This is a genomic window from Mycolicibacterium iranicum (assembly GCF_002101705.1).
Taxonomy (GTDB): domain Bacteria; phylum Actinomycetota; class Actinomycetes; order Mycobacteriales; family Mycobacteriaceae; genus Mycobacterium; species Mycobacterium iranicum.
The window spans coordinates 1-50,817 of the sequence record NZ_LQPC01000009.1 but is presented as its reverse complement, the minus strand read 5'-3'; the positions used below and the strand labels follow the sequence as shown (position 1 = coordinate 50,817).

Here is a 50,817-nt window from a genome sequence, read left to right as displayed (position 1 = left end):
ACTTGAAATCCGTCATCGTTCCGTCCGTCCAATCTCCGCCAAGCATGCTCAAGCTTCACGATTTTTGCAACAGAGCCACCGATCGGATAAATCGCTCAGGTGCGGACATCGTCTGGGTAGGCTTGTCGACACCCAAGCAGGAGAGATGGATGGCGGCGCACATGGGGCGTCTGCAGGCGCCGGCACTATTGGGTGTTGGCGCTGCGTTCGACTTTCATGCGGGGATGGTTTCGCAGGCGCCACCTTGGATTCAGGAGCGCGGTTTGGAATGGCTCTACAGACTCGGCAAAGAGCCGCGACGACTCTGGAAGCGGTATTTGCAAAACAATCCCGCCTTCGTAGCGCAAATAATCCGCAAGCCTCCCCGCCTCAGTGGCTGAAGTATGGTCGCGCAAATAAGAGTTCAATGCCGGTGAGTGGAGTTCACCCTGAGCCAGTTTATGATTTGGCGTTTCGAACTTAGGAAGTTGTGACTCGCTCTCATTTGATGCAAAGGAAATATTTTTCGCCTACGGATTTGTTTGGAAAAGCGCTGGCTCTGAGCTTGACCTATGTATGGGACAGCGTATTTGATTAGTCGGCCTCAGCTCTCATGTTGACGCACAATTTAATAGAATTGTGTTTGTATGTATTCTTGGATCGGCAGCGCCGCGTAGCCGCAGCAGGGGCTGTGTTGTGTGCGGAGCATGGCAGGCTGAGGCTGGGGCGTAAGTTGCTTTGCCCGCACCGCCTTCATGTCGATGAGGTTTCAGTGGCTCTGCTGTAGTGCAGTGCCGGGCACTCATCGAGTTCGAGCTGCAATTCCGGTTGTTGCATACATTCGCCGATGGTAGCCTCTGCGCAGGGATCGTTTGCTCAAGCGTCGGCGTCAGGCTCAGGTGCTGGGTAAGGTTTGGGCGCTTAGAATTTTCGGAATTCGAAGCTGGGCTCTCGACACATACAAGGGGGGTTATGCGACAGCGAGCAGTAATTTCTGGCGGCGCTGGGTTTATAGGGTCATTTCTTGTTGAGCGCCTGCTCGCGCAGGACATTGACGTGGTTTGCATCGATAATTTTGTCACCGGTTCACCGGATAACGTCGCCCATTTGCAGGGCCACGACGGCTTTCGGCTGATCAAGGCCGACGTCAGCGATTTCGTTTCGATTCCTGGCCCCGTCGACTACGTGCTGCATTTTGCCTCTCCAGCGTCGCCGATTGATTACGCCGAACTTCCGATCCAAACCATGAAGGCAGGATCACTGGGGACGCTGCACACTCTTGGTCTCGCGAAGGAAAAGGGCGCGCGCTATCTCCTCGCGTCGACATCCGAAACCTACGGCGACCCCCACGTGCACCCGCAGCCCGAAAGCTACTGGGGCAATGTCAATCCCGTCGGGCCTCGGGCCTGCTACGACGAGGCCAAGCGATTCGCTGAGGCACTCACTGTGTCGTATCGAAAGATGCACGGCGTCAACACCGCGATCATGCGGATCTTCAACACCTACGGCCCGCGCATGCGTCCTAACGACGGGCGCGCGATCCCCAACTTCATCACTCAGGCGCTGGCCGGTGAACCGATCACCGTGCACGGGGACGGCAGCCATACGCGGTCAGTCTGCTATGTCGACGACCTGGTCGAGGGGGCGCTGCAGTTGCTCTTCTCCGACCTCGCCGGCCCGGTCAACATCGGTAACCCGCACGAGCTCTCGATCCTCGAGTTGGCCGAGTTCATCCGCGAACTCGCCGGTAGCGAGTCACCTGTGGAGTTTGTCGCGCGTCCCCAGGATGACCCCTCGCAGCGTCAGCCCGACATCACCCTCGCGCGCACCGCACTCCAGTGGGAGCCGCAAGTTGCCCCCCGCGATGGGCTCCTCAAAACCATCGCGTGGTTCCGCGACCTTAACGAGGGCGCAGAACGGGCCGTCGCCTCCACGCCGCTGCAGCCAGCCGAAGCGCACCCGCGCCACAAAGTCGCCGTGATCGGCACCGGTTACGTCGGTGCGGTCACCTCAACCTGTTTGGCCTACCTGGGCCATACCGTGTGCGGTCTCGACAGCGACTCGTCGCGCGCGGGGCAGCTCAACAAGGGGCAGGCCCCTTTCCACGAGCCGGGTCTGCCCGAGATGCTCGAAGCGTCGTTGGCCACGGGGCGGCTCCGTTTCACCGATCAGCCGGCCGAGGCGCTGTCCGACGCCGACTTCGTGTTTCTCTGCGTAGGTACACCACCGGGACCAGATGGATCCCCCGACCTCGCCCAGCTCGAAAGCGCCATTCAATCGCTGGCGCCTTATCTGCGCGCTGGCGTGGTGATCGTCAATAAGTCGACGGTGCCGGTCGGATCGGGCAACTGGACCCGCACCATCCTCGAGGATGCCCTTGAGGGAAACCGCCAACTGTCCTTCCACGTGGTGTCCAACCCCGAGTTCCTTCGCGAGGGCTGCGCCCTTGAGGACTTCCTGTACCCGGATCGCATCGTGCTCGGTGGCCCAGAAGCTGATGTCAGCCGAGTCGCCGAGTTGTATCAGCCCGTCCTCGATCAGTCGTTCGAAGGTGGTCGGCGCGACATCAAGCCGTCGCTGATCACGACGGAACTGGCATCCGCCGAGATGATCAAGTACGCGGCGAATGCTTTCCTCGCCACAAAGATCAGCTTCGCCAACGAGATCGCGCAGTTGTGCGAGGTCTTCGGCGCTGACGTTCGCGAGGTCATTCCCGCGATCGGCGCCGACCACCGCGTCGGCAGCGCATTCCTCAATCCGGGGGTGGGATGGGGTGGCTCGTGTTTCGGCAAGGACGTTGCGGCACTCATCTCGTCGGGCCAGGAATACGGTTACACGCCGTCGATGCTGCAGGCGACTGTCGAAATCAACAAGAGGCAGCGGTCAAGTGCCGTCCGCAAGCTGCAGCGCGAGTTGCACATGCTCAAAGGTCGCCGCATCGCGCTTCTCGGCCTCACCTTCAAGCCCGGGACCGACGACCTGCGCGATGCGCCGGCATTGGACATCGCCAAACGATTGATCGCCGCGGGAGCAATTGTCTCTGCCTACGATCCCGTCGTGAAAACGCTGCCGAGCGAGTACTCTGCAGTGCGGATGGCTGATGACGCGTACGAAGCTGCCAACAGGGTCGACGCCGTAGTTCTGACCACAGAATGGCCAGAGTTTCGGCTCCTCGACCCTGCCGGGTTACGTCGGGTCATGCGGGGCGACCTCATCGTGGATGGTCGCAATATCTTGCCAGAAGCCAGTTTCGCCGGATCGGGTCTCCGGCTCATGGGCTTTGGCTGGTAGGGGAGCACGAAGTATATCTAGGGGGAGATAGTGACGATCGAGGCGACACCGACAACGTCAGCACCACCAGGGGGCGGGTCTTCTGGGGGATCATCTGCGAAGTGGCAATCGAACGACACCCACCAGGCGATGAAACTCGGGCTGCGGCACCGCTACTACCTGCAGGTCGCCGATATCACTACCCTCGCGTTCTCTGCCGTGCTCGGTGCGGTAGCGCTGAACGTGATCAGCCCCGCGCGCGCCGGCTACATCGACGTCGTCAATGCTGCCGTCGATGTCGGCATTGCCATCTTCGCGATGGCGCTGGCGTTGCACCTGCACGGCCTGTACCGCCGGCCGGCTGCACGGCTGAGGCCGAGCGAGTGGTGGCGACCCGGGGTGATCGCACGCTGCGTGCCCACTGGAGCACTGCTTGCTCTCTTTATCGATGCCTTTGTATTCCGCGACGGGCGCGGCATGACATTGACTGCCGCTGTGGCGATGACGCTGCCTGCCGTTCTGCTTGTTCCCCTCGGCCGCAGGCTGATCGCTCGGACGATGGATCCGACTGTCAGCCGGATCTTGGTCATCGGGACGGGTCCAATCTCCGACCGACTCACCTCCAGGCTGCAGCGGTGCCCCGACACGTTCGTCGTCGGTCATGTCGACGACGACGTCGCACCGGGTACCACCTCGGTGGTACTCGGCGGGCTCAGCGACCTGCCCGCAGTCTGCGCCGCCTACAAGATCGACCGGGTGATCGTTGGTTTCCCCAACACCAGCGATGCCATCGTCCTCGAAGCGCTGCGGCAGCTTCAGGGCCGGGTGCCGGTATCAGAGATCCCGCGCTACTTCGAGTTGCACAACTGGCGCAGTGAATCCGAAGAACTGCACGGACTCACCTTGATGCACCTGCCGACTGCCTCTCTCGGGCCGAGCGCGCGAATGATGAAGCGGTTCATGGACGTAACGTTGGCGTGCTGTGCGCTGCTCGCCGCATCGCCTGTCCTGCTGCTCATCGCGCTGGCCATCAAGCTCGACACTCGCGGTCCGGTCTTCTTCCGCCAGGAGCGTGGCGGGCAGGGCGGCGTGCCGTTCCGGATTTTCAAGTTCCGCTCGATGACCGCCGATGCGTGGGAAAAGCGCAATTCCGTTGCGCAACACAACCAATCGGACGGACCGCTATTCAAGATGGAGAACGATCCGCGCGTCACCCGCGTCGGGGCGTTCATTCGCAAAACCAGCCTCGACGAACTGCCCCAGCTGATCAACGTCGTTCGCGGCGAGATGTCTCTCGTTGGCCCGCGGCCGCTGCCCGTTGAGGAGGCAGATCGCATCGACGGCGCGGCGGGGTTGGCGCGATTGGACGCGAAGCCTGGAATCACCGGCCTCTGGCAGGTCTGCGGCCGAAGCGATCTCACCTATGCCGACCTGCAGCACCTTGACTCGGTATACGTCAGGTCCTGGTCGCTGATGTGGGACGTTCGGATCATTGCGAAGACGCCACGGGTCGTATTCGCCCGCAGCGGAGCTTACTGACCGTCGACGTACTACTCAGGCTGGCACAGCCCGATAATCGGACGCAAAAGTTCCGCAATCTGAGTCCCGATGGACTCGAAGACCTCGGTACTTTGCCCGATCGGATCCGGAACATCCGGGCGATCATGCCTGGACAATTGAGGTCGGAGGCTGGCCAAATCGGCGATGCTCTCTGCGCCGAAATCCGACGCAAGCCGTGATGCTTCGGTCAGCGTGAACGTTCTGCTGAGCTTGGGTGGGCTGAGTTCCAGCACGCGGTCACGGTGCTTTGCCGTCATGGTCAAGATCAGGTCGGCGCCGGACGCTATTTTTGCCGTCAACTGTCGTGCCGCGAACTCTGCCGGTTCGCCGCCGAGTTGCTGAAGGACAAGTGCTGCCTCGGCGTGCATTGGATGGCCGATTACCGCGTTTGTGCCTGCGCTCGATGCGCTGAAGTCCGCTATATGCATTTCCAACGCGTATGCCGTTGCCAGACGCTCGGCGGTCGGCGACCGGCAGATGTTCCCGGTGCACACAAAGAGGACGTGCAGAGCAGACTCCTTCGTTATCGCGGCCGGCGTCGTCGCAGAGAACACCGCGCCGTCTGGGTCGGCTGGGTGCCGCCACGGCGCTCGGTGACACCCTATCTGCAGGCAGCCAGAGCTTTGGGCGGGGCGGCTGCGTGTTCACGTGGCGGCTTGGCGAGTCATCGCGCAGAAAGGCGCCGGAACGGGTAAGCGGCACGCTGCGCCCGGCGATGGCATCCGGATTTGCCCACGCGCATTCACTCTGGCCCCAATATTCACACTCAGAGCCGGTTCTGCAGTGAATTGACGAATTCGATAGATGGGCAAAGCGAGCTGGGCTACATTTGCTGAGGGCGCGTACATCGGGCGGGGGGGTGAGTGTGCCGTGAAGCCGGCTCACGTGGGTCTGATCCCCGACGGAATGCGGCGGTGGGCCGAAGCGAACGGCACCACGCTCACCGACTCGTATCGGCGCGGAGCCGAGAAGGTCGTCGAGGTCCTGCTCGCCCTCCAGCGCAACGGTGTGCACACGGTGTCGGTGTACAACCTGAGTCGCGCCAACCTGGCTCGGCCCAGCGCCGAATTGGACGCTGTGTATGCCGCATCCATCCACTTCTTCCGCGAGCTGCTTCCCGCAAATTTCGACCCCGAGGAATGCGCCATACGGCTGCACGGTGACCGCGCCCTGCTGCCCCGCGACTACGTCGAGGCGGCCGCCGCGTTGGAGCGCGTCACCACCGGCACCGCCTTCAAAGTGAACATCCTTGCCGCCTATGACGCTATGGATGAACTGCGGCTCGCGCATGCGCGGGCACAAGCCGAGGGGTGCGACATAAGTGCGGCATTCGACATTCCCGACGTCGACCTGGTCATCCGGACCACGGCAGAACCGCTGCTTAGTGGCTTCCTGCCGCTGCAAAGCCAGTACGCCGAACTCATGTTCCTCTCGACGCCGCTCAACGAGCTGACGGCGCAGGACGTCGACGAGCTGATCGCCGCGCACCGTGGCTTCCCGCAAAGGCGCGGAAGGTAGCGCCTCGATGACAGCCAAGAACCCCCTCATCATCGGCGGGGGACCCGCGGGACTCACTGCTGCGCTCGACCTCGTGAAGCGGGGAGTGACGCCCCGGGTGTTCGAAGGGTCATCACACGTCGGCGGCCTCGCCCGTACGCCCCGCGACGGCGCCTGGCGGGTCGACCCCGGCGGTCATCGCTTCTTCACCCGACACGAAGAAATCCTGGACTTCTGGAAGTCTCTTTTGCCGAACGATCAGTGGATCGCGGTGCCTCGCAGCTCTACGATGCTTGTCGACGGCCACTTCGTTCCGTATCCGCTTCGGGGTCGGGATCTTCTGCGGCAGTTGGGCTTTCGAAGTGGCTTACGTGGTGTCGGCAGTATTGCGGGCTCCCGGATTCGTCGCGGCTGGCGCGCCGTCGACAGGCCGCAGACGTTCCGCGAGTGGGGCATCGAAGAGTTCGGCCGCCACTGGTACCAGCTGTTTTTCGACGGGTACGTTCGCAAGACCTGGTTGGCCGACCCCGACCACCTCGCCAGCGACTGGGCAAATCAGCGGATCAAACCGATTGATTGGCGCCGCCCCCGCGACCGGGCTGCCGACCGAGACGTCTTCCTCTATCCGCGGCTCGGGCCCGGTCAACTGTGGGATGCCGCCGCAACAGCACTGGCTGCCGAGGGTGCGGCGCCGCAGCTGAACTCGCCTGTGGTCGGGATCTGCGACAACGGTGACGGCTGGACGATCGAGCTGAAGGACGGTCAGACCGCGTCGGGCGATGTGCTGTTCTCCAGCATGCCGTTGCAACTGCTGGTGAACATGCTGGAACCCACGCCGCCGAAACACATTTCTGCGATCGCCGCGACCCTGCGGCACCGCTCCGTCATCACGGTCGCCGTCGCGCTGCGCAAGCACTACGACATGCCGTTCAACTGGGTGTACACGCCGGGACCGGAGTTCCGCGTGGGCCGCATCCAAAACTATGGACGCTGGTCGCCCGCCCTCTCACCCGACGGGTTCACGGGGACGCACCTGGGGTTTGAATACTTCACCCTCCCGCACGACGACCTGTGGCTGGCGGGCGACGACACCTTGCGCGAGATCGTCGGAAACGACCTTCGTGCACTTGGAGTTGACAGCCGCGACCTCGAACACGTCATGATCGTTCGATCCCAGTACGCATACCCCATCTACGACCCTGGTCGCGAACGAAACGTCGTGCGGATCCGGGACTACATACGCCAGAACCACCCGACTCTGCTGCCCATCGGACGTAACGGCATGCACCGGTACGACAACCAAGACCACGCAATGCTGAGCGCCCTGCACAGCGTCGCCCGGTACTTCGGTGAAAACGCCGATCCGTGGCAGGTCAATACAGACCTCGGATACCACGAAACCGGGATATTGCGAAGCTGATCTGCTGCCGTCAGCGAACGAAAAGCCGCAGGAGCCAGGCGCGGAAGCTATTGTCGCCGAGCTGAAAGCGCGAGCACTCGCACACCGAGCAGTCCGAACCGGCACGATAATGCTCGTGCGCTGAGCGCTCGTGGCCGCACCGGCATACCCCCGTCTGCACGGTAATGAATCTACGCGCAGGTGGCGCCAGTGCCGCAGCAAATCGCCAGCTGGCTGACAGGAAGGATGCGAAGACCTCCCGCCGGCTGGCGAAGGGCCCGCCGACGCGTCAATTCCCCAGTACAGTGCTGCCGTGGGCTACCCGGAAAATGTGCTCGCCAAGGATGAACATGTGGTCTTGCACCGCCACCCGCACTGGGGGCGGTTGGCAATGCCGGCGCTGGTTCTGGTCGTCGTCTCGGCGGCGGCCGCATTTATCGCGGGCTACGTCAACACCCTGAACTGGGAACCGACCGCCAAGAACATCATCTTCGGAGTCATCGCCGCGATCTGGCTGGTTCTGGTCGGCTGGCTGTCGGTCTGGAAATTCCTGAACTGGTGGACCACCCACTTCGTCATCACCGACCGTCGCGTCATGTACCGGCACGGGCTGGTCACCCGGTCGGGCATCGACATTCCGCTGGCGCGCATCAACAGCGTCGAATTCCAGCACGGCCTCATCGACCGCATCTTCCGAACCGGGACGCTCATCATCGAATCGGCATCCCAGGATCCGCTCGAGTTCCAGGACATTCCGCGCGTCGAGCAAGTCCACTCGCTGCTCTACCACGAAGTGTTCGACACTTTGGGAACCGAGGAGCGGCCGAGCTGAGTTCGCGGCCCGGCCGCGGGTGCCTTAGCGTGCAGTAGATGCGGCGCCGACAACGCCACCTCGTGTACGCCTCGATCGCGGCGCTCGTCGCCCTGTTGTTCCTCAACGGTGCTAGCGGCACGATCCTTTTCGCCCGTGCCCAGGCGGATCCGCTGAAACGTGCCGACGCGATCGTCGTCCTCTCCGGCGACTACGACGGCCGCCAGGAGTACGGGATCTCCCTTGCACAGCGCGGGTACGCGCCCGCGGTGCTGCTGTCCACGCCCCCGGGTCCCAGGAACCGGACGATGCAGAAGGCCTGTCAACCACGAACCGACATTCAGGTGATGTGCAGCGTGGCAACGCCTTTCACCACCCGTGGGGAAGCCATCATGACGCGGCAATTCGCCCAGCAGTACGGCTGGAAGTCCGTCATCGTCATCAGTTGGCGGTTTCACCTGCCCCGCGCTCGCTACATCTTCGATCAGTGCTTCACTTCACCGGACCGTTCGGTGATCATGCGCGACGTGCCGCGCACGTATCCGTTCTCGGTCGCCAATTGGCAGTACCAGTACCTCTACCAATACGGCGGATGGGTGAAAGCCGTCATTCAAGGGCAGTGCGCCTAGCCGACATCCTGAGCGCTGCCGATGATCAGAACTCCTGGCTGGCTTGAGCCGTGTCGACACCGACGGCCCACAGACCGGCGGCCGTAGTCAGATAGGTGGTATCGCCGATGAGGACGATGTCATGGTTAAAACCATTAGGCGGCCCGGGAAACGGTTCAGCCACCCGCACCGGGCCGTATCCGGTCATCTCCCACAGTTGGGTCTGATAATCCTCGATATCCCTTCCGTCGCCGGTGACGGTGGTGGACATCAGGTACGTGGTCCCGCCCACTGCGACGGGTCCGCGTTGTATCCCACCGGGAATTAGGTGCTCGACAGCCGGCGTGCCTGGTTCCAAAACCGTGAGGTACGTACGGTCTGCTCTCCAATAGCCCTCTTCAGGCACCTCGCGGCGAACGATCGAAATCACGTAGGTCTTGCCCTCGATGACAAGGGGTTCGTCGTCGGGAATCCCAGGACGCGCGACTCCGGGAGGGGTGACGCCGTCGGGACCGATCTCTGTCAGATAGAAATGTTGGTCACCGTCCCAGTAGTTGCCGGTGACCGTCATCAAGTAGGTCGTGTCACCAACACTGACCAATCGCGGGAACGGAGCGCCGTACGTCTGGATCACGCGGCCCGGAATGACAACGTCCACCGGTGCCGCGCTGTCCTGCTGCACCGCCGTCAGGTGCGTCTGATAGCCGGATTCGTCGTTTCCAGTCACGGTCACCAGGTAAGCCGTGTCACCTACGACGGCGGCATCGACACCGTGATCTTCGAGTTCGCCGGCTATGGGACTTCCGACGAGGGCGAGTCCCGTGGGTCCGACACGCAGCAGATAAGTCTCCCAGCCGCTGAGGCCCGGTCTTGTCGTCTGGGCTGCCAGGTAGACGGTGTCGCCGACAATAAAGCTCCTCGCCTGCGCAAGGTAATTGGTGGAAACCAGATGAACAGGTTCGCCCACCGGCGTCAGACCGCTGGGGCCGACCGCGAGCAGATGGACCTGATGGCCGGTAGCGTCCCCCGTCCATGTGGCGACGTACGGATTTCCGGCGACCAGGACGACGATCGGATCGGGTGATTCGGTCGTGTCATGCACACCGTCGCCGACTGGTGTCAGACCTTCGGCACTGACCCTCATGAGTCGGGTCTGGATACCGGTTTCCGCATCGTAGGTCCGCACCACCACATAGGTGGTGCCCCCAATATCCAATCTGCCGGCGAACTCGCCAGAGCCCGACGACAGGTAGCCGGCTAAGGGGTCTCCCACCCCGGCCATGCTCAGAGCCGCGGGGCCGAACGTCGACAGGTAAACCCGCCGGGTTTCGACCGAGTTCCAGCGACCGATTTCTGACAGCAGGTACGGCGTACCACCGATCATCACCGGATCGCCGGTCACGCGGCCGGGAACTTCCCCCACGTATACGGCGCCGTCGGCCGTCAATGCACTCACACGGCTTATGAGTTCGGAATCATCGATGGTCAGGACATAGGTGGTCCCGCCGATGACCAAAGGGTCGCGACTCATCGTTCCGGGCATGGAGATCGTTGGGGGAGTCACTCCTTCCGGCCCGACCAAGGTGAGGTGGGTCTCATAGCCCGACTCGTAATTACCCGACTGCGACCTCACGAATGCACGACCGCCAGCCATGATGACTTCCTGGAAACCGCCGGGCAGGATTGCCGTCCAACCCAGTCCGTCCGGGGTGAGGACGGTGACGCGAACCTCCGCAGGGCCTGAATCAGACGTATCAGACTGCGTCACGAGATAGGTCGTACCTCCCGCGGTGAAGTGGCGGGGTGTGACTAAGTCGCCCTCAAAGTCCAAGGGTTCGCCTGGAATTGCGGCACCGAGGGGGGTTAAGCCGTCGAACCCCAACCGCGAGAGATACGTGTGATACTCGGCTCCGAACGTCACCGAGACGACATAGTTCGTGTCGCCGACGGTCACCGTGCCGATCACGACGCCCGAGACGGGTGAGTCGGCGACGATGCGGTAACTACCGTTGCGCTCGACGATAGCTGCGACCTGCGACGTCTGCTGTTCTTCGTTGTAGGTGAAGAAGTAGCCGGCACCAGTGTCGGGATCGATGAACGACTGCACCGGATTTGCGCCCGACGGGAGCCGGACCGCGGCGACCGCCGATCCGGTGATCGGCTCGGTGATCGTAATTGGCACCGTCGCGGTCGTTCCGTCGCTCGCTGCGACCGCGAAGGTGAACTCGACACTCTGCTGGCCCAAAGCCTGAGCCAGCACGCGGGCGCGCGCGGTGGGCGTGAATGTCCACTGCCCGGTCTGAGCGTTCAGCTCGACCGTTCCCAGCGCCGGATCAGGTTGCGTCACAACATAATAGGTCAACACCTCGTCGTCGGTGACGTTGACCTGACCGCTGATAGCGCCGGTGCTCGGGTCAGCCCCACCCAGGGCTACCGTGTACGGCTCAGCCTCGTTGATGACGGGCGGCTGATACGGAGCCAGTTCGGCGATCGGCGCGGACGCATCGACTGTGACAGATCTTTCGCCGTCCGTGACAATCACCGCGAAGGGCACGGCGTCGGCACCCGCGGTGAGGTAGGCCGCCTCGCGGGCCGCCTGCGTCGGGGTGAACGTCCATACGCCGGTGGCGCTGTCGACGTCGAGGCTGCCCACCTCTGCTGACACCGAAGTGTCGAGCTGGTAGCTCAGCGCCTGGCCCTTGGGGCCGAAGACCTTGAAATGTCCGGTGACCGAACCAGTCTCGCTGTCGACCTCGTCCACCACGAACCCCGGCACACCGACCACGGGGGCATCACCGATCGCGTGCACCTTGGTGACCCCATCGCCCGTGGCCTCATCCCGATAGCCCGCGCTGAGATACGCCGTCCCGTCGAGGTCCACGCTGACCATGACGACCTGTGTCGCGGCGACCTCGATGACCTTGACTGCTCCCGCCGCCGACACGGCCCACACCTCGCTGACGCCGCCGACGACATCGGGGCCGGGTGAAATCGTCACGTACGCAGTGCCATCCGGCGCAAACGCGACCAAGCGGGGGAGGAAACCGGTCAAGCCACCTGGCTGCAGACCGGCCACGACACTTCCAACGGCGGTGAAGGTGTCAAGTGTCGAACCGTCGGCCCGCAGTACGAGAACCGATGTGGTGGGGCTACCGCCGTCCTCACTCGGTTGGGCAGCGAAAACATATCCGCGGCCATCCGGCCCGAAGACGATCGGGTCGGTACCCATCGACACGGCGCCGAGGCCGGGAATCTCTTCCGAGACCGCACCCGTCGCCACAGACACCACCGACACGAACGACTGCCCGGTCTCCGGGTCGACGCGGCTCACCCGCTGGAACGCGGCCCCCGTCGGAGAAATGCTGACCGGCTGATCCACGCTCACCCCGACCGGAAGAGCGCGGGTCGTGATCGCTCCATCCGCGGTGATCACGGCGATGTGGAACCGGCCGGTCTCAGAGATGTAAGACGTATAGGCCGTACCGTCGGGTGCCACCACGAGATTGCCGCCGTTGGCCTGGAGCGCGGCTCCCTGACCCGGGATCGTCACCGAGATCACGGTGCCGTCGGTGCGAACGATCTTCAGCTCCCTCACAATGTTGTTGCCGGAGAATCGTTGTGCCTGAATGTAGGCGGTGCCGTCGCCCGCAACTCTGACGAAACTGGTGAAGTTCCCTTCGAACGTCGTCGTCTGTATCGCGGTAGCGGTGATGCGCGACAGTGAGAACTGGATCCCTGTCGGGGTTTGGGCGCCGGTGACCACGTGGACGCTCCCGTCCGGTCCGACCGTCATCGGCGCGCCGCCGAAGCCCAGCACACCCGGGATTTGACGCACGGTGAGCGTCGAACCGCTGAACATCAGCACGTCGGTGACGTTGCCGGCCTGACCACTGGTGGTCGTCACTGCCGCATAGACGTTGCCGTCGGAGGCAAGCACCAATTGGGTCGCCGAGGCAATTGGCTGCTCGAAATGCGAGGTCGCTGTTCCATCAGGAGCGATGGCCAAGATGACGGAACTGCCGTATCGGAGCAGATACGCGCTGCCGTCCGGGGTGACAACGGGAAGCCCGACCGTCAGCCCGTTGACGTCGTAGATCTGCGTATCGTTGGCTGCCGATACCCGTGCGAGTCGATATGCGAAACCAACCGGGTTTCCCTGGTCGTCGGTGTTGATCTCGACGGCCGTGAAGAATGCTGTTCCGTTGTCGGACAGTGAGATCGGGCTTGCGGCGATACCGGTTACCGTTCCCGCCTCGGAGACGACGCCTTGCGCATCAACCACCGACACGTAGCTGATGTTTCCGGACGAGTTCATCGTGACCAGCAGCAGACTCCCGTCAGGTCGGACGACCGCCGACGAGCCACTGAACATCGCACCCGTGATGTCGTCACTGGTCGTGATGACCCGACCGTCGTCGTCGAGGATGCTGACACGGGTGAACCCGTTGGGCAGCCCGGACTGCGGGTCGTAGTCCGATGTGACCTGGTAACGCGTTCCGTCGGAGGCCACGATGACGCTGCTGGCCGGTGTGCCCGGGGTGGTCTCGGTCGTCGTCACGACCGGTGGTGCGATCGTGACCGAGACGGTGACAGTGTCGATGCCTCCGTGGCCATCGCTGACGGTCACGGTGAACGTATCGGTATCTGCACCCGCGGTTTGCGCAGCCTGAGCGCGAGCAGCGTCGGTGGGCTTGTAGCTGAACTGGCCAGTCGTGGTGTTCAGCGTGACTTCGCCTCCCTTCGCTGAAAGCATTGGGGCAGAGAATGTTTGAGTGTCGCCGTCCACGTCGGTAGCGGTGACTATGCCCGCGACCACGCCCGTGGTGGGGTCGGGATTGCCGGCCGAGAAGCTGGCTTCGGGGACCGCGTTGGCGCCGACGATGCTGACCGTCACCGGCACCGTGAGTGTTCCGCCGAGTCCGTCGGCGACGGTGACCGTGAACGAATCCGTCAGAGCCGAGGTCGGTGCGCCGACGGCGGAAGCGGCATGCCGTGCGGCTGCAGTCGGGGTGTAGGTGAAGCCGCCATCGGCCTCGACGACAACGGTGCCTTTCGCTGTCGTGCCAGACCCGCTGTAGGACAACGTGTCTCCATCAGGATCTGTCGCCGTGACCGTACCGGTGACGACGCCGTTGGCTCCTGGTGCGTCGACGGAGAACGCACCGCCTGTCGGATCAGAATTGGCGCTCGTCGACGGCGCGATGCTCACCGTAACCGTCGTGGTGACGATGCCGCCGTGACCGTCGGTGACTGTCACCGTCACGGTGTCGGTCCGATCCGCCGCGGTTGCGTCGTCACGTGCTGCTGCGCGCCGCGCCGCGGCAGTCGGCGTGTAGGTGAAGCTGCCGTTGCCGTTGCCGACCACTGTGCCTTTCGTCGTCGACGCGGACGCGGTGAACGTCAGCACGTCCCCGTCGCTGTCCGTCGCGCTGACCGCGACGTCGACGACCCCTGTCTCGGCATCTGGCCGCGACGCGCTCGCGCGGCTGATCCGCGGCGCCGCGTTGCGCGGCGCAATGGTGATCGTCACCGGCACGACCAGGGATCCGCCAAACCCGTCGGTCACCGTGACCGCGAAGGTGTCGACTTTCTCGGCAGACGTTGCGCCGACGGCTGCCGCGGCGTGCCGGGCCTCAGAACTGGGCGTGTAGACGAACCGCCCGGACGAGAACACGGTGACGCGCCCCTTCTCCGTGACGGTCGACCCAGCGTAGGAAAGCCTGTCACCGTCGGCGTCGGTAGCGAACACTCGCCCCGACACGCGGCCCGTCCACGCGCTTGGATCGCGTTCGTCGACGCTGTCGAAAACAGGTGCCGCATTGTCGGCCGCAGCGATCTGCACGGTGAACCGCACGGTGTCGGTGCCCCCGTAACCGTCGTCAACAGTCACCGTGAAGGTGTCTCGGCGCGCACCGAATGCCCAGAAGCTTCGATTGGCCGCTGCTTCGCGCGCCGCATCGGTGGGCGTGTAGACGAATGTGCCGTCGTCATTGAAGACAACGCTGCCCTTATCCGACGTGCTGGCCCGGTAGGTGACGGTGTCGCCGTCGCTGTCCTCGGTCACGACGACCCCGGTCACCGCGCCGGTTTCGGCGTTCGGTAGCCCGATTGACCCAGACGCATTGGGACGGCTGTTGGCCGGGCGGATCTCGACATTGACCTCGACCTCGGTCAGGTTGCCGTTGCCGTCGTCGATGGTGACGACAAACGAATCAGCCCGATCCTCGTCAGTGGCACCGATTTTCGCGGCGGTGTGCCGCGCCTCGTCGCTGGGCGTATACGTGAACCAGCCGCCTGAAGTGATGGCGACCGTGCCCTTTTCTGTATTCGTTGGCGCGGTATAGGTCAGCCTGTCCCCGTCGCTGTCCGAGCCCAACACCAGCCCGACGACCCGGCCGGTCGACCATCCCGGCGAGAACACCCAGGCCCGGCCGGTCGGGGCGGCGGCATTGGGGTCGGCCGCCGCGGCGGTGTCCAGCGCCGTCGTCCGCAGCCCCACGCCGGTCTCTTCGCTGCGCTGGCCGACCTGACGGCGGGCGAAGGCCAAGAGCCCCCAGGCCAGGGGTGAATCGACCGGCACCTCGTTGTCGGAAGCGCCCAACGGTGCCAGCACCGATGACAGTAAGGACATAACAGACGTCGCGCCGTTCGGTTCGGGCTCCTCGACGGGCGGCTCCTCGACCACCGCAACGGTCACATCAGCGACGGGCGCCGGTGGTGCCGTCGGCGTCGGAAGTGTCGCGTCTGCGTCGGTCGGCGCCTCTGCGACGGAGCTGTCGGCCGGTGCATCCTTCTGGTGATGGGAAATCGGAGCTCGGTCAGCGAGCGCCTCGTCCGGCTCCGCGGCTCGTGAATCGCGCCTGTCGTCGGCCTCGATATCGCTGGTCTCGGTCGGATCGTCTTCGGCGCTGCTGCCGTCAGACAACTCGTCCGCGTCGAGAACGTCGTCATCGGTATCGCCAGAATCGGTCGGCGCGGGATCCGCGTCGTCGTCGGCCGTCTGAGGACCCGTTTCGTCGCTAACATCCCCCGAGTCGTCGTCGCGAGCTACGTTTCTATCATCTCGCTCGGCTGACGGTCTAGCTGTTTTGGTAGAAGTCGTACGTTCGGATGACGAAGTGCCATCGGATTCCGAGTCTGCCCATGCAACAACAGGACTGGACGTCACTGCCGCGCCAATGCCCAGCGCTACAGCCAGCGCCCCGACCCGGCCGATGTAATTCGAATAACGCACGATCAACCCCCAACTAGCAAATATTGACAGTCGCTGATACTACGTCGCGGGTGGCTGACTGTGTCGTACTTGCGAAAGTTTGGCCCGTGTCACGCAGACCCGGCGGTGCGGTTCGCTGCGCCTATCGCAGCTTTACGTAAAGCGTGATTCCTGCGCGCACCGCGAGGTAGCCCGCCAATGCGAACGTGACACCCACGGCGCAATACACCGCCAACCGCTTGGTGACGTCACGCGTAGTTCGCCAGATCGATTGGCTGTCGAGGAACAGCGGCGGTGCGGTACTGAAAAGCAGCATGCTGGCCGCCGAGCCGAGGACGCCGAACGTCAGCGGATCCGTCAGCGCTGGCCAGAACGGGTACGCGCTGCGGACACCCAGCAGCCCGCAGGTCACCGCAGTGCCGACCAACAGGCGCTGTCGGGATGGCCTGCGCACAAGGAGCAACCCCAAGGCGCTGCCCACCGCGCCGCCCAGCGCGACGAGCACCCATGTCGTCGTGGGGTCAGCGAGCCACTGCACGCGCCACCACCAAACCGCACAGCAGCCCGCCGACCGCTGCAGCCGGCGTCAAAACGAGGAACGCGAGCGACAGCCGCATCGGCTGGCTGATGGTCAAGATCGCCCACGCGCTCAGGCTCGCAGCGCTGGCGCACACACCGAGAACGAGGCTGGCGACAATCGATGTCGAGTTCGTCGCCAGCAGGTACACCGCGACCGTGAACGCCAGTCCGACCGTCAGGATCGTCGACACCAGCATCTGTTGGGGGAGCGGCCACGTCGTCGCCAGGGCGTAACGCAGCAGCGCACCGACCGTCCCCCCAACGATGAGGGCCAACGGCCGCACTTGATTTCGGCGGTGTCGACCCGGCACCACGTCAGGCTATGCAAAGACCGTCACACCGGCAGCGCCGGACTACGAGGTCTTCGACACCCTCGCATCGTCTGCCTCGCTCATCGGCCGCCGTGAGCGCCGGCGCGACAACCGCATCGGGGTGACGTTGCCGTCCGTGCCCTCGATCGGGCCGTGCGGGTGCCGGAGTTCGTATTCGTCCTCCAGCGCCTCGGCGATGCCACCGCCGGTCAGCGTGGATTCCAGCGCCTTCTCCGGGTTGCGGGCGAACTCGTCGGGGAACACGAAGCGGCGGAACGCCCAGAACCGGAACGCCATCTGCAGCAGATTGCCGATGATGTAGGCGGAGATGAAGTCGGCGACGTTCTCGACGGCCAACGACACCATCGGTACGCGCAGCATGAACACGTAGCTCGAAATCCACAGCGGGGCCATGCTCAACAGCACGCCGACCGCGCTGACCCCGAAGAACAGCAGCGCCTCGTGATGCCGCTCCCGGCCACCCCGGTCGCGGAAGCTCCACTCCCGGTTCAGGATGTAGGACGCGATCACCGCGACGATGCCGGCGATGATCTTCGCCGTCACCGGCTTGGGTTCCAGGATCGTCAGCTTGAGCGTGAAGAAGATCGCCGAGTCGATGACGAACGTCGTGGCACCGACGATCGCAAATTTGATGAGCTCGTGGTGCCGTTCGGCGTAGGGACGGAACCGCCGCGGCAGGCGCGCGATCGTCGCATCGGCAAAGGACACAAGGAGCGAGTCTACGTAACGGTTGTCCCGGATGCCGCATCCGTGAGTAACCGCAGGTCAACGATGTGGTGTAGGTCATGACACGATGTATGCCGTGTCAAGACGCTCCGCCTCGCCACCCGTCGTCGCCATGATCGGCGGCGGACAACTCGCCCGTATGACCGCTCAAGCCGCGATCGCGCTCGGCCAGACCCTGCGCGTCCTTGCGGTCCGCCCCGACGAATCGGCGGCGCAGGTCACCCCAGACGTCGTCCTCGGCTCGCACACCGACCTGGACGCTCTGCGACGCGTCGCCGAGGGTTCCACGGCCTTCACCTTCGACCACGAGCACGTCCCCACCGAACTGTTGGACAAGCTGGTCGCCGACGGCGTCAATGTCCTACCGCCGCCCGAGGCGCTGGTGCATGCCCAGGACAAGCTGGTCATGCGCCGCCGTCTCTCCGAACTCGGAGCGCCGGTGCCGCGCTTCTCGGACGTGACCTCCGCCGACGACGCGGTCGCGTTCGCCCGTGACATCGGGGGACCGGTGGTGATCAAGACCGTCCGCGGCGGGTACGACGGTCGCGGCGTGATGATGGCCGACGACGCCGACGAGGCGCGCTCGGTGGTCGAACGGTACCTGGCCCACGGCGTGCCGGTGATGATCGAAGAGCGGGTCGCGATGCGCCGCGAATTGGCCGCGCTGGTCGCCCGCTCACCGTTCGGACAGGGCGCCGCGTGGCCGGTGGTCGAGACGGTGCAGCGCGACGGGATCTGTGTCACGGTGATCGCGCCCGCACCCGACCTGTCGGAGGAAACCGGTTCTGCTGCTTCAGAATTGGCGCTCCGTGTGGCCTCGGCTCTCGGCGTTGTCGGGGTGCTCGCCGTCGAACTGTTCGAGACGGTCGACGGTGGACTGGTCGTCAACGAACTCGCGATGCGGCCGCACAACTCCGGGCACTGGACGATGGACGGCGCCCGCACCAGTCAGTTCGAACAGCATCTGCGGGCCGTCCTCGACTACCCGCTGGGCGACACGTCGGCGCTCGCCCCGACGGTGATGGGCAACGTGCTCGGCGCACCTGAGACGCCGACGATGTCGATGGACGAGCGCGTGCACCACCTGTTCGCGCGGATGCCCGACGCCAAGGTGCACCTGTACGGGAAAGAGGAGCGGCCGGGCCGAAAGATCGGCCACGTCAACATCGTCGGCGGGCCGACAAATTCTAGTGAAGTCGGCGGGCCGACAAATTCTAGTGAAGTCGGCGGGCCGACAAATTCTAGTGAAGTCGGCGGGCCGACAAATTCTGGTGAAGTCGGCGGGCCGACGGAGTCCGTGGAGTCCCTGCGGGAGCGGGCGGAGCGGGCGGCACACTGGTTGTCGCACGCACAGTGGACGGACGGATGGGACCCTCACGCATGACCGCACGGGTTGGCTTGATCATGGGCAGCGACAGCGACTGGCCGGTGATGTCAGAGGCCGCAGAGGCCTTGGCGGAGTTCGACGTTCCGTTCGAAGTCGGTGTCGTGTCGGCGCATCGCACCCCGGGCCGGATGCTGACCTACGCCCAGGACGCCGCCGGCCGCGGCATCGAGGTGATCATCGCCGGCGCGGGCGGAGCCGCTCACCTGCCCGGCATGGTCGCCTCGGCGACTCCACTGCCGGTGATCGGCGTGCCGGTGCCGTTGGCGCGCCTGGACGGAATGGACTCGCTGCTGTCGATCGTGCAGATGCCCGCCGGCGTGCCGGTGGCAACCGTCTCGATCGGGGGCGCACGCAACGCGGGGCTGCTGGCGGTGCGCATTCTCGGCGCATCGGACTCCGCGCTGCGGGACCGAATGGCGGCCTTTCAGGCTTCCCTTGAGCAGATGGTGCTGGACAAAGACGAGGCATTGCGGCAGCGCCTGCTGGGAAATTAACGCCTTACTGCACTTCTGGCATATTCCTGTGCGTAAATAAAGGTGCGTTTCTACTGGTAAATCTCACATGTATGTGTAGATCTGGCGAATCTTGGCTACCGTTTCTTCATGTCCATCTCGCTGCCTGGGTTCGACGCCTGGCTGACTGAGCGGCTGGAGGAGTGCGCCGGCGATTCGGGCGAAAACGTTGATTTCTATGTTGCTCGGGCCGTCGCTGCGCAGATGATCAGCGATTGCGAGCGCGCCGACGTTGCATCGGCGGGCCCGTTGAAGGCCCGCCTCACGCAGTCGGGGCTTTCGGGAGAAACCGTCAGCGACGGAATCTCCTCAGTCCTGGCCGACCCCCGCCGACTGCACGCGCTGAACTCGACGGGGCTGATGGGCGCGCCGTCAGATCCCACCTTGGATCGCGTGGCCCGCACCGCTGCAGGCGCGCTGGCCACGCCTGCGGCGGCAGTCGTGCTGGTTGGCGCAGAATCCCAGTCCCTAGCCGGCGCGTGCGGAGTCGATCCAGCCTCCCCGCCGAAACATCTCGTGGACCTCGCCGAGTCCTTCGACAAATACGTCGTTGTCAACGAATCACTCGTGCGCGTCGAAAATGCCGCGCACCACCCGCTTTTCGGGAAGTACTCGATCGTTGCCGAGGGCCGGATCGCGGCGTACCTGGGTGTGCCGCTGACCGACGATGCGGGCAACACAGTCGGCGTGCTGAGCGTTTTCGACAGCAGTCCACGTCAGTGGAAGAACGGGCACATCCAGATCCTCGACGATCTTGCCAGCGTTGCCAAAGGCCGAATCTTCCACGGCTGAACAGCTTTGCTGGACGCATATTCGCCGCAATTGTGCGGTGTCAGCAATCCGGAGTCGCGGTTACCCTGGCGAACATGACTGGGATCGATCCTGAGGCGGCCGCCGTCCGTCGTCTCGTGGTGAAGCTGCTTCTCGAGCGCATCGAGGGCTCACAACCGGAGACTTCGGCGCTCCAAGAAATCCGTCAGCACGGGGCTGATACAGCAACCGCAGTGCTGTCGGACGTGGCCGACCTGGCTGTTACGAACTTGGTGCAGCTGCACGGCGTCGACGAAGCCCGCCTGCTGTTGAATCGGCTGATCGTGGCCGATCTCGAAGAAGAGGCGTACCTCGCCGGTCAGTGACGACCGTTCTGTCGCGGTCGCGAACTGAGGGTGCGGGCGGATGGCTGGGGTGCGGGACGCGCGCTACGACGCGGTGAGGGCTTGCGTTAGTAGCCCAGGTAGCCCAGGTAGCCCTGCGAATATCCGCCTGATTCGCCCCGAAATCACGGTGCCAGCCACTGTTCGCGTCGAACGGAATCTTGAATTATTTGTAGGTCGGCCGGAAAAGCATCCGACTGGACGACAGTAGCGTTGCCGAGCAATGAGCGGACCTGTCGGTCCCGCTGCGAACCCCGAGCACGTTGATGTGGCGACAATCACAACGCGTCGGGGGCTGGAAGGGCTGGCTAGGACGCCGTAAGCGCCATCAACGGCACGCGATCGAGATCACACGGTGTGTCGACGAAATGATCGGGCGAAACCGCATGCAGCGCGGCATCGAGCTCCGCGGAGCCCCGCGACCAGCGTCGAATGCCATTCCACCCGCAGTCGCAACGCGCTGTGTGGCGAAAGGCGTCACTGTCGATGTACGTCGGCATGTTTTCCAAGATAAGCAGGCAGACTGAGAGAAAACCGTCGTCGTGACTGAGCCGAGACTGAGAAGACGGTCACGAATTCGTATAGCGCCGCGACCGCGCTAAAGTTACCGACGAGTAGCAAGGAGATGAAGATGGCTAGTTGGGCTGGAGATCCCTCGTTCGACCTCTTCCAGTTGCCGGAGGAGCATCAGGAGCTGCGCGCAGCGATCCGTGCGCTCGCCGAGAAGGAGATCGCGCCGCACGCCGCGGACGTCGACGAGAACGCGCGCTTCCCTCAGGAGGCGTTGGACGCATTGGTCTCCAACGGCTTCAACGCTGTGCACGTGCCTGAGGAGTACGGCGGCCAGGGCGCGGACTCGGTTGCGGCGTGCATCGTGATCGAAGAGGTCGCCCGCGTTGACGCCTCGGCGTCGCTGATCCCGGCGGTGAACAAGCTCGGCACGATGGGGCTGATCCTGCGCGGCTCGGACGAACTGAAGAAGAAGGTGCTCCCGTCGCTGGCCTCCGGCGAGGCGATGGCCTCCTACGCGCTCTCCGAGCGTGAGGCGGGCAGCGACGCCGCCTCGATGCGGACCCGCGCCAAGGCCGACGGCGACGACTGGATTCTCAACGGCGCCAAGTGCTGGATCACCAACGGCGGCAAGTCTGCCTGGTACACCGTCATGGCCGTCACCGACCCCGACAAGGGCGCCAATGGCATCTCCGCGTTCATGGTCCACGTCGACGACGAGGGTTTCACCATCGGGCCCAAGGAACGCAAGCTTGGGATCAAGGGCTCGCCCACCACGGAGCTGTACTTCGAGAACTGCCGCATCCCGGGTGACCGGATCATCGGTGAGCCGGGCACTGGCTTCAAGACCGCGCTCGCCACGCTCGACCACACTCGGCCGACCATCGGCGCCCAGGCTGTCGGCATTGCGCAGGGCGCGCTGGACGCGGCGATCGAATACACCAAAGACCGCAAGCAATTCGGCAAGAGCATCTCTGATTTCCAGGCCGTGCAGTTCATGCTCGCCGACATGGCGATGAAGGTCGAAGCCGCCCGGCTCATGGTGTACTCGGCCGCCGCACGGGCCGAGCGCGGCGAGGGCAATCTCGGCTTCATCTCGGCGGCCTCGAAGTGCCTGGCCTCCGACGTTGCGATGGAGGTCACCACCGACGCGGTGCAGCTCTTCGGCGGAGCCGGCTACACCGTCGACTTCCCGGTCGAGCGAATGATGCGCGATGCCAAGATCACTCAGATCTACGAGGGCACCAATCAGATTCAGCGCGTGGTGATGAGCCGCGCCCTGCTGAAGTAGCTTCGCCCGCCGCGAAATATCATTCCGGGCTGTGATCGCGGGGATGGTCACAGCCGTGACTTCTCGCTCGCGAACGGGTCGGGGAATGACTGCCCGTGCCTAGTGAATCGCCGCGATAGGGTAGGGCGCATGGCGTCCGACGACCTCGAACCGCGGGTCGAAGCCCTCGAAGATCAGGTGCGTGACCTGACTGCACGGGTGCGGGCGACGGAGCGTGATGCGGCAGCGGCCCGTGTCCTCGCCGGCGGCGCCGATCGCGGCGTCGGCGAGATCCGGGGCGAACTGCGCGATTTCCGACAGGCGACGACGGCGAGCTTCAACGCGATGCGGCAGGACTTCGTCGACCTGCGTGATCAGGTAGACCGTGGCTTCGCGGAGATGCGGGGCAAGCTCGACGCCACCGCGTCCGGACAGCAACAGATCGTCGACCTGCTCCAGACGATCATCGACAAGCCGGCGCGTTAGCGGTCGGCAGGCCGCAGGTGCGTGATGTCGCCGGCAGACACCGTCACCGTCGTCCCGGCGTCGTCGATGAGCAGCCGGCCTGCATCATCGATATCCTTTGCGACGCCGACAATTTCGGAGTCACCGGGCAGGAGCGCACGCACGCGGGTGCCGATGGTCGTGCTGACGCTGCGGTATTCCGCGGCCAGCCTGGGGTCGCCGGCGCGCCATCTCTGAAGGCGCTCACTCAATGCGCGTAGGAGAACTCCGGCCAACACCGTCCGGTCGGCGTGGTGGCCCAGCATCGATAGCGACACCGCGTTCGGATCGGGAAGGTCGTCGGCGGACAGGCTCACGTTGAGACCGAGACCGACGACGATGACCGGTGCGGACACCTCCGCAAGGATTCCCGCGAGTTTTCCCGTTCCGACGAGAACGTCGTTGGGCCACTTGACCCCCGCGTCGACGCCGAACTGCTCCCGCACTGTCCCTGCGACGGACAGGCCGGTCAGCAGCGGTAACCAGCCCCACCGGGCGACAGGGACCCCGGTGGTGTCGACGCCGACCGACATCGCAATCTGAGACCGCGGCGGTGCTGACCAGCTGCGGCCGTGACGGCCGCGACCTGCGCTCTGGAACTCGGCGAGCAGGACCGCTCCCGCGATGTCCTCGCCACCTGCCGCCCGCGCGATGAGGTCCGCATTCGTCGAACCGGTTTCGCCGACGACGTCGACGTGACGCCACTCGGTCTCGGCAATGGCAGAACGCAATTCGTTGATGTCGAGCGGCAACCGCGCGTCGTCAGGCACGAATCCGAGCCTATCGGTGGGCCCCGAAGTCAGTCGGCGCCGCTTGTGAGCTGTTCTAAACGGGGGACCGTCTCCCGATGGTTCGCCGACTGCGCAGGGTCACCTGTCGCACGGCTCAGGGCGTCGAACCCGCGCATAAACGCCACGATCCCCGCCAAACCCCAGCCGAGCGCGAACAGCCATTGCCATTCGTCGACAGGCGGATGTGCCAGCCAATACAGCGAGCTCCCGGCGACCGAGTAGCCGCACAAGAAGTAAGACCGTCCGCTATCACTGACGCGCCATCCCGGATGGCGACGGTTGCGTAGGTGCCACAGCCCCAGCGCGCACACGAGCGCGACAGCGGTGAGGTCGACTCCATTGACGTCCCTTCGCGGGTGGCGCCGTGATTCTCCCCAGATCTAGGGCGCAGCTTTGCCAGATCCGTCATCGGGTGGCGAATGTTTGTACCGAACGTTGTGCCGACGACCGCCTGGATTGGTTAAACGGTAAGGTCACGTGACGTTTTAGTCAACAACAAGAAAACGACGTGTTGCTGGAGCCTTGGCCGTGAGTATTTTCGCCAAGATGGAGAGGCTGTGTCGTTTTTTGGCTAGTGGGACCGATGTGAATTCTGAGCACCGAATTTGAAAGCCGACCATTCACTAGTGCGCAGTTGAGTGAGCTTGGCCACGGAAACCATCTGGTCACAGTGCCGTTCGCGTCAGTTTCTCGCTCTCGCGCCTGCGCTCGACCAAGGCGGGGTCCGGATCTGCCACCTGTACCAGGGACGCGCCGACCACATACAGCGCGAGCAGTCGCTCGATCACATCGTCGGCGCTGTCCCACGGCGCCGACGACATCACGCGATCCGCGCCCGTGACGCCCGCAGCCGCCGCCGACTCCCGCGCCGCGGCGAGGACGTCGTCGGCCGACCTGCCCTCCAACGCGGGACCCGGCTGACGCTCCGGCACGATCTGGTCACCGTGCACCCGCACGGCCGTCGCGTAGTCGGTCAGCCCCACCGCGAGGTCGGGGACCGGCTTGCCGAACGGATCCAGCGACAGCACGGCGATCTCACCCATGCCAACCGCGGCGTCCGCCTCGTCAAGACGGTCAGCAGTGCACAGCGCGATGTCGGCCTCTCCGGCGAACACCACCTCGGCGCCTATCCACCAGATACCGAACAAGACCGCGGCCGTCTGCCAATGTGCGGGCAGCAGCACCGCAACGCGGGATCCGCGCGTCGCACCCAGTTCGTCACGCAACAGGTTTCCGGTCTTGGCCGCCCAATTCGCCAAGGTCGCCGTCGACAACTCGATGCGCTCGCCGGTGGCGTCGTCGTAGTAGGTGATGCGCGGTCCGGCCGGATTGGTGGCCATCAGCGGATCCAGGATCGCGGAGCTGACGTTCGTCACGTCAGTTGACGCACTCGGGGTCATTGGAACCGGCCGTGATGATCGGTGACGGCGGAGGCACCATCTCGCCGTCCCCCGACACCTCGCTCGACGCCGAAGGGTCCGCACCCATCAGCGTCACGTCCGTACCGTCGAGCCCGGAGCCGGGTCCGGTGTAATCAGCCGAAAGCACCACGCGCACTGAGCCCTCCGGAATCGAGGAATCCTCGACGACCGGCAGGCCACCCAGCTCCAGCGCGACCGCCTGCGCACCGAGGTCGTCGGACTTGGCGGCCTGCACCTGGCTGTTGGCCACCTTCGTGCCCTCGTTGTTGCCGACGTTGCCCTGCGTGAAACCCTTGCCCGTCAATACATACGCCACCGCAGCGGCCAGACCGTTGACATCGCTGTCGTTGATGACCTCGACCGTGGTCTTGTCATTGCTGTAGGTGAGTTCCTCGGTCTTGCCCTCGTCCTGGTCGTGCAGCAGGCTGGTGACCCAATCCTTGACCTCGGTCGGGTTGACGCGCACCACGCTCTGCATGCCGTCGTCGCTCCAGCCCGCCTCCTCCAGGATCGGGATGGTCGCGAAGGCCACGTTGCCCGCCGCCAGCTTCTGCAGCTGCTCGACGAAATCCATGATGTCCCAGCCTTCGGAGAGCACCACCGAACGCTGCACTGCCGCTTCGAGATTGCCCAGCGTGGTGGGGCTCGACAGCGTCTCGCTGGAGATCACCTCGTGCGCCATCGATGCCATCACCGCCTGCTGGCGGGTCACGCGATCGAGGTCGCCGCGCGGCAGGTCATGTCGTTGACGCACGAAGCTCAACGCCTGCGCGCCGTTCAGCTTCTGCCAGCCGGCCGGGAAATCGGCGCCCGAAAGTGGTTCGTAGACAGGATTATTGAGGCAGACGTTGACGCCGCCCAGGGCGTCGGTGATCAACGCGAACCCGAGCAGCCCGATCTCGGCGTAATGGTCGACGGTGACACCGGTCAGGTTGGCGACCGTCTTGATGAGCTCTTCGCGTCCGGCGGCCTGCGCCTCCGGTTCCGCCTCCGCCGGGTCGACACCCTGCTGTTCGACGAGCTCCTTCATCTCCTCGAGATGCACCGAGCCGTACACGCCGTTGATCTTCATCTTTCCGATGCCGGGCGCCTCGACGTAGGAGTCGCGGGGGATCGAGATCGCGGTCGCCGACCTCCCGTTGTTCGGGATGCGGATCAAGATGATCGTGTCGGTGTTGGTGGACACCTCGTCGCCGGCGCGCAGCATCGCGCGCTCCTCATCGGTCAGCGGGTTACCGTGCGCGTCGGTGCGACTGTCGGCGCCGACCAGCAGGATGTCGATCGCGCCGTCCTCGCCGCCGCCACCGAGAGCGATCGGGTTGATGTGGTTGATGCCGGCCTCGAACGAGCGGATCTTGCCCCAGGCGACACCCGTGCCGATGACGACGGCCACTGCCAACGCCATGGAGACAGCGCGGATCACGTGAGCAGCAGGCATTTGCCCAGGCTACTTGCGAGCAGCCCGCATTCCGGGGAGCGCGAACCGGCGTGCCAAACTCGTGATGTGAGCGGCCGAATCGTGATTACCGGCGCCGGCGGGCTGGTCGGGCGCGTGTTGGCAGGTCAGGCGCGTGGCGCCGGACGAGACGTGCTGGCGCTCACATCGTCGGAATGGGACATCACCGATCGTTCGGCCGGGCCTGAGCTTTCCGAAGGCGACGTCGTCGTCAACTGCGCTGCCTTCACGAAGGTCGACGCCGCCGAGGACGAGCCCGAACGCGCCCACGCCGTCAACGTCACCGGCGCCGAGAACGTCGCGCAGGCCTGCGTCCAGGCCGGTGCATCGCTGATCCACATCTCCACCGACTACGTCTTCAACGGCGTCTTCGACGGCGAGCCACACCCGTATGAAATCGACGATCCCACCGCGCCGCTGTCGGTGTACGGGCGGACCAAGCTCGCCGGCGAACTGGCGGTGCTGGCCGCGATGCCCGACGCGTACGTCGTGCGCACCGCATGGATCTATGAGGGCGCCGACGGCTCCGACTTCGCTGCGGTGATGCGGCGCGCCGCAGCGGCGAGCGGCACCGTCGAGGTGGTCGCCGACCAGATCGGCACCCCGACCTATGTTCGTGACCTGTGCGGGGCGCTGCTGCAGATCGCCGACGGGTCGGTCCGCGGACCGGTGCTGCACGCCGCCAACGAAGGGGGCGCGAGCCGCTTCGAGCAGGCCCAGGCAATCTTCGCCGAGCTCGGCGAAGACCCTGACCGGGTACGTCCCATCAGCAGCGACAAGCATCCCCGGCCCGCACCGAGGCCGTCCTACTCCGTGCTGTCATCGGTCAAATCGGCGGCCGCGGGCCTCACACCTTTACGCCCATGGCGCGAAGCCTTGGCTGAGGCGCTCGCCACAGCACGCGGGTAGTTACTCTCTACGCCGTGACGGTGATGCCTACGTGAGCGACGAACTGTTTGTCGTGACGGTGACGTACTCGCCGGGGCCCCACCTGGATCGGTTCCTCGCCACACTGGCGCACGCGACCGACCGTCCGGTAACCGTCATCATGGCCGACAACGGTTCCACCGACGGCGCACCCGAAGCAGCCGCCGAGCGTTACCCGAACGCCACGCTCTTCCGCACCGGCGGCAACCTCGGATACGGCACCGCCGTCAACCGCGCCGTCTCCGAATACGGGTTGGGCTCCCAGGAGTTCTTCATCGTCGCCAACCCCGACGTCCAATGGGGCCCCCGCAGCATCGATCTCCTCCTGGAGGCCGCGGCGCGATGGCCGCGCGCAGGCTCGCTGGGCCCGTTGATCCGCGACCCCGACGGCTCGATCTATCCGTCGGCGCGGCACCTTCCGTCGATCGTTCGCGGCGGCATGCACGCCGTCGTCGGACCGGTGTGGAAGTCGAACCCGTGGACGGCGGCCTACCGCCAGGAGCGCACCGATCCCAGCGAACGCGCCGTCGGCTGGCTGTCCGGATCCTGCCTGTTGCTACGCGGTTCCGCATACGCCGACATCGGGGGATTCGACGAGCGCTACTTCATGTATATGGAAGACGTCGACCTGGGAGACCGGCTGGGCAAAGCCGGTTGGCAGAACGTCTACGTCCCTTCGGCGGAAGTGTTGCACGCGAAGGGGCATGCCACAGGTCGCGATCCGGCCCGCAACCTCGCTGCCCATCACGTCAGCACGTACACTTTTCTGGCCGATCGGTACCCGAAGTGGTGGCAGGCGCCGCTACGCTTGGCGTTCCGGGGAGCACTGGGGGCACGGGCCAATCTCGTCGTCCGGAATGCACGTAGGAAGCGGGCGAAAGGGCGGGGCTAATGGTCAATCCAGCCGAAGTCGATGCTGTCGTTCTTGTCGGTGGGATGGGCACTCGCCTACGCCCCCTGACTTTGTCCGCGCCCAAACCGATGCTCCCCACGGCCGGACTGCCGTTTCTGACCCACCTGCTGTCGCGCATCGCCAACGCCGGCATCGAGCACGTCGTCATGGGTACCTCCTACAAGGCGGCGGTGTTCGAGCAGGAGTTCGGTGACGGCTCCAAACTCGGTCTGCAGATCGACTACGTGGTCGAGGACGAGCCGTTGGGCACCGGCGGTGGAATCGCCAACGTCGCATCGAAATTGCGCTACGACACCGCAGTGGTTTTTAACGGCGACGTGCTGTCGGGATGCGATCTGGGCGCGCTGCTCGAATCGCACAGCGCAAGCGATGCCGACGTCACGCTGCACCTGGTACGAGTCGGAGATCCTCGCGCATTCGGCTGTGTGCCAACGGATTCCGATGGAGTGGTGACGGCCTTCCTGGAGAAGACGCAGGACCCGCCTACCGACCAGATCAACGCCGGCTGCTACGTGTTCAAACGTGCGGTGATCGACGAGATTCCGAAGGACCGCGCACTGTCGGTGGAACGCGAGATCTTCCCCGGGCTGCTCACCGAGGGCAAACGCGTGTGCGGCTACGTCGACGCCACCTACTGGCGCGACATGGGAACCCCCGAGGACTTCGTGCGCGGGTCCGCGGACCTGGTGCGCGGCATCGCGCCGTCGCCGGCGCTGACGCATCAGCGCGGCGAAAAGCTGGTGCACGACGGGGCTTCCGTGGCTCCGGGCGCCCTGCTGATCGGGGGCACGGTGGTCGGTCGCGGCGCCGAGGTCGCCGGTGGTGCCCGTCTCGACGGCGCGGTGATCTTCGACGGCGTGAAAATCGGTGCGGGAGCGGTGATCGAGCGCTCGATCATCGGCTTCGGTGCGCACATCGGCCCGCGGGCATTGATCCGCGACGGCGTGATCGGCGACGGCGCCGACATCGGCGCACGCTGCGAGCTGCTGCGCGGCGCGCGCGTGTGGCCGGGCATCACGATCCCCGACGGCGGCATCCGCTTCTCGACCGACCTCTAGCTTTGGCCGCGAACCCTCGCCGGGCCGCGGAATAGCATTCCTGGCTGCTCAGGCCGACATTTTCACAGCCATGGCTTCTCGCTCGCGTTGCGCGATGGCTTCCTGTACCCACGCTTTTATCTCGTGCCGGCGATCACCCTTCATTACCCGAATAACGATCCAGCCCATGGCGTTGATTCTGCGAAGACGCCGGCCATCCCTACGGTATTGCGCGTCGTCGGTGCGATGGTGCTCGCCGTCGTACTCCACGGCGATTTTGAGATCGGGCCAGCCCATGTCGAGCCTGGCGAAGACGTAGCCGCTGGCGTCGACCATGGGTATCTGAGTGAACGGGCGGGGAAAGCCCAAGTCGATCAGGGTCAGTCGCAGCCTGCTTTCCTGAGGGGACTCGGCGCCTGCGTCCATGAGCGCGACTGCTTCTCGACACTTCCGCACGCCGCGGCTGCCCTTGTATCGATAGGTGAGCTCGAGAATGTCGGGTGCCGCGATACCGGTGGCGCGCGCAAGGGCGTCGAGGTGAGCAACTGCTTCGTCGCGCGCCAGATGACGCCCGATGTCTAGAGCAGCGCGCTCAGGCTTCGCGATAGGTATGCCTCGGTGCCAGGTGATTTCACCAGGCGCGATAGGTTCCCGGCGGCTGACGATGCCTGTCGGCGAGTGATTGTTCGCCCAAATGACTTCGACGGGCACGGTGTCAGCTATCCATCGGGCACCGTGGAGCGCAGCCGCAGCGCGACCGGTGATCACCCCTCGGCGCCTAGACCAGAGATAGGCACCTCTGCTGCGTTCGGCGACAGTGACTTCGAGGTCTTTGCGGACATACACGTCGGGAAATATCGAGCGGTAGTTCCATCGCAGTTGGCCTCTGGTCACGGTCCCTGCCCGTATTGCCTCCGACCCGACGATTACCTTCCCCATATCGATGAGCATGCACCGCGAAGCCGCGCCCACCGCGAGTGAGAACTCAGGGCTGTGGATAACTCGGATTCAACAGCCAGGAATGCTATTCCGCGGCAGTAGATGGCGGTTTCGCGAGGCGGCGGGCTGCGGCGGCCAGTTGCGAGAGCCCGAAATCGAGAGCGTCGGGCAGACGGTCCAACGGCCACCATCGCAGTTCCAGAGACTCGTCGCTGCGGACGATCTGCGCGCCCTCCGGAGCGCGCACCACGAACTGCACGTCGAGATGGCGCGTGGGCACACCCAGCGAGCAGGTCACCGGATGCACATGCAGCGCAGCGGGTTCCGGTGCGATGGTCAAGCCTTCGATGCCTGACTCCTCGGTCGCCTCTCGCAAGGCCGCCGCGATGATCGTGTCGTCCTCGGGCTCGCAGTGACCGCCGAGTTGCAGCCAGCGCCCGAATCGCGGATGCAGTGTCAGCAGCGCCTGTGTGCCGGTGTGATCAAGCACCAACGCCGAGCCCGTGAGGTGGCCCGGGACGCATGCCCGCAGACAGGCATCCTCGCGCGCGGCGAGGAAAGCCAGGTAGGCCTGCCGCAGCGAATCCTGCTCGGGCTCAGGCGCATTCCACTCGGTGAGCACCTCCACCGCTGATTGGTGCAGGCTCACTTTCGAACCAGCAGGCCATCTGTGGGGACGGGGCTTCTGGGCGCCAGCGGTTCGTCGGGATGGCCGATGGCGATCGCCCCCAACGGCTCCCAGTCCCGCGGCAGATCGAGCTGTGCGCGCACCAGGTCGGGCGCGAAGATGGTCGAACCTATCCAGCAGCTGCCCACACCGCGGACGGCGAGCGCCACCAGCAAGCCCTGCACCGCGGCGCCGACGGCGACTGTGAACATTGTGTGCTCGGCCGCAGTGCGCCGCTCGTCTGGGTACGTGTGAGCGCCGTCGGGGACCATGAACGGGATCACCAGTTCCGAAGCGTCATAGAGGATCTGGCCGCGGCTGACCCGACGCTCCACCGAGTCGGTGTCGCGGCCATCCCCGCCGAGGTCCGCGCGCCAGCGGTCCTTCATCGCGTCGAGCAACCGCACCCGCAGCGCCGCATCTTGTATCCACACGAACCGCACCGGCCGGGTGTGGTGCGGCGCCGGTGCCGTCAGCGCCTCACCGACCGCGGCCTCGATCAGGGCGCCGTCCACAGGTTCTGCACTGAACGTTCGCACCGACCGTCGCAGCAGCTGCGCTTGCGAACGGCCGAGAGTGATGGCCTCGTCGGTGCCGAGCCAGAACAGATCCTCCTCGCCGGCCCGCACCAGATTTCGTGCCGACGAGCCGTCGGCGCGGAGCTTCAGCCCGCGCACCACCGCGACGGGCACTGCGGTCAGCTTGCCTTTCACCAGATCGGCAGCGGCGGCGATCTCGTCGGCGACAGCGATCTCGGTGACGATCAGCTCGTTGCCGTGCTGATCGTGTTCGCCCGCGTAGGCATGCAGCACCTCGAGCCCTGCGGCGCCGATCGCGACGTCGGTCTGACCCGTGCGCCAGGCGCGTCCCATCGTGTCGGTGACGACGACGCCGACCGTCACGCCGAGACGCTCCCGGAGCGCCTCGACGAGACGCGCTGCACTACCGTCGGGATCCACGGGCAGCAGCGCCAATTCGTGGGACTCGACGTTGGAGCCGTCCACGCCGGCGGCGGCCTGCACCAGTCCCAACGCGTTCTCGGTGATCAGCGTGCGGCCCTTACGCGCCAGCACGCGCACTGCCTCGCCGTCGATCAGTCTGCGCCGCAGCGCGTCCCGCTCCTCGGGATCCGCCGGTGCGGGGACCATTCGGCCTTCGGTCTTGGACAGCACCTTGCTCGTCACGACGAGGACGTCGTTGTCCTGCAGCCACGGGGCGGCGTCTGCGATGGCGGCGGCAAGGTCGTCGCCGGGACGGAACTCCGGCAAACCGGGGACAGGCAGCAGCTCGACGCGCGCCGACGTTCCGTGGTCACTCATGGCGACACCCCGGCCAGTTCCATTCCGGCGCGCACCATCTCGGCGGTCGCGGCCGGTTCGGTCATCAGCAGCGGCACCGCCCGCACCGTGACGCCGTCGACGTCGGCGGCATCCCCTTCGTGCACCAGCCAGCCATCGAGGATGCCGGTTCCCGACCGGGCACCGTAGTAATTGCCGACGGCCTCGGAGGTGCTCGGGAGGCCGATGACGCTCAGGCAGGCGTCGGCCATGCCGCGCAACGGCTTTCCGGCGATGATCGGGGAGTACCCGATCACCGGCGCGGTGGTCGATCGTAAGGCCCCGCGGATGCCTCCGACGTTGAGGATCGCACCGACACTGACGACCGGATTGGACGGCGCGATCAGCACGACGTCGGCGTTCTCGATCGCGTCGGTGACACCGGGTGCGGCAGTGGCCTTGTCGGCGCCGACGAACGCGAAGCTGTGGGTGGGGACGTGCGCGCGGTGTCGGACCCACCACTCCTGGAAGTGGATGGCGCGCTTCTCGCCGGCCGACTCACCCGGGCCGGGATCGGTGACGACTACATGGGTTTCGCAACGGTCGTCGGTGGCGGGTAGCAGCCGCGCTCCGGGGGACCACCTCGCGCACAGGGCCTGGGTCACCTCCGAAAGCGGATAGCCCGCCCGCAGCATCTGGCTGCGCACCAGATGGGTGGCGAGGTCGCGGTCGCCGAGGCCGAACCAGTCCGGCTGGACGCCATAGGCCGCGAGTTCCTCTTTGGCATTCCAGGTTTCGTTGCGATGGCCCCAGCCCCGCTCGGGGTCGATTCCGCCGCCGAGGGTGTACATGCACGTGTCGAGATCGGGGCAGATGCGCACCCCGAACATCCATGCGTCATCGCCCACATTGACCACAGCAGTCACTTCATGCTCATTGGTATCGTGAGTTTTGAACTGCCCCAAGCTCAACAGATGTTGGACACCGAGTAGGAAGCGTGCACCACCGACGCCGCCGACGAGAACCGTGACCTTCACAACGACCGAGACTAGGCGTTGGCGCGGCCGAAGCCGACGTCGGAGGGGAGCGTGACAGACACGCCACAGCGCGACGCGCCGAAATCAAGTCACGGAATGGTATGAATTCCTGTTCTAGCGCTTGACCGTGGCAGCTAACGCGTGTGTAATCACAGCAGTGTCATTTCGCGGTTCTCCGGCCGGTTTCGGTGTCGCAGACCAAGATTCGATCACTTGTTCGAATTGGGATGGCCGCACGTTCGACAGTGGGGCTGGCATATACGAAACTACGAGACCCATGGAGGAGGGGAAATGGCATTTGAACAGGCCGATTTCGGCGATTCAGTACGGTTCGACAGCAGGCTCCTTGGCTCGGTAGGAAGTGCGCCGCACATCCAGACCGGACCGGCACCGAGTGGCGCGAACGGGCGTCCCCAACTGAGTTTGGTGCCCGAACGCCCAGATTATGGAGATCCGTTCAGCGACGGTTCTGACGTCGCCGACGAGGATCAGTGGCAGGAGCGCGCGCTGTGCGCTCAGACCGATCCCGAGGCGTTCTTCCCCGAGAAGGGCGGCTCGACCCGCGAGGCGAAGCGGATCTGCCAGGGGTGTGAAGTCAAGGACATGTGCCTTGAATATGCACTCGCCAACGATGAGCGCTTCGGCATCTGGGGCGGCCTGTCGGAGCGTGAGCGCCGGCGCCTCAAGCGCGGCATCATCTAGTCCGAACCGAACGAGCCCTAGTCGTCGTCCAGGGTCGGGTCGATGACGGAGGGTTCAACGCCCAGATACGTGGCTACCTGAGCCACCAATACTTCGTGCAGCAGGTCGGTCAGCTCTTCGGTGTCTTTCGCCCGACGCTCGATCGGCTTGCGGAACAACACAATTCGCGCACGGGTGGAATTGCCGCGGACGTCCACCCCCGCAGGGATCAGACGGGCCAACGCGATCGGACCGTCCGCCACCACTTCAGGCGGCCACTGCACGCTCTCGGGATCCTTCGGTGAGATCCGCGGGATCTCATCCACCGCCACATCCAGGGTCGACACCCTCTCATGCCAGCGCCGCTCGATGGGCTCGTAGGCCTCCAGCACCGCCATGTCGAAGCGTTCGGCGCGGCTGCGCCAACCCGGGACAGTGGGCGGAAGCAACGGGCCGCGCATCTCCCGGCCGCGCCGCGAGCCGCGATGCTGGCGCCTCGTCACGAAAAAGATCGTAACGGTTGGGCTTCGGGCCGCTTGCGGCTGCGCGTGTCCGCGCCCTCGCGGGGGTTTGCGCACGATAGCCTTCCGCTGTGAATGTTCCCCGTCGCTGCTGCCGGCCTGGGTGCCCGCACTATGCGGTCGCGACGCTCACCTTCGTCTACTCAGACTCGACGGCAGTCGTCGGCCCGCTGGCCACCGTGTCCGAGCCGCATTCGTGGGATCTGTGTGTCATGCACGCCGGCCGCATCACCGCTCCCCGCGGTTGGGAGCTCGTTCGCCATGCCGGGCCGCTGCCTTCGCATCCCGATGACGACGATTTGGTGGCGCTTGCCGATGCAGTCCGAGAAGGTCGTGAGGGCGCCGTCCCCCCGGGTGTGACCGCAGGATTTACGACGGGATTCACCGATCCCGTCAGCGGGGCCCACGGTGGTGCGCTGATGGCTCCGCCGACCCGCAGGCCGGAGACGAACGGTCGCCGCCGCGGACATCTGCGCGTGCTGCCCGACCCCACGGAGTGAGGACATCCACGTCGTTGCTGGCAGAGGCCTGTGCTTTAGGCAGATGTGCGATTTCGACGGGGTAACGCGCAGGGGTGACTCGCCATGCGGACCGTCCGCGACGGCTAGGCTGATTCTGTAGAACAGTCTCTTCGTCCAAGGAGCCCCATGTCTCGTCCCGCCGAGGCGGTACAGCGTGTCATCAAAGCGTATGACGTGCGCGGACTCGTCGGCGAGGAGATCGATGAGGCCTTCGTGCGCGACGTCGGCGCCGCATTTGCCCGGCTCGTCCGCGACGGCGCCGCCCAGGTGGTCATCGGCCACGACATGCGCGAGAGTTCGCCCACGCTCTCCGAGGCGTTCGCCGACGGGGTGCTCGCCCAAGGTCTCGACGTGGTCCGGATCGGGCTCGCATCGACCGATCAGCTCTATTTCGCGTCCGGCCTGCTCGACTGCCCAGGCGCCATGTTCACCGCCAGCCACAATCCCGCGGCCTACAACGGCATCAAACTGTGCCGCGCCGGTGCCAAGCCCGTCGGAAAGGACACCGGCCTGTCCATCATCAGCGACGAGGTCATCGCCGGCGTTCCCGAATACGACGGTCCGCGCGGAACCAGTAGTGATCGCGACGTCCTCGCCGACTACGGCAATTTCCTGCGCTCCCTCGTCGCCATCGGTGGCGAGCGGCCGCTGCACGTCGCCGTGGATGCGGGCAACGGCATGGCAGGCCACACAACGCCCGGTGTGCTGGGCCCCATCCCGTCGATCACGCTTTCGCCGCTGTTCTTCGAACTCGACGGGAACTTCCCCAACCACGAAGCCAACCCGCTCGACCCGGCCAACCTCGTCGACCTACAGGCGTTTGTGCTGGAGACCGGTGCCGACATCGGGCTGGCCTTCGACGGCGATGCCGACCGATGCTTCGTCGTCGACGAGAAAGGCCAAGCCGTTTCCCCGTCGGCGGTCACCGCGCTGGTCGCCGCGCGCGAACTGCAGCGTGAGATCGGTGCGACGATCATCTACAACCTGATCACGTCCCGCGCTGTACCGGAGCTGGTCGCCGAACGCGGAGGGACACCGGTGCGTTCACGCGTCGGCCACTCCTACATCAAGGGCCTCATGGCCGAGACCGGTGCCATCTTCGGCGGCGAGCACTCGGCGCACTACTACTTCCGCGATTTCTGGGGCGCCGACTCGGGAATGCTGGCCGCCCTCCATGTCCTTGCGGCGCTTGCCGAACAGGACCGGCCACTGTCGGAGATGATGGCCGACTATCAGCGCTACGAAGCCTCCGGTGAGATCAACTTCACCGTGACCGACGCGCCCGCTCTCGTCGATGCGGTCCTGCAGGCCTTCGGATCGCGGGTGCATGCGATCGACCACCTCGACGGGGTCACGGTCGACCTCGGCGACGGCCGCTGGTTCAACCTGCGCATGTCCAATACGGAACCGTTGCTGCGGCTGAACGTGGAGGCGCGCAGCGCCGAAGAAGTCAAAGAGCTTGTCGACGAGATCGGCGACCACATCACCTCAGGGGCAAGGGAATCGACGTGAGTGCCAGCCCGCTGTCGGCTGCCGAAGTCGACCTCGACGATCCGGACGGTCTGTTGGCCGCCGACCGTCTGGGTTTGCTTCGTGCCGCGTCGATGGCGGGCGCTCAGGTACGCGCCACCGCAGCGGCGTTGAGCGAGGGTGACCTCGAAGCGGTCCGCTCGGACACCCCACCCCGCACCATCGTGTGGGTGGCCGGACACGGGACCGCCGAGACGGCGGGGACGATGCTCGCGGTCCAGCTCGGTCACACGATCGGAGCGCCGATCGTCGTCGCCTCCGAGGCGCCCCCGTGGATCGGCGCGCTGGACGTGCTGGTCGTCGCCGGCGACGACCCCGGACATCCGGCGCTGGTGACGGCAGCGGCCACCGCGGTCCGTCGCGGCGCTCGCGTCATCGTGGTGGCTCCCTACGAAGGGCCGCTACGCGACGCCACCGCGGGACGTTCGGTGGCGCTGCCGCCGCGGCTGCCCGTACCCGACGATTTCACGCTGGCCCGCTACCTGGCCGCGGGATTGGCTGTGCTGCAAGCGATCGCGCCCGGTTTCTCGGTGGACCTGTCGGCGCTGGCCGACGAACTCGACGCCGAGGCGCTCCGAAACAGCGCAGGCCGTGACCTTTTCACCAATCCCGCCAAAGGGCTCGCGGAGCGGATGCTGGGCCGGCAAGTGGTTTTCGCCGGCGACTCCGCCGCCACACTCGCCCTGGCGCGGCACGCGTGCACCGTGATGCTGCGCATCGCCCATCAGGCGGTGGCCGCGGTCGGTTTGACCGACGCGCTGGTGGCGATCGGATCGGGATGGGGACGCAGTACGGGATCGACTGCGGCGTCGATCTTCCATGACGAGGAGATCGACGGGCCGCTGCCCCCGCGCACACGCACCATCGTGTTGACCACCGACGCCGAGCGGCCGGCCGTGTCCGCCCGGCTGCGGGGATTTGACGACGTCCACGTCGTCAATGCCAACGACGTACCGGACGCCCCAGAGGTCCGGGAACAAGGGGGGAACAGCGAGCCGGGCTCAGCCACGATGCCCGGATCTACGCGTCCCGAACAACAATTAGCGCTGTTGGCGGTCCGCCTCGAGATGGCGGCGGTCTACCAACGGCTGGTTCGAGGTTGAGACGAGTGCATCTGCTCAGAGGTGCGGTGCGGACCTATGCGTGGGGTTCGAGAACCGCAATCGCCGATTTCGTGGGAGCTCCGAGCCCCACCCCACACCCCGAGGCGGAACTGTGGTTCGGTGCCCATCCGGGGGATCCGGCGTGGCTGCAAACCGACGACGGGGAGCGCTCGCTGCTCGAGGCGCTGCGCGCGGATCCCGAGGGTGAGCTCGGTCCGGCTGTCCGCGGTCGTTTCGGGGACACCCTGCCGTTCCTGGTGAAAGTGCTTGCCGCAGATGAGCCGTTGTCGCTGCAAGCCCACCCCAGCACCGAGCAGGCCCGTGAGGGTTTCGCCCACGAGGACCGGATGGGGATCCCGATCACGGCCCCCAACCGGAACTACCGCGACCGCAGCCACAAGCCCGAAATCATTGTCGCGCTCAGTCAATTCGAGGCGCTGGCCGGCTTCCGCCCCGCCGCACGCTCGGTCGAGCTGATGCGTGCCCTGGGTGTCTCGGACCTCGATCCTTACATCGGCCTGCTGTCAGGGCAGCGCGACGAGGATGGCCTGCGGGCGTTGTTCACGACGTGGATCACCTGTCCGCAGCCCGACCTCGACGTGCTGGTGCCCGCTGTCCTCGACGGCGCGATCAACTATGTGCGCTCTGGGGAAAAGGAATTCGCACGCGAGGCCAAGACGGTGCTCGAGCTGGGGGAGCGGTATCCCGGCGATGCCGGCGTGTTGGCCTCCATGCTGCTGAACCGGCTCTCACTGGCTCCGGGGGAGGCGCTGTATCTGCCCGCCGGGAACCTGCACGCCTACCTGCACGGGGTGGGAGTCGAGGTGATGGCCAACTCCGACAACGTGCTGCGCGGTGGGTTGACACCCAAGCACGTCGACGTCCCCGAACTGCTGCGGGTGCTGGACTTCACCCCCGCCGAGGACGTTCTCGTCGAGCCACAGGCGATTCGCGACGGCAGCGAAATCGTCTATCCGACACCGGCACCCGAGTTCGCCGTGTCGGTGCTCGGCATCGATGGCGAACAGCTCGGGCACGAGATCGACGCTCCGACCCTGCACGACGGCCCGCAGGTTCTGCTCTGCACGCAGGGCAGCGCCACTGTGCACGCGAAGTCCAGCACGGTGGTTATCGACCGCGGTGCTGCCGCGTGGGTGGCCGCCGATGACGGGCCGATCAGGCTTGTCGCGCAGGAACCTACGCGGCTGTTTCGGGTGAGCGTCGGGATTTAGCCCACAGCGTCATGTTGTGCCGGATCGTGCGCCCGACCAGGCGCGCCGACGGGACCATGTACAGGCTGTCGAGCAGGCTGAACCGTCGCAGGAACCATTCTGCGAGAACAGGATCCGTCTCGGCGGCGCCGAGGAACTGATCGAACAGCGACCCCACCGGGCGATACCACCACGGCATGTTTCCTTCGGCGCGGTGCAGGGTCAGGTCGCCGATCGCATTCATCGTCCATACCGGCCATGTGGTTTTGGTGGTGGCCTTGAGGAACGTCTTCTCGGGTTCGGGGCTCAGCAGTGCGTGACGCAGATGGCCTGCCTGTAGTGAGGTCATCGTCATGCCCTGGCCGAACGTGGGGTTGAAGCTGACCACTGCGTCCCCGAACGGAAGGATCCCCTCGGGGTAGCGTGTCAGCTTGTCGAAACGGCGCCACCGGCTCGTCGGATACTTGTGCAGCGCAATGTCTCCCAGCACCTCGGCCTGGCGGACCGCAGCAGCCACGTGGGCGGGCAGGATCTCATCGGCCAGCGCGCACATCTCGTCGAAGTTGGCCGGCGCCGGGACCTTCCCGACACCGAACGTCGTCATGCCCCAGGTGCCGTCCTCGTAGTAGAGCATGCCGATACCGACCGGCTGATCGTGTGACGCACCGGCGACCACGACCTTCTCGGCGATGAGACCCTCCGGAATCCGCAACTGGTGGGTGGCATAGCTGATGCCGACATCGACGGTGTCCTCGCCGGGCTTTTCAAAACCCCACTGCGCCAACCACGTCGGTAACCGGGTGCCGCGGCCGGTCGCGTCGATCACCAGGTCGGCATCGACCGTCGACCCGTCGGAGGTGCGCACGCCCGTGACCCTGCGGCCGTCGAACACCGGCTCGTCGACGTCACCGTGCAGCAGCGTCACGTTGTCGATTTCGGTGACCCGACGTCGGATCTGCCATTCCAGATGCTTTCGGCTCGGGACGTAGGCGGTGAATTCGTCCTGCAGGCGGTGTTGGGTGCCGAGCACGTGGCCGGCCGCGCCGAAATGGATGCAGTCGGGTCGGTTCTCCAAGATCGGCACGCCCGCTGCGACCATCTCGTCCAGAATGCCGGGGAAGAGTTCTTCGAACGTCATCGCGCCGCGTGCCATCAACAGGTGCACATGCCTGCTCTGCGGTGTCGCCGCCCGGTGCGCCGGCTCGGTAGGCAGCGGATCGCGCTCGTAAAGCGTTACCCGACCGTAGAAATTCGACAGAACGCGGGCGGCGCACAGCCCGCCGAGACTCGCGCCGATCACGATCGCGTGTTTTTGGCCCATTGGCAACCACGGTAGTGGGTACATTCCGCTCAAGGAATGACGAAACGAGGACGGTTGATGGCTCAGGAGCCCGGTGCGCAGACGGCTGGCAAGTTGCGGTTGAAGTCGGTGGAGCAGTCGATCGCCGACACCGACGAACCCGACACCAAACTGCGCCGAGACCTCAACTGGTGGGACCTGACTGTCTTCGGGGTCTCGGTGGTGATCGGCGCGGGCATCTTCACGATCACCGCGTCTACAGCGGCCAACCTGACCGGGCCGGCGATATCGGTGTCGTTCATCATCGCCGCGATCGCATGCGGGCTGGCGGCGCTGTGCTACGCCGAGTTCGCCTCGACCGTCCCGGTGGCGGGCAGCGCCTACACCTTTTCGTACGCGACGTTCGGGGAGTTCGTCGCATGGATCATCGGTTGGGATCTGATTCTCGAGTTCGCCGTCGCAGCGGCCGTCGTCGCCAAGGGCTGGTCCAGCTATCTCGGCACCGTTTTCGGGTTTGCCGGTGGCACAGTGGAAGTGGCTGGTCTGCAAGTGGATTGGGGCGCGATGATCATCATCGCTTTCGTGACGACGATCTTGGCGATGGGCACCAAGCTGTCGGCGGGCGTCAGCCTGGCCATCACCGCGCTGAAGGTCGCGGTTGTCCTGCTTGTCGTCATCGTCGGGGCCTTCTACATCAAAGCCGCGAACTTCACGCCCTTTGTTCCGTCACCCGAACCCGGTCAGGGAGGCTCGGGAACGGAGCAGTCGTTGTTCTCCCTGCTCACCGGCGCCGAGGGCAGCGCGTACGGCTGGTACGGCGTGCTGGCGGGCGCCTCGATCGTGTTTTTCGCGTTCATCGGGTTCGACATCGTCGCGACCACGGCCGAGGAAACCAAGGACCCGCAGCGCAACGTTCCGCGCGGAATCCTTGCCTCGCTGGGCATCGTCACCGTGCTGTACGTCGCGGTGGCCGTGGTGTTGACGGGCATGGTCAGCTACAAGGAACTGCGCGAGGCCGAGACCGCGAACCTTGCCACGGCGTTCGCACTGAACGGAGTCGACTGGGCCGCGAAGGTCATCTCGATCGGCGCGCTGGCCGGGTTGACGACCGTCGTCATCGTGCTGGTGCTCGGTCAGACGCGGGTGCTGTTCGCGATGTCGCGCGACGGGCTGATGCCGCGCCAGCTGGCGAAGACCAACGAGCACGGGACACCGGTGCGGATCACGCTGATCGTCGGATTCGTGGTGGCGGTGACGGCAACGGTGTTCCCGATCGACAAGCTCGAAGAAATGGTGAACATCGGCACGCTGTTCGCGTTCGTGTTGGTGTCGGCGGGTGTCATCGTGCTGCGCCGGACCCGGCCGGATCTCAAGCGCGGCTTCCGCACGCCGTGGGTTCCGTTGCTGCCGATCCTGTCGATCTTGGCGTGTGTGTGGCTGATGCTGAACCTGACCGGCCTGACATGGGTTCGCTTCTCCATCTGGATGGCGATCGGCGTGGTCGTGTACTTCCTCTACGGCCGCCGGCACTCACTGGTGGGCAAGCGCTCCCAGGTCTAGGCGCTTCGCACCGCGCGCTTCGCACCGCGCGCTTCGCACCGCGAGCTTCGCACCGCGAGGGCGCGTGTCTGCACGGCGGCGCGCCGCATTAGTTGGCATTGTGCGCGCGCTCGTCGTCGGCGAGCGCTGCCGTGTGCGGGCCCCGTTGGCCTGGCCCTGCGCCAAGCCCTAAGCAGTCGTCATTTTGCGCGCCCTCGCGGCGGGTGACGGCGCGCGAAATCCCACGACACGCCGCGCGTTGGCGGACAGACGCGCGCGCTCGCGGGGCCAGTGGGATTTACAAATAGACCTCTGCTGTCTAGACACACGACAAAACTGCCTCTATAGTCAACTGCAGTAGGTGATCGCACTCACAGCAAGGAGGCATCGAGGTGACCACGCAAGAAATGTCCGAGGCTCCCAACGTCGAGCAATGGCGCGACAAGAAGCGCTACCTCTGGCTGATGGGCCTGATCGCCCCCACGGCGCTCTTCGTGATGCTGCCGCTGGTGTGGGCGTTCAATCAGGTCGGCTGGCACGCGGCCGCACAGGTCCCGTTGTGGATCGGCCCGATCCTGCTCTACATCCTGCTGCCGGCCCTCGATCGATTCTTCGGTCCCGACGGCCAGAACCCGCCGGAAGAGGTGATGGAGCGCCTCGAGAACGACAAGTACTACCGCTACTGCACCTACATCTACATCCCGTTCCAGTACGCCAGCGTCGTCTTCGGCGCCTACTTGTTCACCGCTTCCGACCTGAGCTGGCTGGGCTTCGACGGTGCGCTGCCGTGGCCGGCCAAGATCGGGCTGGCGCTGTCGGTCGGACTGCTCGGCGGCGTGGGTATCAACACCGCGCACGAAATGGGCCACAAGAAGGACTCGCTGGAGCGCTGGCTCGCCAAAATCACTCTGGCGCAGACGCTTTACGGTCACTTCTACATCGAGCACAACCGCGGCCACCACGTCCGCGTCGCCACCCCGGAGGATCCCGCCTCGGCGCGCTTCGGTGAGACGTTCTGGGAGTTCCTGCCGCGCAGCGTTTTCGGCAGCTTGAAGTCCTCGTGGGAGCTGGAGTCCAAGCGTCTGGAGCGGGCCGGCAAGAGCAAGTGGCACTGGTCCAACGATGTGCTCAACGCGTGGGCCATGTCGGTGGTGCTCTACGGCGCGCTGATCGCGGTCTTCGGCTGGGCGCTGATACCGTACATCTTGATCTCGGCGATCTTCGGCTTCACACTGCTGGAAACCGTTAACTACCTTGAGCATTACGGCCTGCTGCGCAAGAAGCTCGACAACGGTCGCTACGAGCGGTGCGCCCCGGTGCACAGCTGGAACTCCGATCACATCGTGACGAACCTGTTCCTGTATCACCTGCAGCGTCACAGCGATCACCACGCCAACCCCACTCGCCGCTACCAGACCCTGCGCAGCATGGACGGCGCGCCGAACCTGCCCAGTGGTTACGCGTCGATGATCGGCCTGACCTACTTTCCGCCGCTGTGGCGCAAGGTGATGGACCATCGCGTCCTCGATCACTACGACGGCGACGTCACCAGGGTCAACATCCATCCGCGGATGCGTGACAAGGTGCTGGCCCAGTATGGGCAGACATCGTGACCGGCTACCGCTGCCCTGGTTGCGACTACGTCTACGACGAATCCAAAGGTGAACCGCGCGAAGGCTTTCCAGCCGGAACGGCGTGGAGCGACGTACCGGACGACTGGTGCTGCCCCGACTGCGCGGTCCGCGAGAAACCTGACTTCGAAGAGATAGGAGTGAAAAAATGAGCGACTACAAGCTGTTCGTGTGTGTGCAATGCGGTTTCGAGTACGACGAAGCCAAGGGCTGGCCCGAGGACGGCATCGCGCCGGGCACCCGCTGGGACGACATTCCCGACGACTGGAGCTGCCCCGACTGCGGCGCGGCCAAGTCCGACTTCGAGATGGTCGAGGTCGCCCGGCCGTGAACGCACACCCGATGCCGGCGAGCGTGCGCGAAAGCGCGCGACACGCCGACTGGAGGCGTGCAGACACGCGCGCTCGCGGTGCAACGCCGGAGGGGCTGCGCGCAACCGTTATTGTCGCGCCTGTGGGCGGCCCCAACGACAAGCGCATCACCTACGCCGAGGCGTCGCGCGTCCTGTTGCGAGATTCGATCCTCGACGGCATGCGCGAAATGCTGCTCACCCGCGACTGGTCGCAGATCACCCTGTCCGACGTCGCCAAGGCCGCCGGCATCAGTCGCCAGACCATCTACAACGAGTTCGGGTCGCGCCAGGGTCTGGCGCAGGGCTACGCAATGCGTCTGGCCGATCGTCTTGTCGACCAGATCCACACCGCGATCAACAACAACGTCGCCGACGTCTACGCCGCTTTCCTGCAGGGTTTCCGCGACTTCTTCGTCGAGTCCGCAGCCGACCCGCTGGTCATCTCGCTGCTGACCGGCACGTCCAAGCCCGACCTGCTGCAGCTGATCACGACCGACAGCGCGCCCATCATCAACCATTGCTCGTCGCGGCTCACCGAGTCGTTCATGAGCAGCTGGGTGCGCTGCAGCGAAGAGGACGCCGGTGTGCTGGCCAGGGCCATCGTGCGGCTGGCCATGAGCTACATCTCGATGCCGCCGGAAGCTGACCACGATGTGGCACGCGACCTCGCTCGACTGATGACGCCGTTCGCGGAGCGCTACGGGGTCATCGAGACGCCGTAGCCACTGCGGGGTCGACAGGATCGATGCGGTGCGGCGGGACGATCGCCGTCCGCCAGCGCAGGAACGCGATGACGGCGACCACCGCGATCGCACCACTGAGTAGATGCGATGCGTGGTAGCCGTACGCGCCGACGACCGCACCGGCGACGACGTTGCTCAACGACGCGCCGACCCCCTGGATCGTCAGCAGCGCCGCCAGGCCGACATTGAAGCGGCCCGAACCGGCCAGCAAGCGCTCGGCGGCGACCGGGGTGGCGATACCGATCAGCCCGGCGCCGACGCCGTCGAGGATCTGGACCGGGAAGATCGCCCAGAAGCCCGGTTGAGTGCCGGCGATCAACCCACGCACCGGTAGCGCGCACAGTGCGATCAGCAGGACCGCCGACAGGCCGAACCTGCGCAGCAGCAGCGGTGCGAGCACCGCCACCGCGATCATCGACACCTGCGCGATCCCGGTGATGATCGCGGTGGTGCGGAACGGCGTCCCCAGCTCGATCGCGAAATCCTGTGCGACGAGCCGACTCATCGGCGCGTTGCCGAAGTGGAACATCAGCAGCACCAGGCCCAGGAGCAGCAGGCCCGGGGTCGAGAACACCACCCGAAGTCCCGACGGACGCGCCGCGGTGTCGTTGTCGGTGAAGCCGCGCGCGGCTGCGTGATCGATGCGGGCCGGGTCGATGCTCGCCGCCGCGACGACGGCGCCCACCGCGGTCGCCAGCATCAGGCCGATGATGGCGTGTTCGCCGAAGATTGAGACGAGGATGAAGACGGCGGCGAGCGACACGACGTTGCCGGTGTGGTTCCACACCTCGTTGCGTGACACCTGGCGTCCGAAGAACCTTTCGCCGACCAACCCGAGTGTGAGCCCCATCAGCGCCGGACCGATAACCGCGCCGATCACCGCGGTGCCGACCTGACCGATCCACACCACCGCCGGATTCGGTACGACCAAGGTGGCCAGCGCCACCGCCGTCACCACGATGACCGGGCCGGCCACCAGCGCCCGCTTGTGACGCGACCCGTCGACCAGGGCTCCGAAGAGCGGCGTCGCCACCAGCCCGATCAGGCCCCCCACCGTCGCGATCGCCCCCAGGGCCATCGACGACCACCCGCGGGTGGCCAGGAACGCGTCGAGGAATGGACCGAGCCCGTCACGCGCATCGGCGAGCAAGAAGTTCAGCACGGCCAGGCTCAGCAACGACCGCCGTCCGACCACGTCGGCGCGTTCGCCCATCAGCACTCCTCTGTTCGGCCCGGCACCCATACCCCCCGGCGCACGTCTGGCAAACGGATGTCCGCCTCGGAGAGTGCTGTGAATCTTCGACGACCTGCACTGACAGGACGCGACGTGCCTTCGCGCAGCTCGAGGCGTTACGGTGTTGTAGACGTCCCTGGCTGGCAGAGCGCTTCAACCGCCTGTCCCGCGAGCCCGCAGGCCCATGGGCGTCTGCACAGATGTTGTCGCTGCACATCTGTGCGCTCATAGGCAATTGACGAACCACAAAGAGGGGCTCTACATGACTGCTCTGACCGCCGATGTCCGCAACGGGATCGACTTCAAGGTCGCTGACCTGTCGCTGGCCGACTTCGGGCGCAAGGAGATCCGACTCGCCGAACACGAGATGCCCGGCCTGATGGCGCTGCGCCGCGAATACGCCGACGTCCAGCCGCTCAAGGGCGCGCGTATCTCGGGATCGCTGCACATGACCGTGCAGACCGCCGTGCTGATCGAGACGCTGACCAGCCTGGGCGCCGAGGTGCGCTGGGCGTCCTGCAACATCTTCTCCACCCAGGACCATGCCGCCGCGGCCGTCGTCGTCGGCCCGAACGGAACCCCCGAGGAGCCCAAGGGCACCCCGGTCTTCGCCTGGAAGGGCGAGACGCTGGAGGAGTACTGGTGGGCCGCCGAGCAGATGCTCACCTGGGAGGGCGAGCCGGCGAACATGATCCTTGACGACGGCGGCGACGCCACCATGCTGGTGCTGCGCGGCGCGCAGTACGAGAAGGCCGGCGTGGTCCCCCCCGCCGAAGAGGACGACTCGGCCGAGTGGAAGGTGTTCCTTGAGCTGGTCCGCAAGGGCTACGAGCAGAGCAAGGACAAGTGGACCAAGATCGCCGAGTCGGTCAAGGGTGTCACCGAGGAGACCACCACCGGCGTGCTGCGCCTCTACCAGTTCGCTGCTGCCGGTGAGCTCGCGTTCCCGGCGATCAACGTCAACGACTCGGTCACCAAGAGCAAGTTCGACAACAAGTACGGCACCCGACACTCGCTCATCGACGGCATCAACCGCGGCACCGACGCCCTCATTGGTGGCAAGAAGGTGCTGATCTGTGGTTACGGCGACGTGGGCAAGGGCTGCGCCGAGTCGATGGCCGGCCAGGGCGCTCGCGTCCAGGTCACCGAGATCGACCCGATCAACGCGCTGCAGGCGCTGATGGACGGCTACGACGTAGTCACCGTCGAGCAGGCGATCGGCGACGCCGACATCGTGATCACCTCGACCGGCAACAAGGACATCATCACCCTCGAGCACATGAAGGCGATGAAGGATCACGCCATCCTCGGGAACATCGGCCACTTCGACAACGAGATCGATATCGCTGCCCTGGAAAGGTCGGGCGCGACCCGCATCAACATCAAGCCGCAGGTCGACGAGTGGACCTTCGGGGAGTCGGGCAAGTCGATCATCCTGCTGTCCGAGGGACGCCTGCTCAACCTCGGCAACGCGACCGGCCACCCGTCGTTCGTGATGAGCAACAGCTTCTCGAACCAGGTCATCGCCCAGATCGAGCTGTGGACCAAGAACGACGAGTACGACAACGAGGTCTACCGCCTGGCCAAGCACCTCGACGAGAAGGTCGCCAAGATCCACGTCGAGGCACTCGGCGGCACGCTGACCAAGCTGACCAAGGATCAGGCCGAATACATCGGCGTCGACGTCGAAGGCCCGTACAAGCCGGAGCACTACCGCTACTGACGTGGCGAGATTTCTGAGAGTGGCGACGCTCGGACTCGTGCTGGCCCTGACGGCATGTCAGGGCCAGCCGGACTCCGAAGAGGCCGGCGAGTCCGAGGTCGCCGCCTCCGGTCCGGCGGCCGACGTCCGTCACGACACCGAAGAACTGGCCACGACATTTCCCGCGTTGGGGACTCCGGTGTCGGCGTCATGGATCGCGTGGGACAACTCCGACGACCAGACGACCAAATTGAGTCTTCAGTGGATCGATGCGGTCGTCGAGGTCACACCGGAGACCATGACCGGGCTGGTCGACAAGTACGGCGCCGAGGACCTCGGCCATCGCCCGGCAGTACAAAAAGTTCTCGAGCCTGAGCTGCCGCCGGGGCCGTTCCTGACCGGCGTCGAACTCAACATCTTCTTCGGCGGCCCACGCAGAAGTACGCGCGTGTTCCTCGACCCGCCGGTCAACACCGTTGTCCTGCAATCCAGCGTCGCAGGCTGACGGGAAATCGGCGCGCTCATGCACCTCCAGCGTCGTTTTCCGCGCCGGATTCGTCGACTCCGCGCGAAACCTGTTCATGGTCAGCGCAACCGGTGACTAGGCAACCTGCAGCGTGATATGCCGGCCGGTCGGCAGCAGGCCCAGCTGCCGGTACACGTTGGGCCGCCAGAGCTGCGCTTGCGAGTTCACGACGATGCCGCCCAACGTCCAGCCGTGCAACTGCCCGTCGCCGATGACGACGGTCAGGTCCGCGGCCGGGTCCTGAGACAACAGCTTGTTACGGAACGCGAGAGCGCCCGGATAGAGCTTCTCCTGCGTGCCGATGTAGATCGTCGTCGGCGGCAGCCCGGTCAGGTCGTCACTCGAATACGGGTTGACCAGTGGATCATCGAGGTCCAGATCGCCGTTGTAGCGCGGACCCTCGCCGGGCTTGTTGCGGGGCAGCACCGGATCGTCGATCGCCTCGATCTCCGGCGCCGACAGCGTGATGTGAAGAGCGGGGGAGACAAGGACCATCCGTGACGGCTGAGCCTCCGAGATCACGCACTGCACATCAGATCGGCAGCGGCGCAGCATCTCCTGCACCACCAGCACGGCGTAGGAGCCACCGGACGAATCTCCGTACAGGCTGACGTTGTCCACGCCGTGCTCATCGATCAGCATCGACAGGTAGTCGGCCATCGGGGGCACCAGAGTGGTGACGGTGCCAGTGCCCTTCGGCGGGGCGAGCGGATAGATCGGCACCAGGACGGTCGCCCCCGTGTCCCGCACCATCTGCGCGTAGTCGGACCACTGCAGCACATTGGCTTCGGTGGCGAATCCGCCGCCGTGCAGGGCGACCACAACCTCGCCTGTCGGCTTCGGTGATGCCAGCTCCCACACCGTCCAGCCGTTGTACTCGCGTTCGGTGACGTCGAGGCCGAGGGTCAGCGTCCGCGGCGGTGAGTCGTAGGTGGCCCCGGAGGCGAACCCGCTGAGGAGCTTGATGCCCGTCTCCTCGTTGAGCCATCGCAGGGTGCGCAGGATGTCCGCGACGAGCCTGTCGCTGTAGGTCGGCGGGCCGGTCGTGATCGTCTTCGGTCCTGCCGCAACATCATTGAGGCCGAGCTGACGGTAGATGTCGGGCCGCACCTTCGGTCCTGCCGAATTGAAAGACAGTCCGCCAAGTGCCCAGTCGTGGAACTGGCCTCTGCCGACGATCGTCGAGACGATGCCGCCCGCGCCAGACCACTTGTCGTGCAACAGAAGTGTGTCCGGCAGCAGGTATTCGAGTTCGCCGACATAGATGGTCGTCGGTGGCAGCGCGGCCAATACCGCGTCTTCGAAGAACAGCGGGCTCAGCAACGGATCCTTCGGGTCGAGGCCGTCGCTCCAATGGTTTTCGCGGGTATAGAAGTCGAGGTTGCGCACATCGATGATCGGGTCGTCGATGTCGTAGATATCCGGATTCGACAGCGACAGGTCGGGCGCGAACGACAGCAGCACCATGCTCGCAGGCACCGGCTTGCCGTCGAGAATCAGCTCGCGCACCGCGGCCATCGCCAAGGTGGGCCCAGCCGAATCCGAGTAGATGCTGACGTTCTCCGCGCCGTAGACGTCGATCTGTTCGGAGAGGAAATCCGCCATCGCGGGGACGACGGTGACGGCTGTTCCGGCGTCGGTCTTGGCAAGCGGGTACATCGGCACGATCACCGTCGCACCGGTCTCACGCGCCATGTTGGCGTACGAAAGCCAATGGGTGACAAGCGGTTTGACGATGAACCCGCCGCCGTGCACGGCGATCACCGTCTTGCCGGTCGGATTCGGCGGACGAAACTCCCACACGTCCCACGTGCTGTCCTCGGATGCCTCGAACTCCGTGCGCCGAACGTCAAGCCCGCCTCTGACAAACCACGGCGGGTCGTCGTTCTCCAGCACCTCCCCGATGAGGCCGTAGATGTCGACACCAATGAGGCTGGAGATGCCGCGCATCACATACAGACTCGTGACGATGACCTGATCGACGAAGCTCGGCTCGTCGGTGTAGACGATCTCGTTCTGCGCTGGGGTGGCGGCGGTTGTCGCGGTCCCGGTGCCGAGTTCGCGCCGCGGGGCGGCCGTCGCGGTCACCAACTGCGCGACGACGGTGGGAGTGGGTTCCGGTTCGGGCTCCTCGGCCTCCTGCAGGGCCGGCTCGGGTGCGTCCTCGACGTCGACGACTGTTGTCGTGTCGTCATCTGCTTCGTCCTTGATCACCTTGTGTCCGGTGGCGTCGTCGTCCTCGGTCACCTCGTCGTCGGTGACGTCCTGGGCTTTCTCGCTCTCGGCAGGGTCGTCGTCAGGGGTGTCGGCACGATCGGCACGGTCGATCGAGTGCTTCGCGCGCGCCGGACCCGCGTCGCGCCGCTCCGACGAGTCGGCCTGACCGGAGTCGTCGGCGGACGCCACCGCGCAGCCCCACCCCATGAAGACCGCCGCCACCCCAGCGC

At 65.3% G+C, this 50,817-nt stretch carries 44 protein-coding genes; 28 read left to right on the top strand and 16 right to left on the bottom strand.

The genetic code is table 11. From position 1 onward, the window contains the following. From AWC12_RS01860 to AWC12_RS01850, 3 genes are all read left to right on the top strand, one after another. On the top strand, positions 1-380 hold a 380-nt coding region (locus AWC12_RS01860; RefSeq protein ID WP_133057293.1), incomplete at its 5' end, for a WecB/TagA/CpsF family glycosyltransferase. 385 nt (positions 381-765) lie between these two features. Further along, entirely contained in the window at positions 766-3,270 is a 2,505-nt protein-coding gene (locus tag AWC12_RS01855; RefSeq protein ID WP_234813801.1) for a UDP-glucuronate decarboxylase, read from the top strand. 129 nt (positions 3,271-3,399) lie between these two features. Then, complete coding sequence (locus AWC12_RS01850; RefSeq protein ID WP_085171933.1) at positions 3,400-4,788, top strand: sugar transferase; 1,389 nt, start codon at positions 3,400-3,402, stop codon at positions 4,786-4,788. A gap of 11 nt (positions 4,789-4,799) precedes the next feature. Here AWC12_RS01850 and AWC12_RS01845 read toward each other — a convergent pair whose 3' ends face one another. After that, complete coding sequence (locus AWC12_RS01845; RefSeq protein ID WP_085171951.1) at positions 4,800-5,318, bottom strand: arsenate reductase/protein-tyrosine-phosphatase family protein; 519 nt, start codon at positions 5,316-5,318, stop codon at positions 4,800-4,802. A gap of 376 nt (positions 5,319-5,694) precedes the next feature. Between AWC12_RS01845 and AWC12_RS01840 the strand changes: the two genes are divergently transcribed. From AWC12_RS01840 to AWC12_RS01825, 4 genes are all read left to right on the top strand, one after another. Further along, positions 5,695-6,327: an undecaprenyl diphosphate synthase family protein gene (locus tag AWC12_RS01840; protein WP_085171949.1), complete on the top strand. Its 633-nt coding sequence runs from the start codon at positions 5,695-5,697 to the stop codon at positions 6,325-6,327. Between the two features lie 7 nt (positions 6,328-6,334). Further along, positions 6,335-7,726: an NAD(P)/FAD-dependent oxidoreductase gene (locus AWC12_RS01835; RefSeq protein WP_085171947.1), complete on the top strand. Its 1,392-nt coding sequence runs from the start codon at positions 6,335-6,337 to the stop codon at positions 7,724-7,726. Positions 7,727-8,018: 292 nt separating this feature from the next. Beyond that, on the top strand, positions 8,019-8,537 hold the full coding sequence (locus AWC12_RS01830) for a PH domain-containing protein (RefSeq protein WP_085171931.1): 519 nt from the start codon (positions 8,019-8,021) through the stop codon (positions 8,535-8,537). Between the two features lie 38 nt (positions 8,538-8,575). Further along, positions 8,576-9,145, top strand: coding sequence for a YdcF family protein (locus tag AWC12_RS01825; protein WP_085171930.1), 570 nt, complete (start codon positions 8,576-8,578; stop codon positions 9,143-9,145). Between the two features lie 25 nt (positions 9,146-9,170). Here AWC12_RS01825 and AWC12_RS01820 read toward each other — a convergent pair whose 3' ends face one another. The 4 genes from AWC12_RS01820 to AWC12_RS01805 all read right to left on the bottom strand — a co-directional run bounded on the left by AWC12_RS01820 (position 9,171) and on the right by AWC12_RS01805 (position 17,956). Beyond that, on the bottom strand, positions 9,171-16,049 hold the full coding sequence (locus AWC12_RS01820; protein WP_085171928.1) for a cadherin-like domain-containing protein: 6,879 nt from the start codon (positions 16,047-16,049) through the stop codon (positions 9,171-9,173). Positions 16,050-16,479: 430 nt separating this feature from the next. Then, positions 16,480-16,875, bottom strand: a complete 396-nt coding sequence (locus AWC12_RS01815; protein WP_085171926.1) for a hypothetical protein — start codon at positions 16,873-16,875, stop codon at positions 16,480-16,482. After that, the gene (locus AWC12_RS01810; RefSeq protein ID WP_234813804.1) at positions 16,859-17,200 is read right to left on the bottom strand and encodes a chromosome condensation protein CrcB; all 342 of its coding nucleotides are present in this window, start codon (positions 17,198-17,200) and stop codon (positions 16,859-16,861) included. The genes AWC12_RS01815 and AWC12_RS01810 overlap by 17 nt, the downstream gene beginning before the upstream one ends. A 69-nt stretch (positions 17,201-17,269) precedes the next feature. After that, on the bottom strand, positions 17,270-17,956 hold the full coding sequence (locus AWC12_RS01805; protein WP_085171924.1) for a GtrA family protein: 687 nt from the start codon (positions 17,954-17,956) through the stop codon (positions 17,270-17,272). A 130-nt stretch (positions 17,957-18,086) separates the two neighbouring features. Here AWC12_RS01805 and AWC12_RS01800 point away from each other — a divergent pair, with 130 nt between their 5' ends. The 6 genes from AWC12_RS01800 to AWC12_RS01775 all read left to right on the top strand — a co-directional run bounded on the left by AWC12_RS01800 (position 18,087) and on the right by AWC12_RS01775 (position 23,293). Beyond that, complete coding sequence (locus tag AWC12_RS01800; RefSeq protein WP_234813803.1) at positions 18,087-19,358, top strand: 5-(carboxyamino)imidazole ribonucleotide synthase; 1,272 nt, start codon at positions 18,087-18,089, stop codon at positions 19,356-19,358. Continuing rightward, positions 19,355-19,855 carry a 5-(carboxyamino)imidazole ribonucleotide mutase gene (gene purE, locus AWC12_RS01795; RefSeq protein ID WP_085171920.1) on the top strand — a complete coding sequence of 167 codons (501 nt, stop codon included), beginning with the start codon at positions 19,355-19,357 and terminating at the stop codon, positions 19,853-19,855. The genes AWC12_RS01800 and purE overlap by 4 nt, the downstream gene beginning before the upstream one ends. A 108-nt stretch (positions 19,856-19,963) precedes the next feature. Further along, positions 19,964-20,665: a GAF domain-containing protein gene (locus tag AWC12_RS01790; protein ID WP_085171918.1), complete on the top strand. Its 702-nt coding sequence runs from the start codon at positions 19,964-19,966 to the stop codon at positions 20,663-20,665. Between the two features lie 74 nt (positions 20,666-20,739). Continuing rightward, positions 20,740-21,009: a hypothetical protein gene (locus AWC12_RS01785; RefSeq protein ID WP_085171916.1), complete on the top strand. Its 270-nt coding sequence runs from the start codon at positions 20,740-20,742 to the stop codon at positions 21,007-21,009. 649 nt (positions 21,010-21,658) lie between these two features. Continuing rightward, positions 21,659-22,828, top strand: a complete 1,170-nt coding sequence (locus tag AWC12_RS01780) for an acyl-CoA dehydrogenase (protein WP_085171943.1) — start codon at positions 21,659-21,661, stop codon at positions 22,826-22,828. A gap of 129 nt (positions 22,829-22,957) precedes the next feature. Then, a complete protein-coding gene (locus AWC12_RS01775) occupies positions 22,958-23,293 on the top strand; it encodes a hypothetical protein (protein WP_085171914.1) in 336 nt (111 codons plus the stop codon). Here the strand turns inward: AWC12_RS01775 and AWC12_RS01770 are convergent. The 3 genes from AWC12_RS01770 to AWC12_RS01755 all read right to left on the bottom strand — a co-directional run bounded on the left by AWC12_RS01770 (position 23,290) and on the right by AWC12_RS01755 (position 26,961). Then, complete coding sequence (locus AWC12_RS01770) at positions 23,290-24,081, bottom strand: biotin--[acetyl-CoA-carboxylase] ligase (RefSeq protein WP_085171913.1); 792 nt, start codon at positions 24,079-24,081, stop codon at positions 23,290-23,292. The two genes, AWC12_RS01775 and AWC12_RS01770, sit on opposite strands and share 4 nt — an antisense overlap. 686 nt (positions 24,082-24,767) lie before the next feature. Next, positions 24,768-25,478, bottom strand: coding sequence for a TIGR03089 family protein (locus AWC12_RS01760; protein WP_234813800.1), 711 nt, complete (start codon positions 25,476-25,478; stop codon positions 24,768-24,770). 1 nt (position 25,479) lies between these two features. Then, a complete protein-coding gene (locus AWC12_RS01755; RefSeq protein ID WP_024448533.1) occupies positions 25,480-26,961 on the bottom strand; it encodes an LCP family protein in 1,482 nt (493 codons plus the stop codon). Between the two features lie 66 nt (positions 26,962-27,027). On the opposite strand from AWC12_RS01755, the gene rfbD reads away from it, so the two are divergent. Genes rfbD through manB form a run of 3 tightly spaced genes read left to right on the top strand, consistent with a single transcriptional unit; the run spans position 27,028 to position 29,877 of the window. Next, on the top strand, positions 27,028-27,888 hold the full coding sequence (gene rfbD, locus AWC12_RS01750) for a dTDP-4-dehydrorhamnose reductase (RefSeq protein WP_085171908.1): 861 nt from the start codon (positions 27,028-27,030) through the stop codon (positions 27,886-27,888). A gap of 31 nt (positions 27,889-27,919) precedes the next feature. Continuing rightward, entirely contained in the window at positions 27,920-28,798 is an 879-nt protein-coding gene (locus AWC12_RS01745) for a glycosyltransferase family 2 protein (protein WP_085171906.1), read from the top strand. Next, the gene (gene manB, locus AWC12_RS01740) at positions 28,798-29,877 is read left to right on the top strand and encodes a mannose-1-phosphate guanylyltransferase ManB (protein WP_024448535.1); all 1,080 of its coding nucleotides are present in this window, start codon (positions 28,798-28,800) and stop codon (positions 29,875-29,877) included. Before AWC12_RS01745 ends, manB begins: the two co-directional genes overlap by 1 nt. Before the next feature lie 48 nt (positions 29,878-29,925). On the opposite strand, the gene AWC12_RS01735 is transcribed toward manB, so the two are convergent. From AWC12_RS01735 to cofD, 4 genes are all read right to left on the bottom strand, one after another. Then, positions 29,926-30,567 (bottom strand): putative endonuclease domain-containing protein, encoded by a 642-nt coding sequence (locus AWC12_RS01735; protein WP_327084575.1) that lies wholly within the window; start codon positions 30,565-30,567, stop codon positions 29,926-29,928. A 313-nt stretch (positions 30,568-30,880) separates the two neighbouring features. Continuing rightward, a complete protein-coding gene (locus AWC12_RS01730; protein ID WP_085171904.1) occupies positions 30,881-31,444 on the bottom strand; it encodes an NUDIX hydrolase in 564 nt (187 codons plus the stop codon). Then, complete coding sequence (locus tag AWC12_RS01725; protein ID WP_085171902.1) at positions 31,441-32,781, bottom strand: coenzyme F420-0:L-glutamate ligase; 1,341 nt, start codon at positions 32,779-32,781, stop codon at positions 31,441-31,443. Before AWC12_RS01725 ends, AWC12_RS01730 begins: the two co-directional genes overlap by 4 nt. Continuing rightward, positions 32,778-33,776: a 2-phospho-L-lactate transferase gene (cofD, locus tag AWC12_RS01720; protein WP_024448539.1), complete on the bottom strand. Its 999-nt coding sequence runs from the start codon at positions 33,774-33,776 to the stop codon at positions 32,778-32,780. Before cofD ends, AWC12_RS01725 begins: the two co-directional genes overlap by 4 nt. Positions 33,777-34,202: 426 nt before the next feature. Between cofD and AWC12_RS01715 the strand changes: the two genes are divergently transcribed. Continuing rightward, positions 34,203-34,478, top strand: a complete 276-nt coding sequence (locus tag AWC12_RS01715; RefSeq protein WP_200865032.1) for a WhiB family transcriptional regulator — start codon at positions 34,203-34,205, stop codon at positions 34,476-34,478. A 17-nt stretch (positions 34,479-34,495) separates the two neighbouring features. Here AWC12_RS01715 and AWC12_RS01710 read toward each other — a convergent pair whose 3' ends face one another. Continuing rightward, on the bottom strand, positions 34,496-34,918 hold the full coding sequence (locus tag AWC12_RS01710; protein ID WP_024448541.1) for a metallopeptidase family protein: 423 nt from the start codon (positions 34,916-34,918) through the stop codon (positions 34,496-34,498). Positions 34,919-35,049: 131 nt separating this feature from the next. Here AWC12_RS01710 and AWC12_RS01705 point away from each other — a divergent pair, with 131 nt between their 5' ends. From AWC12_RS01705 to manA, 4 genes are all read left to right on the top strand, one after another. Further along, complete coding sequence (locus tag AWC12_RS01705; protein WP_024448542.1) at positions 35,050-35,478, top strand: DUF3499 domain-containing protein; 429 nt, start codon at positions 35,050-35,052, stop codon at positions 35,476-35,478. 147 nt (positions 35,479-35,625) lie between these two features. Then, positions 35,626-37,011: a phosphomannomutase/phosphoglucomutase gene (locus AWC12_RS01700; RefSeq protein WP_024448543.1), complete on the top strand. Its 1,386-nt coding sequence runs from the start codon at positions 35,626-35,628 to the stop codon at positions 37,009-37,011. Next, the gene (locus tag AWC12_RS01695; RefSeq protein ID WP_234813799.1) at positions 37,008-38,132 is read left to right on the top strand and encodes a TobH protein; all 1,125 of its coding nucleotides are present in this window, start codon (positions 37,008-37,010) and stop codon (positions 38,130-38,132) included. The genes AWC12_RS01700 and AWC12_RS01695 overlap by 4 nt, the downstream gene beginning before the upstream one ends. A gap of 5 nt (positions 38,133-38,137) precedes the next feature. Next, positions 38,138-39,364 (top strand): mannose-6-phosphate isomerase, class I, encoded by a 1,227-nt coding sequence (gene manA / locus AWC12_RS01690; protein WP_085171900.1) that lies wholly within the window; start codon positions 38,138-38,140, stop codon positions 39,362-39,364. Here manA and AWC12_RS01685 read toward each other — a convergent pair. Continuing rightward, entirely contained in the window at positions 39,330-40,664 is a 1,335-nt protein-coding gene (locus AWC12_RS01685) for an FAD-dependent oxidoreductase (protein WP_085171898.1), read from the bottom strand. The genes manA and AWC12_RS01685 overlap by 35 nt on opposite strands. A gap of 57 nt (positions 40,665-40,721) precedes the next feature. Between AWC12_RS01685 and AWC12_RS01680 the strand changes: the two genes are divergently transcribed. The 5 genes from AWC12_RS01680 (at position 40,722) to alkX (ending at position 44,887) form a co-directional block, all read left to right on the top strand. Continuing rightward, positions 40,722-42,203 (top strand): APC family permease, encoded by a 1,482-nt coding sequence (locus AWC12_RS01680; protein WP_085171896.1) that lies wholly within the window; start codon positions 40,722-40,724, stop codon positions 42,201-42,203. A 386-nt stretch (positions 42,204-42,589) separates the two neighbouring features. Further along, positions 42,590-43,795: an alkane 1-monooxygenase gene (locus AWC12_RS01675; RefSeq protein WP_085171894.1), complete on the top strand. Its 1,206-nt coding sequence runs from the start codon at positions 42,590-42,592 to the stop codon at positions 43,793-43,795. After that, the gene (locus AWC12_RS01670; protein WP_081660123.1) at positions 43,792-43,965 is read left to right on the top strand and encodes a rubredoxin; all 174 of its coding nucleotides are present in this window, start codon (positions 43,792-43,794) and stop codon (positions 43,963-43,965) included. Before AWC12_RS01675 ends, AWC12_RS01670 begins: the two co-directional genes overlap by 4 nt. After that, positions 43,962-44,144 (top strand): rubredoxin, encoded by a 183-nt coding sequence (locus AWC12_RS01665; protein ID WP_024448548.1) that lies wholly within the window; start codon positions 43,962-43,964, stop codon positions 44,142-44,144. The genes AWC12_RS01670 and AWC12_RS01665 overlap by 4 nt, the downstream gene beginning before the upstream one ends. Before the next feature lie 122 nt (positions 44,145-44,266). Further along, on the top strand, positions 44,267-44,887 hold the full coding sequence (gene alkX, locus AWC12_RS01660) for a TetR family transcriptional regulator AlkX (RefSeq protein ID WP_024448549.1): 621 nt from the start codon (positions 44,267-44,269) through the stop codon (positions 44,885-44,887). On the opposite strand, the gene AWC12_RS01655 is transcribed toward alkX, so the two are convergent. Continuing rightward, entirely contained in the window at positions 44,871-46,121 is a 1,251-nt protein-coding gene (locus AWC12_RS01655) for an MFS transporter (protein WP_207576359.1), read from the bottom strand. The genes alkX and AWC12_RS01655 overlap by 17 nt on opposite strands. Before the next feature lie 283 nt (positions 46,122-46,404). On the opposite strand from AWC12_RS01655, the gene ahcY reads away from it, so the two are divergent. Together ahcY and AWC12_RS01645 are read left to right on the top strand one after the other, a co-directional pair. After that, on the top strand, positions 46,405-47,865 hold the full coding sequence (gene ahcY, locus AWC12_RS01650; protein ID WP_024448551.1) for an adenosylhomocysteinase: 1,461 nt from the start codon (positions 46,405-46,407) through the stop codon (positions 47,863-47,865). A gap of 19 nt (positions 47,866-47,884) precedes the next feature. Continuing rightward, positions 47,885-48,349: a hypothetical protein gene (locus tag AWC12_RS01645; protein WP_234813798.1), complete on the top strand. Its 465-nt coding sequence runs from the start codon at positions 47,885-47,887 to the stop codon at positions 48,347-48,349. A 96-nt stretch (positions 48,350-48,445) separates the two neighbouring features. Here AWC12_RS01645 and AWC12_RS01640 read toward each other — a convergent pair whose 3' ends face one another. Further along, the gene (locus AWC12_RS01640; RefSeq protein ID WP_234813802.1) at positions 48,446-50,809 is read right to left on the bottom strand and encodes an alpha/beta hydrolase fold domain-containing protein; all 2,364 of its coding nucleotides are present in this window, start codon (positions 50,807-50,809) and stop codon (positions 48,446-48,448) included. Positions 50,810-50,817 lie beyond the last annotated feature (8 nt).

Coding starts and splice junctions, on each gene's coding strand:
- AWC12_RS01680 (WP_085171896.1), top strand. CDS start 40,722: ATGGCTCAGGAGCCCGGTGCGCAGACGGCTGGCAAGTTGCGGTTGAAG.
- manB (WP_024448535.1), top strand. CDS start 28,798: ATGGTCAATCCAGCCGAAGTCGATGCTGTCGTTCTTGTCGGTGGGATG.
- AWC12_RS01800 (WP_234813803.1), top strand. CDS start 18,087: ATGATCGGCGGCGGACAACTCGCCCGTATGACCGCTCAAGCCGCGATC.
- AWC12_RS01790 (WP_085171918.1), top strand. CDS start 19,964: ATGTCCATCTCGCTGCCTGGGTTCGACGCCTGGCTGACTGAGCGGCTG.
- AWC12_RS01655 (WP_207576359.1), bottom strand. CDS start 46,121: ATGGGCGAACGCGCCGACGTGGTCGGACGGCGGTCGTTGCTGAGCCTG.
- AWC12_RS01785 (WP_085171916.1), top strand. CDS start 20,740: ATGACTGGGATCGATCCTGAGGCGGCCGCCGTCCGTCGTCTCGTGGTG.
- AWC12_RS01850 (WP_085171933.1), top strand. CDS start 3,400: ATGAAACTCGGGCTGCGGCACCGCTACTACCTGCAGGTCGCCGATATC.
- AWC12_RS01835 (WP_085171947.1), top strand. CDS start 6,335: ATGACAGCCAAGAACCCCCTCATCATCGGCGGGGGACCCGCGGGACTC.
- purE (WP_085171920.1), top strand. CDS start 19,355: ATGACCGCACGGGTTGGCTTGATCATGGGCAGCGACAGCGACTGGCCG.
- AWC12_RS01775 (WP_085171914.1), top strand. CDS start 22,958: ATGGCGTCCGACGACCTCGAACCGCGGGTCGAAGCCCTCGAAGATCAG.
- AWC12_RS01700 (WP_024448543.1), top strand. CDS start 35,626: ATGTCTCGTCCCGCCGAGGCGGTACAGCGTGTCATCAAAGCGTATGAC.
- AWC12_RS01725 (WP_085171902.1), bottom strand. CDS start 32,781: ATGAGTGACCACGGAACGTCGGCGCGCGTCGAGCTGCTGCCTGTCCCC.
- ahcY (WP_024448551.1), top strand. CDS start 46,405: ATGACTGCTCTGACCGCCGATGTCCGCAACGGGATCGACTTCAAGGTC.
- AWC12_RS01755 (WP_024448533.1), bottom strand. CDS start 26,961: ATGCCTGCTGCTCACGTGATCCGCGCTGTCTCCATGGCGTTGGCAGTG.
- AWC12_RS01675 (WP_085171894.1), top strand. CDS start 42,590: ATGTCCGAGGCTCCCAACGTCGAGCAATGGCGCGACAAGAAGCGCTAC.
- AWC12_RS01665 (WP_024448548.1), top strand. CDS start 43,962: ATGAGCGACTACAAGCTGTTCGTGTGTGTGCAATGCGGTTTCGAGTAC.
- AWC12_RS01710 (WP_024448541.1), bottom strand. CDS start 34,918: ATGCGCGGCCCGTTGCTTCCGCCCACTGTCCCGGGTTGGCGCAGCCGC.
- AWC12_RS01780 (WP_085171943.1), top strand. CDS start 21,659: ATGGCTAGTTGGGCTGGAGATCCCTCGTTCGACCTCTTCCAGTTGCCG.
- AWC12_RS01825 (WP_085171930.1), top strand. CDS start 8,576: ATGCGGCGCCGACAACGCCACCTCGTGTACGCCTCGATCGCGGCGCTC.
- AWC12_RS01685 (WP_085171898.1), bottom strand. CDS start 40,664: ATGGGCCAAAAACACGCGATCGTGATCGGCGCGAGTCTCGGCGGGCTG.